Consider the following 57,671-nt stretch of genomic DNA (forward strand, 5'->3'; position numbering starts at 1 on the left):
TCGTCTGGTTCGATGACGACCGCGCCGTACATGCCGTTCGCGATATGTGCAGTCATCGGCATGGTCGAGCAGTGGTACATCCAGATGCCGGATCGCGTCGCGGTGAACGTGTAGGTGAGGCTCTCGCCGGGGGCGATCGTGCGCATCGGCCGGTCGGGTGCGAGGGCGCCGGCGTGGAAGTCGATCGAGTGCCCCATGCTGCCGTCGTTGACGAGCGTGATGACGAACTTGTCGCCCACCTTGCCGTGCAGCGTCGGACCAGGAGCGGTCTTGTTGTACGTCCAGAGCGTCTGCGTCACGCCGGGGGCGACCTCGATCTGCTCGTCGGAGACTCTCAGCGTCAGCTCGCGGGTGACGGGGGCGTCGGATGCCGGCAGCGGGGGCAGCGCGGCGTCGTAGGCCTCGAAATCAGGACCGGGGTCGGCCATCAGATCGATGGGCGGACGGGCTGTGGTGCCGCCGTCGTTCATGCCGGGCATCTCGTGGCCCGGCATGTCGGCCATGTCGTGGTCACCGGCATCCGAGCCCTTGCCCGGCGCATCGGCGGTCCCGCCGGTCGCGACGATCTGCATCGTCATGCCCATCTGCTTGTGTCCGAGGATAGAGCACCACCCGTCGAGGTCGGCGGTGATGACGCCGACGTCGATGGTCTCGGACTCGCCTGGCGAGAGTCGACCGCCGCCTGCACCGTTCGCGAAGACGAGGTCGTGCACCTGCACCGGATCGGTGTTGGTGATCTCGATCACCAGGCGTGTGCCGACCGGAACCTCGATGCGGTTCGGAGTGAAGCGCATGTCGGCGGCTTCGACCTGCACGGTCTGCACGGGGGCATCCGCGTCTCCGGTGGGAGCTGCCCCCCAGCCCATGCCGATCGGGTCGGCTGCGGCGACGCCGGCCGAGACCAGCACGACTGCCAGGAGCCCGGCGACGGCCTGGCCGGCGCGACGGCCGCGTGGCTGCTCTCCCTCGGGGGTTATCGGACCGCGACGCTTCTCTGTCAGCGTCTGCCCGGCGGCGTTGGGGTTCGCGGCGCGATACCCGTTCGCCGCGGTGGGAGGAGGATTTCCCGGCTCCGAGGCCCCGTGAACCCGGGAACTTCTCCTTTCACCGGGTTGCTCGGCCTTGGCCCGGCGCTGCGCGCGCATCGCGCGGAACATGATTACAAGGAAGGATGCCATCGCGATGAGGTACATCATCGACGAGACGACCCGCAGCAGGCTCGAGACGGGCAGGGCGTACACGACGAGTGCGGCGTTGGCGACGGTGACGCGGAAGAGTCCGCCGGCATCGAACCCGGCGGTGCCGATGCGCACCGGTGTCGGGCCGCCGCCGAGAACCACGGGCACGAGATAGCTGAGCGCGCCGAGCAGCACCTGAGCTGCGAAGCCGGCGACGAGGAACGGCACGACCTCGGCGAAGAGTGCGTCGAGGTCGGCAAAGCCGGCGGGGTCGGGGCCGATGATGCCGGCCGCGCCCGCGGTTTCGGTTGCGGTACCTGCACCGGTGATCGCGAACACGATCGCACCGATGGCGACCGTCGCGACGGCGCCGAGCAGCCACACCAGTCCCGCGCCGACCGACAGCGCGGCGAACGTGCGCGGTGGCTTGTTGCGGGCCGCGCGGAACAGCGAGACGCCGATGATGGCCAGGCCGACCAGGTAGGCAAGCAGACCGAGTGCGACGCCGAGCAGCAGGCCGAAGGCCGCGCTGAGTGCCGCCACGAGGACGCCACCGGCCAGCACCGGCAGGGCGCGCGCGGCGCCGAGAGCGGCATGCTCATCGGCACGGGTGCGCAGAATGGTAGGCCAGAGCGTGACAACGGTGCCGGCGACGGTGATGCCGATCCAGCCGAGCACGTTGGTCAGGGCATGGGCGAGCACGAGGTTCGGCACGCTGTCGCCGCGGGCGAGCCACGCGCCGAGCAGGGCGCCGATCGTGAGCATGGCGGCCGAGACGATGTAGTAGCGGATCGTGCGTCCGAACCTGCCGGGCATGCTGCGGCGATAGCGGCGGTAAAGGCTCAGACCGTGCCAGACGACGGCCGTGATGAGCGCGGCGACGCCGATGAGCGTGATCGGCCAGATCGTGGTGAGCACGCCGGTCACGATGATCGCGGCACCGCCGTTGGCGAGGATGAGTCGGATGCTCTGGCGCCGGCGATCCGCGGTGGTGGCGGCGCTGCGCAGCAGGGCGAAGGAGAAGTACTGGCTCCAGACCAGGATCGCGTGGGTCACGGCGCCGAGCAGCAGCAGGTGGATCATCAGCCACGTGGGGCTCGGCACCCAGCGGTGCACGATCGTGGAGACGACGGTCAGCAGCAGCCACACGACGGTCGGGATGTCGCGCATCGGCCAGAATCCACGGCGCTTCACCTGGTCGGGTGCTTTGTCGGTCATTCTGCGTCCTTCTCATCGACCGGAACGGAGGAGATCGCACGGCCTGCAGGGGCCTTCAGGGCGAAGGCTCCTGCGTTTCGGGTATTCGCCTGCGTTTCGCGCGCGGGTTTCGGATGCTCGGATGCCTTCACACCGTCATCCGCGCGTTTCGGCTCGCCGAGCACGGCGCTCGTCACGGCGGTCAGGAAGAACAGCAGCAGCGCGATGACGCCCAGCACTCCCCCGATCTGCCAGGCCACGGGCATCCCGAGTCCGTCTCCGATCCACACCCGCACGATCAGGGCGACCTGCAGGAGCGCCACGGGCACCCAGAACGCCGGCCGGTACGGCAGCGGAATGCGCAGCACCGCCGGCAGGATCGTCGTGGCGTGCGCCATGATCATCGAGAAGGTGTAGCCGAGGAACACCGCGTGGATCACGGCGTCGTACGCGGGCTGCTCGGTCGGCTCGCCGAGCAGCAGCACGAGCGCCGCGACGGCCAGCCAGACGTAGCCGGCGAGGATGCATGCTGCCATGTAGCGCGTGACGCCGGATGCCCGGATCGTGCGTCTCGCGACGTCGTGCACGATCAGCCAGCCGACCAGCGACAGCAGCGAGATTCCGAGCAGGATCGCGCCAGCATCCGGCAGCACGAGACCGACGACGAGCGCTCCGGTCACGACCCAGGCATGGACGAGAAGTCGGATGCCCGCGCTGGGCCCCATGGTGATGCGGGCGAGTTCCACGCGCTCGGCGGCGATCGTGAGCACCAGAAAGCCGATCAGCCACGGGATGATGCGGGTCATCGTGTCCTGGCCGATCCAGAGCACAGCACCCGCGGTCGCCAGCCCCGCGCCGAGCAGCTGGGTCAGCAGGGCGTGGTCGTACTGGCGACGCCAGAGCGGGATGTAGAGCAGGACGAAGGATGCTGCGCCGGCGGCCAGCACGCACTTGCCGACGATCAGCGGGACAGGGTCTGCGACGAGCAGCACGGCGCCGAGGCCGAGCAGCGCCGGAGTGACGAAGCCGTACCAGCGGGCGAGCGCCGTGGCGCGCTCGAGGCTGACCAGTGTTCCGACGAATCCGAGCACCAGCAGCATGCCGTGCACGTCTGGCAGGCGGTCAGTGCTGACCGGGGCGTCGAGTCCGAGCAGCAGAAGTCCGGCGTCGAGTCCGGCGAGCAGGGCGATCGCGGCGGGCAGCATCCACAGCATCCGCCATCCGCCCCGCTTGCCGCGCACACCCGCAGTCCGGACGCCCGCCCCGCCTGCGCCCAACCCCGACTCCCGCGAGAAACCACTTCCGGTCTGAGAAACCGCGCCAGACGTGGTTTCTCGAACGGCAAGTGGTTTCTCAGCAGAGGACTCGCCGGGCGCGGGGGCGGAGGACTCGCCGGGCGCGGGGGTCATGCGTGGGCCCGCAGGTGCAGGATGCAGGCGCCATCCGCCTGGAAGGGCAGCAGTTCAGCATCCGACTTCTGTTCGCGGGAGCCCGCGATCCCCTCGATCATTCCCTCATGCACGGCGCAGACGACGTCCGAGCGGCGCGCAGCGGCGGCGAGGAGGGGGCAGCGGTGCAGGATGATCTCGTCGCCGGTGTCATCCGGCTCGAAGCCCTGCTCGCGCATGGTCGCGACGACGAGTTCGCGGGCGGTGATGTCGGTGGCATCCGATTGCTGCGCGGCGATCTCGACGCCCCACTGCGCGCCCGACAGGCGCGCCTGCGCGACGGGGTCGGTGGCGACCCGGGCGAGCGTGTCGGCGAGGGCGAGCGCCAGACCGGCGTAGGGGTTCACCGCGTGGGCCGGCAGCGTCTCCCACCGCCAACCGGGGCGCCCGCGGCCCTGAACCTCCGCGCGAACGCGCCGCAGCCGGCCGTCGGAGCGCAGGCGCTCGAGGTGCTCGCGGACGGTGTTCTCGTGCAGGCCGGTCTCGGCGACGATGTCGGAGGTGGTGGCAGAGCGACGGGACTCGACCTCGCGCAGAATCCGCTCGCGGGTCGACGAGTAGCGTCGACCGTCGGCCCCGCGCCTGTTGTCATCGCCCAGGTTATCTCCGGCCGCCCGTTTCTTTTCCACGGGATCTATTGTAATAAAATACCGAGCAGATCCCCCACCCGACAGAGACGGAGAAAATCATGGGCAACATCGAGATCCATCGTTCACGATCCGAGGCGCACAACCAGACGACGGGTGGCGGCAGCTGCGCGTGCGGTGGCCACGATGAGGAGCTGCCCGAACTCGACGTGCAGACCATCCCGCACGCGGTGCGCCACGCGGCGATCTTCGGCGCGATCGAGTCGCTGCGCCCTGGTGGCGGCATGGTGATCTCGGCGACCCACGACCCGGTTCCGCTGCTGACGCAGCTGGCCGCCAAGCACGGCGCCGCGTACAACACCCGCTACCTCGACGAGGGGCCCGAGCGCTGGCGCATCCTGGTGCGCAACGCGGCCTGAGCCTGCCGGGTTCGCCCCCAAGAATCCAGGACGATTGCAAGTCAACAGGATGATTCGGCCGATTTCACCCGTTGAAATCGCCATCGCCCTGTGAAGTTGCGGCGCCGTCGAGTACGTTGTGGCCATGAGTCGCACGTGGTCGGCGGCGCTGCTTGTGAGCGCAGTGGTTACGGCCAGCGTCCTGGCCGGTTGCAGCGCCGGAGTGCCGTCGGACGGTCCCGTAGCGGTGTATCCGAAGCCGGATGCTGGGATGGATGCCCTGCTCGAGGGCATCCTGCAGACCGAGGGCGGCTGTGTCGCTGTGGCAACGCCGGACGGCACGGTGATCGTGCCGCAGTTCCCGTCCGGCGACGCCGCCTGGTCGGACGGTGCGCTCACGTGGCGCGGCGCCGACTATCGTGACGGCGATCGGATCGCGATCGGCGGCGGGGTGGGCGCTGCCGGCGGCACGGACGACGGCTACATGCCCCAGGCGTGCCAGGCGTATGAGTCGTGGGTGGTTTCACCGTACTGAGGGGCTTCGGCCCGGCAGGAACACAGGACGACTGCAAGTTCACAGGATGATCCGGCCGGTTTCAGCCTATGGAACTGGATTCGTCCTGTGAAGTTGCGGGCGCGACGAGTCCGGAAACCACTGAAGGCCCCCGCACAGCGGAGGCCTTCAGATTTGGTGGCAAGTGAGGGATTCGAACCCCCGAATGCGATGCAGGCTGATTTACAGTCAGCTCCCTTTGGCCACTTGGGTAACTTGCCAATGCACACCCGTCCGGCTTGTACAGCCAACCGGGGGCGCGAGAATCAAGCATACCCGCCCGCGGCGGTCGCAAGAAATCGAGGGCTCAGCTGCCGTAACCGCCGCGATCCGCGTCGGTCAGCGACTCCGGAGTGCGCAGCAGACCGCCCTCTGCGCGCACGGTCGCCGCGGCGATCCGCATGGCCTTATCCAGCAGCTCCTGCCAGCCGGCATCCGACTCCGGCATCCCATCCGACAGTCCAGCGGCGACAGCCGCGAGCGTCGCGTCGCCCGCTCCGACCGTGTCGACGATCGCCCCGGGCAAGCTTGCGATCGGGGCTGTGAAGACACCGGCGTCCGACTGCAGCACCGCACCGGCCGACCCCGCCGTCGCGAGCACCGCACCCGCCCCGAGGTCGCGCAGACGCGCGCGCAGCGCATCGAGGTTGCCGTCGTACAGCAGCTCGACATCGTCCGCGCCGACCTTCACCAGATCGGCGCGCGCCGCCAGCCGCTCGAATCCCCGGACGAACTCCGCGCGGTCGCTGAGCATCCCCGCGCGCGGGTTCGGATCGACGGCGACGCGGGCTTCGCCGATCGCATCGATCAGCGCATCCGCCTCTGCAGGAACATCGAAAGGGAAGCAGCTGATCGCGACGACGCCGGCCGCCGCGATCGCAGCGCGCGCGTCGTCGCCGTATCGGATGCTGCGCCGCTGAGCCGCGTCGTTGAAGACGTACTGGGGCTCACCGCCTGCTGTCCACGTGACGACCGCACGAGATGACCCGTGCGGGGCGGGACTGGAGACGAGCGTCACGTCGTGATCGCGCAGATACTCGCGGATGTGCTCGCCTGGTTCGTCGTCTCCGACCATCGCGATCAGCGTCGTCGGGATGCCGAGGCGGCGCAGCCCCACGGCCACATTCAGAGCGGCTCCCCCGACGAGTTCGCGTACGCCGGCAGCATCCCTGATCTCATCGATCAGCGCATCGCCGATCACCACCGCTCCGCGACCGCCACCCGGCCCGCCAGCACTCAACCCATCCACGCTCATCCCGTGAGACTATCGCGGCGCGGCGGGCGCGGCCGCGCCCGCCACGGATCTAGCCTGTGGCCATGACGACCAGCGGCGGCAAGGTCAGAGCGGGAGCGGTCATCACGGTGCGCGTCGCCGCTCTCGCGGCCTTGACGGCATGCGGGACCACCGGCGACAACGGCGCCGCGCCCGGCGGGAGCCCAGCGCCGACAGCATCCGCCACTTCCACGGATCCGGACGCGAGCCCCTCCCCCACGGCGACCCCGACGGCGGCGCCGGTCGCGCTGCCCACCGACTGCAAGGCGATCCTCTCGACAGAGGTGCTCGCCGAGCTGAAGGGCGTGCCGCTGAATGACCCGGCCTTCGGCCCCAGCGGCGCGCAGTCCGACGGATCGCTGGTGTGCATCTGGGGCGACCCTGGCGCTGACACGACTGGGCTGACGACGGCCATCGGCACGATGCGGCGCGGACCCGCCCTCGAGATGCTCAACGCGCTCGTCACCGACGAGGGCTTCACCTGCTACACGCCGGGCGGCGGCACGCGGTGCGAGAGGACATGGAAGAACGCGACGTACCCCGTGACCGACGGGCGCACGCTGTTCTGGCGTGACGATGTGCTGGTCGATACGCGCTATTCGAATCTGGCTCCCGCCGGCTACACCTCGGCGATCATCGCTTCGCTCTGGGACTGACCCCGGCCGCGCGCTCGCGCTGGAGTGCCAAATGGTCGGCATCCACCCCTCGACGCGACCATTCGCGACGCCGACGCGGGTCGTATGAGGTGCGGGAGAAAGGGAAAGGCCCCGGGCCTCCCTGTGAAGGGAGAACCCGGGGCCTCTACTCAGATCGCTCAGTTATAAGTACCGGGCGTGATGTCGTCCGTCGAGAACGCGTCGAAGTCGACGTAGCCGAAGTCGCCTTCGGCGTACGCACCGTCGGATGCGAAGATCCGGTTCGGGTAGCGCTCGCTCTTGGCCTCTTCGGTCGCCTCGACCGTGATGTCGCGGTAGCGACGCAGGCCGGTGCCGGCGGGGATGAGCTTGCCGATGATGACGTTCTCCTTGAGACCGATCAGCGGGTCGCTCTTGCCCTCCATGGCGGCCTGCGTGAGCACGCGGGTCGTCTCCTGGAACGATGCGGCCGACAGCCACGACTCGGTCGCGAGCGACGCCTTCGTGATACCCATCAGCTCGGGACGGCCGGACGCCGGACGCTTGCCCTCAGAAACAGCCTCGCGGTTGATCATCTGGTAGCGCTTCAGGTCGACCATCTCACCCGGAAGCAGCGTCGTGTCAGCGTGGTCGACCACGGTGACCTTCCGCAGCATCTGGCGCACGATGACCTCGATGTGCTTGTCGTGGATCGGCACACCCTGCGAGCGGTAGACACCCTGCACGCCGTTGACGAGGTAACGCTGCACCTCGCGGGCGCCCATGACGCGCATGACCTCCTTGGGGTCGAGCGTGCCGACCAGGAGCGGCTGACCGACGGTGACGTGCTGGCCGTCCTCGACGAGAAGCGTTGCACGCTTCAGCACCGGGTAGACCACCTCTTCGTCACCGTTGTCGGGCGTCAGGATGACCTTCTTGCCCTTCTCGTTCTCGTCGATCGTGATGCGGCCATCGGCCTCGGCGATCGGCGAAGCCGCCTTCGGGGTACGAGCCTCGAACAGCTCCTGCACACGGGGAAGACCCTGGGTGATGTCATCCGCCGACGCCGAACCACCCGTGTGGAAGGTACGCATCGTCAGCTGGGTTCCGGGCTCACCGATCGACTGTGCGGCGATGATGCCGACGGCTTCTCCGATGTCCACGGTCTTGCCGGTTGCGAGCGAACGGCCGTAGCACTGCGCGCAGACGCCGACTGCCGAGTCACAGGTCAGCACCGAGCGCACCTTGATGCTCTCGACGCCGGCCGCGACCAGCTTGTCGATGAGAACGTCTCCGACGTCCTCACCGGCGGTTGCGACGACCTCACCGGCGGCGTTGACCGCTTCGGATGCCAGGGTGCGAGCGAACACCGAGTTCTCGACGTTCGGGTCGCGCACCAGCTCGCCCTGCGAGTTCGGAGCGGCGATAGGGAGCTCGAGGCCCTTCGACGTGCCACAGTCCTGCTCGCGGATGATGACGTCCTGCGAGACATCCACCAGACGACGGGTCAGGTAACCCGAGTCGGCGGTACGCAGAGCGGTGTCGGCCAGACCCTTACGGGTACCGTGCGTCGCGATGAAGTATTCCGCCACCGACAGACCCTCGCGGTACGAGGAGATGATCGGACGGGGGATGATCTCACCCTTGGGGTTGTTCACCAGACCACGCATACCCGCGATGTTGCGGATCTGCAGCCAGTTACCACGAGCACCAGAGGTCACCATGCGGTTGATGGTGTTGTCCTCCGGGAAGTGGGCCTTCATCGCGGCCTGGACCTCGTCGGTCGCCTCGGTCCAGATCTTGATGAGCTCCTGACGGCGCTCAGCATCGGTGGTCAGACCCTTGTCGTACTGCGACTGGACCTTCGCGGCCTGCTTCTCGTAGCCGGCGACGATCTCGGCCTTGTTCGGCGGGGTGAGGATGTCGCTCAGTGCGACGGTGACGCCCGAGCGGGTCGCCCAGTGGAAACCGGCATCCTTGATGCGGTCCAGCGTGGCGGCCGTCTCGACCTTGGGGTACTCCTCAGCCAGCTTGTTCACGATCTGCGACAGCTTGCCCTTGTCAGCCTGTCCGCGGACGAACGGGTAGCCCTTGGGCAGCGCGCCGTTGAAGATCGCCTGACCGAGCGACGCGTCGACGAGACCGTGACGCTCGTAGCCCTCGGGAGCCTCGCCCTCAAGGAACGTGAGGCCGGGGATGCGGATGCGGACCTTGGCCTGCAGGTCGAGGGTGCCCTCGTCCTTCGCCAGGATCGCCTCGGAGACCGAGCCGAACGCACGACCCTCACCTGCGGCGCCCTCCTTGACCGTCGTCAGGTGGTGCAGACCGATGATCATGTCCTGCGAGGGCAGGGTCACCGGGCGGCCGTCCGACGGCTTCAGGATGTTGTTCGATGCGAGCATCAGCACGCGGGCCTCGGCCTGAGCCTCGACCGACAGCGGCAGGTGCACAGCCATCTGGTCACCGTCGAAGTCTGCGTTGAACGCGGCGCAGACGAGCGGGTGCAGCTGGATGGCCTTGCCCTCGACGAGCTGCGGCTCGAACGCCTGGATGCCGAGGCGGTGCAGAGTAGGTGCACGGTTCAGCAGCACGGGGCGCTCGCGGATGATCTCCTCGAGCACGTCCCAGACCTCGCCACGGGTGCGCTCGACAGCGCGCTTGGCAGCCTTGATGTTCTGCGAGTGACCGAGGTCGATCAGGCGCTTGATCACGAACGGCTTGAACAGCTCCAGAGCCATCTGCTTGGGCAGACCGCACTGGTGCAGCTTCAGCTGCGGGCCGACCACGATGACCGAACGGCCCGAGTAGTCCACGCGCTTGCCGAGCAGGTTCTGACGGAAACGACCCTGCTTGCCCTTCAGCATGTCGCTGAGGGACTTCAGAGCACGGTTTCCGGTACCGGTGACGGGGCGACCGCGACGGCCGTTGTCGAACAGTGCGTCGACGGCCTCCTGCAGCATCCGCTTCTCGTTGTTGACGATGATCTCGGGGGCTCCGAGGTCGATCAGACGACGCAGACGGTTGTTGCGGTTGATGACGCGGCGGTACAGGTCGTTCAGGTCGGACGTCGCGAAGCGACCACCGTCGAGCTGCACCATCGGGCGCAGCTCCGGCGGGATCACCGGAACGACGTCGAGAACCATGGCGGCCGGGCTCATGCCGGTCTCCAGGAACGAGCTGACGACCTTCAGGCGCTTGATCGCGCGGATCTTGCGCTGGCCCTTGCCCTCGGCGATCTGCAGGCGCAGGTTCTCGGCCTCGAGCTTGAGGTCGAAGGTCTCCAGGCGGCGCTTGATCGCCTCGGCACCCATGTGGGCCTCGAAGTACTGACCGAAGCGGTCCTGCAGCTCGTGGAAGACGTCGTCCTCGGGGCGCAGGGCGCCCACATCGAGGGTGCGGAAGTCCTCCCACACGCGCTCGAGCTTGGCGATGGCCTCGTCGGCACCCTTGCGGGTGAGAGTCATCTCCTTCTCGGCGGCGTCCTTGACCTTCTTCTTGGCGTCGGCCTTGGCACCCTCTGCCTCCAGGGCAGCGAGCTCCTCCTCCAGCTTGGCCATGCGCTCCGCGATCTTCGCGTCGCGACGGTCGCCGAGCGTCTTCAGCTCGAGCCGGATGTTGTTCTCCTGCGTGGCGAGGTCGCGGTGGCGAGCATCCTCGTCGACCGAGATCACCATGTACGCGGCGAAGTAGATGACCTTCTCGAGGTCCTTCGGCGCCATGTCCAGCAGGTAGCCGAGGCGCGAGGGAACACCCTTGAAGTACCAGATGTGCGTCACGGGAGCGGCGAGCTCGATGTGACCCATGCGCTCACGACGGACGGAGCTCTTGGTGACCTCCACGCCGCAGCGCTCGCAGACGATGCCCTTGAAGCGGACACGCTTGTACTTGCCACAGGCGCACTCCCAGTCGCGGGAGGGGCCGAAGATCTGCTCGCCGAAGAGCCCGTCCTTCTCGGGCTTCAGCGTGCGGTAGTTGATCGTCTCAGGCTTCTTGACCTCACCGTAGGACCATCCGCGGATGTCATCTGCGGTGGCCAGGCCGATTCGAAGCTCATCGAAAGTAGTTGCGTCGAGCACTAGTTCTCCTGTTTAGAAAATCTGTAGCTAATCGAAAGGGCCGGATCAGATCTCGTCGATCGATGCGGCTTCGAAGCGGCTGGAGATGTTGATGCCGAGCTCTTCCGCTGCGCGGAAGGCCTCGTCGTCGGTGTCTCGCAGGTTGACGGGAGTGCCATCTGCCGAGAGCACCTCGACGTTCAGGCAGAGCGACTGCATCTCCTTCATGAGCACCTTGAAGGACTCGGGGATGCCGGGCTCCTGGATGTTCTCGCCCTTGACGATCGCCTCGTACACCTTGACGCGGCCGAGGATGTCGTCGGACTTGATCGTGAGCAGCTCCTGCAGTGCGTAGGCGGCGCCGTAGGCCTCGAGGGCCCACACCTCCATCTCACCGAAGCGCTGTCCACCGAACTGCGCCTTACCACCAAGCGGCTGCTGGGTGATCATCGAGTACGGACCCGTCGAGCGTGCGTGGATCTTGTCGTCGACAAGGTGGTGCAGCTTGAGGATGTACATGTACCCGACCGAGACGGGTGCCGGGAACGGCTCACCGGAGCGGCCGTCGAACAGCAGCGTCTTGCCGGAGCGGTCGATCAGGCGCACGCCGTCGCGGGTCTCGCGCGTCGAGTCGAGCAGACCTGCGATCTCGGGCTCGGTGGCACCGTCGAACACCGGGGTCGCGACCTTGGTGTTCGGGGCGACGTCGAACGCCTCCTCGGGCAGCTTGGCGGCCCACTCGGGGGTGCCCTCGATCTTCCAGCCCTGCTTGGCGATCCACCCGAGGTGGGTCTCCAGCACCTGACCGAAGTTCATTCGACCCGGGATGCCGAGCGGGTTCAGCACGACGTCGACCGGCGTGCCGTCCGAGAGGAACGGCATGTCCTCGACGGGGAGGATCTTCGCGATGACACCCTTGTTGCCGTGACGGCCGGCGAGCTTGTCACCCTCGGTGATCTTGCGCTTCTGAGCGATGTAGACCACGACGCGGCGGTTGACGCCAGAGCCCAGCTCGTCGTCGCCCTCCTCGGCGTTGAACTCCTTGACGGCGATGATCGTGCCCTGCTCACCGTGCGGAACCTTCAGCGAGGTGTCGCGAACCTCACGGCTCTTCTCGTTGAAGATCGCGCGGAGCAGGCGCTCCTCGGCGCTGAGCTCGGTCTCACCCTTGGGCGTGACCTTGCCGACGAGGATGTCGCCGGGGCGAACCTCGGCGCCGATGCGGATGATGCCGCGCTCGTCGAGGTCCTTCAGCAGCTCGGGGCTGACGTTGGGGAGGTCACGGGTGATCTCCTCCTTGCCCAGCTTCGTGTCGCGGGCGTCGACCTCGTACTCCTCGATGTGGATCGACGAGAGGGTGTCGTCCTTCACCAGCTCCTGGCTGAGGATGATCGCGTCCTCGAAGTTGTGACCCTCCCACGGCATGAACGCGACGAGCAGGTTCTTGCCGAGCGCGAGCTCGCCGTTCTCGGTGGCGGGGCCGTCAGCGATGACCTCGCCGACCTCCACACGCTCACCGGCGCCGACGATCACACGCTGGTTGTAGGACGTGCCCTGGTTCGAGCGGTCGAACTTGCGCAGGTGGTACTCCTGCGTGCCGCCCTCGTCGAGCATGACCACGACCTTGTCGGCCGAGACCTCGCTGACCACACCGGCCTTGGCGGCGGTGACCACGTCACCGGCGTCGATGGCCGTGTAGCCCTCCATACCGGTTCCGACCAGCGGCGAGTCCGAGCGCAGCAGCGGCACAGCCTGGCGCTGCATGTTGGCGCCCATCAGTGCGCGCTGCGCGTCGTCGTGCTCGAGGAACGGCACGAGCGAGGTCGCCACGGACACCATCTGGCGCGGGGAGACGTCGATGTAGCCGATCTCCTCTGGCAGGAACAGGTCGACCTCACCGCTTCCGCCGCGGGGGCGGGCGAGCACGTGGCTCTCCGTGAAGCGGCCCTTCTTGTCGAGCGGCGCGTTCGCCTGCGCGATGTTGAAGTCGACCTCTTCGGCTGCCGTGAGGTAGTCGATGTGCTCGGTGACGGCGCCATCCTCGACCTTGCGGTACGGGGTCTCGATGAAGCCGAACGAGTTGATGCGCGCGAAGGTCGCGAGCGCACCGATCAGACCGATGTTCGGGCCTTCAGGGGTCTCGATGGGGCACATGCGGCCGTAGTGCGACGGGTGGACGTCACGCACCTCGACGCCGGCGCGGTCACGCGAGAGACCACCGGGGCCGAGTGCCGACAGACGACGCTTGTTGGTCAGACCCGCGAGCGGGTTGTTCTGGTCCATGAACTGCGACAGCTGCGACGTTCCGAAGAACTCCTTGATCGCGGCGACGACGGGGCGCACGTTGATCAGGGTCTGCGGCGTGATCGCCTCGATGTCCTGCGTGGTCATGCGCTCGCGGACGACGCGCTCCATGCGGGACAGACCGGTGCGGACCTGGTTCTGGATGAGCTCGCCGACAGCGCGGATACGGCGGTTGCCGAAGTTGTCGATGTCGTCGGTCGCGATCCGGATCTCGGCCTTCTTGCCCGAGCGGATGCCGGAGAACGTCTCGTCACCGCGGTGCACGCGCACCAGGTACTTGATCGTCGCGACGATGTCGTCGCGGGTCAGCACCGAGTCGGTCAGGGGAGCTGCGAGGCCCAGCTTCTGGTTGATCTTGTAGCGACCCACCTTCGCCAGGTCGTAGCGCTTCGAGTTGAAGTAGAAGTTGTCCAGCAGCGACCGTGCAGCCTCAGCGGCGACCTGCTCGCCCGGACGCAGCTTGCGGTAGATGTCGCGCAGTGCGTCTTCCTGGGTGAGGATCGTGTCCTTCGACAGCGTCTCCTCGATCGACGGGAAGCCGGCGAACTCGGCGAGGATCTCCTCGCTGGTCATGCCAAGCGCCTTCAGGAAGACCGTGACCGACTGCTTGCGCTTGCGGTCGATGCGCACGCCGACCTGGTCGCGCTTGTCGATCTCGAACTCGAGCCAGGCACCGCGGCTGGGGATGACGCGAGCGGTGACGATGTCCTTGTCAGACGTCTTGTCCGGCGTCTTGTCGAAGTAGACACCGGGCGAGCGCACCAGCTGCGAGACGACAACGCGCTCGGAGCCGTTGATGATGAACGTGCCCTTGCCGGTCTGCAGCGGGAAGTCGCCCATGAAGACCGTCTGAGTCTTGATCTCACCAGTGAGGTGGTTCATGAACTCGGCCTCGACGTACAGCGGAGCGGCGTAGGTCTTGCCACGCTCCTTGCACTCGTCGATCGAGTACTTCTCAGGCTCGAGGTACGGGTTCGTGAACGAGAGCTGCATCGTCTCGCCGAGATCCTCGATCGGTGAGATCTCCTCGAAGATCTCACCCAGACCCGAGACCTCGGAGACGTCGGTGCGGCCGGCCTTTTTGGCCTCCGCGACACGCGCCTTCCAGTCATCGTTGCCGACGAGCCAGCCGAACGACTCGGTCTGCAGCGCCAGCAGGTCGGGGACCTCGAGCGTGTCGGAGATCTTGGCGAACGAGAGGCGGGATACTCCGCGGCCGTTCTTGTTGGTGGTGGATGTGGATGCGTTGCGAGCAGCAGCCAAGGGAGTAACCTCCGTGAGCCCCGGGCAGGGGCTGGTCGATTCCTAGACGTCAGTGGAGTGTGCGCCCGTTAACTCGAAACATGCCGACCACCATATGAGGGCATGGAGAAGCGAGCGCAACTATTAACTATAACCCTGATACCGCGACATGGCAAGCAGAGTCCTTGACCAATTCGAGAACCTGCGGTATTGGCATCCGCTCGGGCCGCGCGCCGCTCTCAGGACGCAATGCCCAGCTCGTTCCCGGGGATCGAGGCCAGCAGCGTGCGCGTGTACGGGTCGCGGGGATTCGTGAAGATCTCCTCGCTGGTGGCGGCCTCCACGAGCGCGCCGTCCTTCATGACGCACACGTAGTCGCTGATCAACCGCACGACGGCGAGATCGTGCGAGATGAACAGGTAGCTGAGTCCGTACTCCTTCTGCAGGTCGCCGAGCAGCGTGAGGATCTGGTCCTGCACGAGCACGTCCAGCGCTGAGACCGGCTCGTCGCAGACGATGAGGTCGGGCGAGAGCGCGAGGGCGCGCGCGATCGCGACGCGCTGGCGCTGGCCTCCGGAGAGCTCGGACGGGTAGCGCTGCATCATGGATGCCGGCAGCGCGACGTCATCGAGCAGCTTCAGCACCCGCGCCCGGCGCTCGGCCCTGCTGCCGCGCTTGTAGAACTCCAGCGGTTCGCCGATCAGTCGCCCGATCGTGAACATCGGGTTCAGGCTCGAGTACGGATCCTGGAAGATCGGCTGCACGCGCTGCCGGAACGCGCGCGACTGCGCCTTGTCGAGCGTCGCGATGTCCTGGCCCTCGAAGCGGATGCTGCCGGCCGTCGGCTCGATCAGCTTCAGCAGCATCCGCGCCGTCGTGGTCTTGCCGGAGCCCGACTCCCCCACGATCGCGACGGTCTTGCCACGCGGGATGGCGAGCGAGACGTCGGCGACGGCGACGAAGTCGTCTGACTGGCCGCGCACCGGGTACACCTTGCGCAGTCCCTCGATCTCGACGATGTTGTCGGATGCCCGAACGTCGGATGCCAGTGCGTCGGACGCCAGAGCGTCGGATGCCAAGGGCGCGCCGCCCTCAGCATCCGCACCCGCCTCGAAGACCTCCGGCTGCAGACGCGCCGCCGCGATCGACGGCGCCGCATTGACCAGGCTCTGCGTGTATGGATGCTGCGGGTCCTCGAGGATCTGCCTCGCGTCGCCCTGCTCGACGACCCGACCCCGGTGCATCACGACCACGCGCTGAGCGCGCTCGGCGGCGAGGCCGAGGTCGTGCGTGATCAGCAGCACCGCGGTGCCCAGTTCACGGGTCATCTCGTCGAGCTGATCGAGGATGGTCTGCTGCACCGTGACGTCGAGCGCACTGGTGGGCTCGTCGGCGATCAGCAGGCGTGGCCGGCAGGCAAGGCCGATGGCGATCAGCGCGCGCTGGCGGAGCCCTCCCGAGAGCTCGTGCGGGTACTGCTTGGCCCGGCGCTCCGGATCGGGAAGGCCGGCGGCGGAGAGCGCCTCGACGACCTTCGCCTTGACGGTGCCGCGATCGGCGAGACCGTGCGCGAGCAGCGTCTCGGCCACCTGCGTGCCGATCTTCGCGACGGGGTTGAGGTTCGACATCGGGTCCTGCGGGACCATGCCGATGTCGCGTCCGCGGATCTTGCGCATCTCGCTCTCGGAGGCGCCGACCAGTTCGCGTCCGTCGAGTCGGATGCTGCCGCCGGAAACCCGGCCACCCGAGGCCAGCAGGCCGATCACGGCCATCGCGGTGGTGGACTTGCCGGAGCCGGACTCGCCGACGATCGCGACGGTCTCGCCAGGGGCGATCTCGAGGTCGACACCCTCGACGGCGTGCACGACGCCGTCGACGGTCATGAAGTCCACGGCGAGGCCGGCGACCTGCAGCAGCGGCTGCGTGTTCATCTTCTGCTCGTCCTTCATCGTGCTCGTGTCCTCGGGTCCATCGCCTCGCGCAGCGCCTCACCGAACAGCGTGAAGCCGAGCGCGGTGACGGCGATGCAGATGCCTGGGAAGAACGCCAGCCACGGGGCGATCGCCAGCTCACTCTGCGCGTAGGTCAGCATCCGCCCCCACTCGGCCGTCTCGGGGCGTCCGCCGCCGAGTCCGAGGAAGGAGAGTGCGGCGGCGTCGATGACGGCGGTGGCGAGCGTCAGCGTCGCCTGCACGATCACCGGGCCGATGGCGTTCGGCAGCACGTGCGACATGGTGATCCGGCCGCGGCCGAGACCGAGCGTCTGCGCCGAGAGCACGTACTCGCTGGTGCGCTGCTGCAGCATCGATGCCCGAAGCAGACGCGCGAAGATCGGGACCTGCGATGCACCGATGGCGATCATCACGGCCGAGGGCGTCTGCCCGAGGATCGCGGCGATCGACACGGCCAGCAGCAGGTTCGGCACCGAAAGGATGATGTCGACGATGCGCATGATCGTCGTGTCGACCCAGCCGCCGAAGGTGCCGGCGATCAGGCCCAGCAGCATGCCGCCGACGAGGCCGAGGGCGGTGGAGACCACGCCGACCAGCAGCGAGGCCTGGGCGCCCCAGATCAGCTTGGACAGCACATCGCCGCCGAAGCGGTCAAGGCCGAGCGGGAACTGCGGCAGCTCACCCGGCCCCGGAATGTGCGTGGGCGTGATGTACTTCGCACCGGGCAGTGCCGTCTCGGGGTACGGCGCGAGCACCGGCGCCAACAGCGCGACGGCGACGAACGCGAACACGATCGCCGCACCGATCCACGCCGTGGGGTTGTGCCGCAGGCGACGGAACACGTCGCTCCAGAAGCTGCCGTTCTTGTGCAGCGCCGCCTGCGCGACGACGACCGTCTCCGGAGCGTTGTCAGGTGTTCCTGCTGGGCCCTGCGGCCCCTGGGCGCTCGGCCCTTGAGCGGGTGGGAGGACTGCGCTCATCACTGAACCCTCACTCTCGGATCGATCACGCTGTACGACACGTCGACGGCCAGATTGATCAGCGCGTAGGCGATGGCGATGAAGATGATGAAGCCCTGCAGCACCGGGAAGTCACGCGCGAAGATCGAGGTGGCCAGGAATGAGCCGACGCCGGGGAACGCGAACACCGTCTCGGTGAGCACCGCACCCGAGATCAGCAGGCCCGTCTGCAGACCGATGATCGTGATGACAGGGAGCATGGCATTGCGCAGGATGAAGCGGTTGCGCAGCGTCGGCGCGGCCAGACCCTTGGCCCGGCCGGTGCGCACGTAGTCGGCGTTCTGCACCTCGAGCACGCTGGCCCTGGTGATGCGCACGATGATCGCGAGCGGGATCGTGCCCAGCGCGATTGCCGGCAGGATCAGGTGGGCGAAGGCATCCCAGGCGGCATCGAGCTCACCGGTGATGATGCCGTCCCAGACGTAGAAGCCGGTGACGTGCGTGGCATCTATTCGAGGGCTCTGCCGACCGTCCGAAGGCAGCCAGCCCAGTTCGACCGCGAAGATGTACTTCAGGATGAACGCCAGGAAGAACACCGGGATCGTGATGCCGATGAGGCTGAAGATCACGGCGCTGTGGTCGGTCAACTTGCCGTGCCTGCGGGCGGCCCAGTAGCCGAGCGGCACGCCGATGCCGACCGCGAAGATCAGCGCCAGCACGCTCAGCTCGATCGTGGCAGGGAAGCGACGGAAGAACTCCTCCGTCACCGGGCGGCCCGTGACGATGGACGAGCCGAAGTCACCCTGCAGCAGGCGACCGACCCAGGTGAAGTACTGCTCGTACAGCGGGCGGTTGAAGCCGTAGAGCTCGTTGATCCGCTCGATCGACTCTGGGGTCGCCTTCTCACCGAGCAGGGCGACGGCCGGCCCTCCGGGAAGAGCGCGGACCCAGGCGAACAGCAGGATGCTGAGGCCAAAAAGGGTGGGGATGAGCAGCAGAAGCCGCTTGCCGATTGTGCGCAGCAAAGAGGTCTCCGGGTAATGCGGTGGTCACACGCCCTGAATCCCTTTTGGGGTTCAGGGCGCGTGACCGCCGTGCGGGTGGACTTACTTGGTGAGGACGATGTCCGTGAAGACCTCGTCGTTCACCGGGCTGGCAGGGTAGCTCTTGACACGCGGGCTGAACGCCAGCGTCGGTGCCGGGTGAGCGATCGGCACGCCGGGGATGAACTCGGCGACCTGCTCGTTGATCTCCTCGTACAGCGGGGTCTGCTCGTCGAGGCTGGAGACGCCACGGGCATCCGTCAGCGCCTTGAACAGCTCGGGGTTGTCGAAGCCCCACTCCGCGCTCTTCTGTCCGAAGAAGACGCCGACGAAGTTGTCGGTGTCGTTGTAGTCGCCGGTCCAGCCGAGAAGGTGGATGCCGTGGTTGGGCGTTCCAGTGATCTTCTCGAGGTAGTCAGGGCTCCACGCGTCGGTCTGGGGCGTGATCTTCACGCCGACCTCCTCGAGCTGCTTCGCCAGCACGGTGAAGATCTGCTCGGGGTCCGGCATGTAGGGGCGCGAGACGTTGACGGGGTAGTTGAACGTCAGCGCGAGCGGCTTGTCAGCCGTGTAGCCGGCCTCTTCGAGCAGCGACTTCGCCTTGGCGGCGTCGTAGTCGTAGGTGGTGACGTCCTTGTTGTAGCCGTTGACCACCGGCGGCACGAACTGCGTGGCCTTCTCGGTTCCCTCCGGCAGGACCTGCTTGATCAGCGCGTCCTTGTCGACCGCGTACGACAGGGCCTGGCGGACTTTGATGTCCTGCAGCTCGGGGACCGCCTGGTTGAAGGCGAGGTAGAGGATAGTGAACGGTGCGCGAGGGACCATCGTGAAGCCGTCGTCGGCGAGCGCCTGGGTGTCGGCGGGGCCGACCAGGTCGTAGCCGTCGATGTCGCCGGCCTCGAGGGCCTGGCGGCGTGCGGTCGGGTCGCCGATGATGCGGAAGATGATCTCCTCGATCTGGCCCTGCTCGCCCCAGTAGTCGCCGTAGGCCTTCAGGGTGACGTTCTCACCCGGTGCCCACGAGTCGAACTGGAACGGACCGGTGCCGACGGGGTGACCCTTGGCGTACTCGGAGAGCGTGGGCGCTTCGGCGGTGCCGCCGACCTCGTCCGCCTTGAACTCCTGCAACGCCGAGGGGCTCTGCATCGAGAAGGCGGGCAGGGAGAGGGATGCCACGAAGCCGGCGAACGGCTTGTTCAGCTCGATCGTGACCTTGTCATCGCCGTCGGGCGTGCACGACTTGTACACGGCGTCAGCGGCGTTCGACGAGTAGCCCTTGAAGAGCTTGTTGTAGTAGTAGCCGACGGCCTCGGAGGCCAGCAGGCCGGTCCAGTTGTACCAGCGCTCGAAGTTGAAGCACACGGCCTCGGCGTTGAACGGCGTGCCGTCGTGGAAGGTCACGCCCGTCTTCAGGTTGAAGGTGTGCGACATGCCGTCCTCGGACGACTCCCACTTCTCCGCGAGCAGCGGTGCGGGGTCGGCGGTGCCGGGCTTGGTGCCGACGAGGCCCTCGAAGACCTGGCGGGAGACCCGGAAGGTCTCGCCGTCCTGGGCGACCGACGGGTCGAGGCCCTGAGGGTCGGACGACGCGGCGAACACGAACGTCGTGTCGACGTCAGCGGCGGCGTCGCCGCCCTTGCTGTCATCGCGCTCGCTCGCGACGCAGCCCGTCAGCAGCATGGCTGCGACAGCGGCGCCGGCGGCGAGGGTGAGACCTCGCCTGCGCAGGGGACTGTGGGTCATGATGAACCTCTCTTGTGAACGCGTCATTGCGTGGACCGGATGCTGCCTTGCATCCGCACACGTGATGCTCCGACGCTACCCACGCCCAGAACGGATTCCAAACTCCGCGAGGTCTCGATCCGGTATCGGCTTCAACGGGCATCCGACGACCCTTTCCAGGCCGCGCCGGGACGAGCGCTGTAGTGTCGGTGCCCATGACGCGCTCTCCCCTGGCCCGACACGCGCCGCAGCACACGCCGACGGCGGCCGGCTCGCTGCTGCGGATGCTCGGTATCGGGCTGGCCGTGCTCACCGTCTCGGCCGTCGCGGTCGTCGGCTTCATCGCCTTCGATCTGTTCGGCCGGGTGGCAGATGACGCCGTCACGCTGGAGGATGCGCCCTCGGTCGCGCCGCCGTCGCTTGGCGAGTACCCGGGCGAGTTCGCGATCCTCCTGGTCGGCACCGACGAGTGCGGTGCCGTGTCCACCGAGAAGCTCGGCGAGCGCTGCATCGGCGAGGAGGGCATCCGCAACGATGTGAACCTGCTCGTGCACGTCTCGGCGGCTCCCCGCAAGGTGACCGTGGTCTCGCTGCCGCGCGACCTCATGTTCGAGGTGCCCGAATGCACGCGTGAGGACGGCACGGTGGCATCCGCGATGGACAAGGCGCCGATCAACAGCGTCTACCAGCACGCCGGGCTGTCGTGCGTGGCCAAGACCGTGACCGAACTGAGCGATGTGCCCATCGGGTACGCCGCGAAGCTGAGCTTCGACGGGGTGATGAAGATCACCGATGCCATCGGCGGGGTTCCGGTCTGCATCGGCGAGGGCGGGCTGCACGACAAGGAGACCGCCCTGGACTGGCCGCCAGGCATCCGCACGATCTCGGGCTACGAAGCGCTGCAGTTCATCCGCGTGCGCAAGGGCATCGGCGACGGCAGCGACCTGGCGCGCATCTCGAACCAGCAGCAGTACATGTCGCGACTGGCGAAGAAGGTGCTCAGCAGCGAGACGCTCACCGACATCCCCACCGTGATGCGGCTGGCCAGTGTGATCGCCGACAACGTCGACCCCAGCGACAAGCTCGCCGACCCGGTGCGGATGGCGCAGCTGGCGCTCGCACTGAAGGATGTGCCTTTCGAGGACTTCGTCTTCCTGCAGTACCCCACCCTGGATGACCCGGCGGACTCGGGACGGGTGGTGCCGAACACGGCGGCGGCAGCGCCGATGTGGGAGGCCATCATCGCCGGGCAGTCGATGCAGATCACAGGCAAGGCCAGCAACCACGGCGGGGTGACGGCAGAGGAGTCTCCGACGCCTGGGCCCACGCCGTCGGGTTCGCCGTCGCCGTCCGTATCGACGACGCCCGACGAGACAGTGCTCTCCGACCAGATCAGTGGCGTCGACCTGAACCAGGAGACCTGCACTGGCTGATCGGGGTCGGCTGCGGGCTGAGTAGGCTCGATTCCATGGGCAGAGCACGCGGGCGCGACATCGAGAACCCGCAGGTGCGGCTCGATCACGGTGGGGTCGCCGAGATCGCCGCGTCCGAGTTCACGAACGGATTCGAGCTGATCGTCGACGGCACCCCGCAGTCGCACGTGGATCTCGACGATCCGACGCACCTGCACTTCGAGTACATCGTGCGGATGGGCGCTGTCATCGATCAGCTCGGCGCTGCCGCATCCAGCCCGCTCAGCGTCGTGCATCTGGGGGCGGGCGCCCTCACGATCCCGCGCTACATCGATGCGACCAGACCTGGATCCCGCCAGCAGGTGATCGAGCTGGAGGGCCCGCTGGTGACGCTCGTGCGCGAGCACCTGCCGCTGCCGCGCGGAGCTGCCATCCGCATCCGCATCGGGGACGCGCGAGAGGGGCTGCACCGCCTGCCTCCGGCGCTGACCGGCCACTGCGACCTCGTCGTCTCGGACGTGTTCTCCGGTGCGCAGACGCCCGCGCATCTGACCAGTCTCGAGTTCTACCGCGAGATCGCCGCGCTGCTGGCCCCGACCGGCGTGCTGCTGGTGAATGTCGCCGACGGACCTGGCCTCGCCTTCGCACGCCGGCAGGTAGCGACCGTGTCGACCGTGTTCCCCGAGGTGGCCCTGCTCGCCGACACGCAGGTGCTGAAGGGTCGCCGGTTCGGCAACCTCGTGCTGGTCGCGTCGGCCACGGCGCTGCCGACCGAATGGCTGCCGAGGATGCTGGCCGCAGGCCCCCACCCAGCCAAGATCGCCCAGGGCGAGGAGGTCGCGGCCTTCGCCCGCGGAGCGGCGATCGTGACGGACGCGGATGCGGTGGCATCCCCGCGGCCGGATGCCGGACTGTTCCTGCGCTGAGCGGACTCTTCCTGCGGGCTGGGCTTGGGGTTTGCGGGGCGTGCCTCAGCCCGTTCGGGGCTCGGCGGGGCAGACTGGGATGACGGTCGCGGAGAGGAGCCATCGTCGTGAATTTGATCCGGGGATACGATCCCGAGACGCTTCGTGAACTGGTCGATCAGCGCGAGTGCCTGATGCGCCTGGAAGAGATCGAGAACCAGCGCAGCCTGCCCGTGCTGCTGGAGCGCGTGTGGCTGCTGAAGGTGCTCGATCGCCTCGACGAGGCTCTGGTGCTGGCAGAGGAAGCCGTGCGCCAGGCGCGCATGGCAGGCACCCGCAAGGACCTGCTGCGGGCCCGCGTGCTGCACGCCACCGTGCTGCAGAACCGCGGTGCGCACGCCGCCGCCGCGCAGGAGCTCACCACGTGCGCGCACGAGGCCGAGGGACAGGGCTGGGCCGGCATCGCCGCGTTCGCCTACCAGCACCACGGCAAGAACGCCTACGAAGCCGGCGACTTCGATGAGGCGCGCACCAGCTTCAAGCAGTCGCTGTTCCTGCGCCGCTCCGCCGGCGCCGACGACACCGAACTCGAGAAGGCGCTGCGCGCCATCGAGGCCGCCGAGCGGCGCAGCGCCGCGAATCCCGGCGTTCTGGTCTGACTGGTTGGCCGGTTCCCGAGCGCACGCGAGCCGAGGTGCCCGATGTCGGTCGGGGGTTCTAATCTGATCTCATGGCCGATCTGAAGCGCGTGCGGGTCTGGGGCGAGGCGCTGATCAGCATGCACCTCGACGACTCGTGGACGTTCGAATTCGACCATGCCAAGCGCCGTGCCGGCCTGTGCGACTACCAGCGCAAGCGCATCACCGTCTCGCGATATCTGGCTGCCCGCTTCGACGATGACGAGATCCACCAGACGCTGCTGCATGAAGTGGCGCACGCGATCGCAGGGCACACCGCCGCGCACGGGCCGGAGTGGAAGCGCGTCGCGCGAGACCTCGGCTACATCGGCGGCACGACGCACCACGGAGAGACTGCGACCGAGCTGGCGCCGTGGATCGGACAGTGCCCGTCCGGGCATGTCGCCTATCGGCATCGGCGCCCCGCACGGGAGACGTCCTGCGCCAAGTGCTCGCGGCGCTTCGACCGCCGCTACCTGTTCGAGTGGCGCCGCCGCGAGATCACCGCGGCGGATCGACGCGCCGCTCAGCTGCCGCGCTGATCGGGTTCAGGAAGGCGTGCCGGAGTCGCTGTCAGTGTGGTCGGGCTCAGAACCCGAATCGTCCGTGCCAGACTCGTCGGACTCCGCCGGGACGCGGTAGCGGCGCACCAGCAGCGCGATCAGGCGCCAACCCAGCAGGAACGCCCCGAGCACGAGGGTCGCGACGATGATGAACGGGGTCTCGGCCGTGTCACCGCTCGCGATGCGCAGCAGCATCCCACCGGCCACGGTGACGACCCACACGATCAGCCCCCAGCCCAGCGACCACGGGCGCCGAGGACGCGACGGCACGAGAGCGGCGACCAGGTGCCCGACGACGAGCGCCACCAGGAAGGGCCACGCCGTGATGAGGAAGCCCAGCGGGTCCTCGTTGTGCGAGGCGCGGCCGATGGCGGCGAAGATCAGCACCAGGACGGCGTCGACGATGAGCGCGGGGAGGTACCTCATGCTCCGACCCTATGCGCACCGCCGCCTGAGCGTCGACGGCGCGCGGTCAGGCGAACGGCTCGAACGTGCCGGCGCGCAGCACGGGGACGGTGTCGGTGGCATCCAACTCGGCGCACTCCTCGACTGCAGCAGGGCGGATGCCGTCTGCCAGCATCCGATCCGTCGAGACCACCCCGTCTGCGAGCTCGCGACCCGACCCGCTGCCGATCAGCAGGTGCCGCAGTCCGCGGCGCAGCGCGCGGAACGACTCGGCGGCGGCCGCCGCCTCCGGCGAGGAGTGGTCGATGCCGAGATCGGTCAGTGCGGCGATGACCGCTCCTGCGCCGAGCTGATCCTCGACTGCGAAGCGCAATCGGCTCTCCGAAGTGAGCTCCCCCGCCGCGATGACGCTGACCGAGGTGCGATCGCCTCTGCGCTCCTGCAGCGTCATCACGGCGCGCGCCGTCGCCGCGGCGTTCCGGATGCCGCCGAGCAGCACCACCGGCCCTGCGCCGACGCGTGAGGCGGCCGCGGCGACGGCGGCGCCATTGGTCGACCAGAGCCGTGCGCGCTCCAGCGCGACGGGCTGCTCGGCGACAGCATCCGCCATCGTCGATGAGAACCGCAGCACGTCCACCGCGACGATGACGTCGGCGGGCTCGAGTCTGGCGAGGCCGTCGACGCCCCACTCGAAGCGGACCTGGTACGACGACTGGGTGAACGGCATCCGCTCAGCCTAATTCCGCCGCGTCCGCCACCCCTCCCAGGAACGGATCAGTCGGCGGCGAGCGCCTCGACCGGGGCGACCCTGGTCGCGAGCCGGGTCGGGGTGACAGCGGCGACGATGGTGAGGACGGCGGTGGATGCCACGATGATGGCCACTGGCAGCCACGGCACGGCCGGATACACGAACCCGGCCGGCTCGAAGTCGGGCAGCACCGGCACCGAGCCGAGCAGCGACTGCGCAGCGACCCAGCCGTAGACGATGCCGAGCAGCAGCCCGGTCAGTGTCGCGGCGACCGTGACGTGCACGGCTTCCAGCAGCACCATCGTGCGCACCTGCCCGCCGGTGAGTCCGATCGCTCGCAGCAGGCCGAGCTCACGCCGACGCTGCACGACTCCGATCGTCAGCAGATTCACCAGGCCGACGGCGGCGATCACTCCCGAGACGGCGACGAGCACCATCATCACCGCGGCGAAGCCGTCGAGAACGGCGAACATCCCCTCCGCCTGTGCGGTGTCGTCGAGCTGGCGCCCGAGCAGCACCTTCGTCGACTCCAGGGCGACGGCGAACATCGTCACCAGGGTCACACCCATCACCACACCGATCGCCATGCGGCTGGAGCGCTCCGGGTACCTCAGGGCGTTCTCGGCGGCCAGGCGCGCCGTCGCCGATCGGCCGAACATGCGACCGACCAGGCGCAGCACCGGCGGCATCACCATCACAGCGCCAAGGGCGAGCCCGGTGAACGAGAGCACTCCGCCCGCGAACGCGATCACAACGCCGAGCGGCGAGACGAGCCCGACCATGACGCCGAAAGCCAGCAGCGCGGCACCGAGGATCAGCAGGATCAGCGCGCCGACGTGGCGCCCCCGGCGGGTGGCGACGTCGTCGAGTGCGCGTTCGACCGATCCGCCGAGCGCCTGCAGCGGGGTGACCGTCAGAACCCGGCGCGAGCCGATCCAGGCGGCAAGCCACGTGGTCAGGGCGACGCCGACCACCGGCAGCATCAGCGCCGGCTGCACCAGGCTGAACTGTTCGGGGGCGCCGGGCAGGAAGCGGTTCGCCAGCAGCATCCCGACGCCCGCGGACACCAGCCCGATGACGAGTCCTGCTCCGGCGCCGATCACGCCGACGACGAACCCCTGCCCAGAGACCTCGGAGCGCTGGGATCGCGCTGAGGCCCCGATCAGCCGCATCAGCGCGATGCGCCTGGTGCGCCCGGCGATGATCGTCGAGAACGTGTTGGCCGTGACGATCGCGGCGACGTACATCGCCACCCCGGTGAGCAGGACCGACAGGATCGCGACCACGAGTGCGAGCGTCTCGCTGTCGCCGATGAACGGATCGGCCACCAGGAACGAGCCGATGTAGGCGGTCACCTCGACGAGGATGACGCCGAATGCGGCGGCGAGTCCGGAGACGAGGATGCTGGCCCCCATGCCCCGCTCGCGCAGCCAGCCGAGTCGTGGCGCCCGAGGCCGCTCAAGGTCGACCCGCGAGACGACAGGGGGCGCGCCGACGACGGCGGTCATGCCGGCACCTCGGCGGCGAGCATGTACGACGAGATCTGCTCGGCGCTTTGTTGCGGGTGGTCGGCGACGATGCGCCCGTCACCGAGGAACAGCACCCGGTCGGCATGGCTGGCGGCGATCGCGTCATGCGTGACCATCGCGATCGACTGGCCGTGCTCTCGGCTGGCGGCGGCCAGCAGCTGCAGCACCTCGCGACCGGTCGCGGAATCCAGGTTGCCGGTGGGCTCGTCGGCGAAGACGAGATCGGGGGCGGTGGCCAGCGCGCGGGCGATCGCCACGCGCTGCTGCTGCCCGCCGGAGAGTTCATGCGGGCGGTGCGTCAGCCGGCTGCTGAGACCGAGGGTTTCGACGAGCCCGTCGATGCGGGCCCGTTCGATGGAGCTGGGCCGACGCCCGTCGAGTTCGAACGGCAGCAGGATGTTGCCGAGCGCGTCGAGCGTCGGCACGAGGTTGAACGCCTGAAAGATGAAGCCGACGCGCCTGCGGCGCAGAATCGTCAGCTCGAGGTCGCCAAGGCCGGTGATGTCGGTGTCGCCGATCCATGCGCGTCCTGAGGTGGGGGTGTCGAGGCCGGCCATGATGTGCATGAGCGTGGACTTGCCAGAGCCAGACGGCCCCATGATGGCGGTGAACTGGCCACGGCGGATGCCGACGCTGATGCCATCGAGGGCACGCACTTCGGCATCCCCGGCGCCGTATGACTTGGTGAGGTTCTGGACGCGGGCGGCGAGGCCGAGGTCCGAGGTGGTGATCTCCATGCCTTCGACGCTATTCGCGGGGTGTGCCCCGCCACATCGCCCCGGCGGCGCATCCCGCGTACATCGCCAGGATGATCTCACCGGGTGATGGTCATCCGACCCCGCGCGTTCAGACCCAGGCGTGCGTCGATACGCCCACGAGGTTCCAGGCGTTGATCGTGACGATCAGCGCGACGAGCGCGCCGAGCTCTTCGGGAGAGAACAGCTGCGCGGCGGCGGCCCAGTCCGCGTCGGGCACGTGGGTCTCGGATGCCCGTGTGATGCTCTCGGTGACGGTGAGCGCCGCCCTCTCGCGGGCGGTGAACAGCGAGGACTCTCGCCAGACCGCGACCGCGGCGATCCGCGCCGCCGTGTCACCTGCCTTGACCGCGTCGGTGGAGTGCAGCTCGACGCAGTAGCTGCAACCGTTGAGCTGCGAGGCCCGCATGCGCACGAGCTCGCGCAGCCGAGCGTCGAAGCGCACGGCATCCAGCTCGCGCACCATCGCATTGTCGAGGTGGGCGAGCGCCTTCGCGAAGTGCGGCGCGACTGTGTCGATGTCGAGACGCACAAGAACGGGGACTGGCTGATCGTTGGTCATGTCTTCAGCATCCGACTGCAGCCACCCATCTGTCCAACAGTTGACGCCGATGAGTATCATCTGTTCTGAATATGGAAATCCATCAGCTGCGCTACGTCATCGCGGTCGTCGACACCGGCTCGTTCACCGCGGCCGCCGAGGCTGTGCGGGTGAGTCAGTCCGGCGTGAGCACGCAGGTGAAGAAGCTGGAGCGCGAGCTGGGTGTCGCCCTGTTCGACCGAAGCGCGCGCCAAGTAACCCTGACGGCAGAGGGTGAGCGGATGCTGCCGGTGATCCGCTCGGCTCTGCAGGCGATCGGCGAGGTGCCTGCAACCGCCGCAGATCTGCGCGGACTGCTGCGGGGCACGCTGCGCGTCGGCGTCGTGTCCGGTCTCACCTGGCCACGACTGTTCGACGCGCTGAGCGAGCTGCACACGGCGCACCCTGGACTCGACATCAGGCTGCGTGAGGGCACGTCCGAGCATCTCACCGCGCAGCTGCGGCGCGGGGAGTGCGACATCGCGGTGGTGGCGTGGGCGCAGCATCCGCCGGCCGGGCTCGAGTCGGCGACCATCTTCGACGACCCGCTGGTCGCCGTGGTCGCCCCTGATCACGCGTGGGCGACGCGCACCAGCATCCGCCCCGCTGAACTCTCCGGCGTCGACATCATCGCCCTGCCCACCGGCACCGGCGACCGCTCGGCGCTGGCCGAGCTGCTGCCTGGGGTCACGCCGCGCTGGGAGGTCTCGACGCCCTGGTTCGTCGAGCGACTCGCCGCGCGCGGCATCGGTGTCGGGATCGTCAGCGACGCCACGCGCCGGCGCTGGACCGAGGTGCGGGCGGTGCCGATCGCGGCGCCGGATGTGCGCTCGCGACTCGGGATCGCGTGGCCGCACTCCCCCACGCGTGCGGCCACGGCGATGCGCGAGCTGCTGGCGGGCTGAGCCGGCAGTCTCCCGCCGACGCCACGCGGTACGGTCGTTTCAGGCCAGCCCGTGCTCGAACGCGAACACGACCAGCTGCACACGGTCCCGCAGCAGCAGCTTGCCGAGGATGCGGCTGATGTGAGTCTTCACCGTCGCCTCGCTGAGGAACTCGCGCGCGGCGATCTCGGAGTTGGACAGGCCCCGAGCGGCGAGCGCGAAGATCTCGCGCTCGCGCTCGGTGAGATCGTCGAACTGCCGGGGCACCGGCTTGGTCTCGGCGGTGAAGTGGGCGAAGAGCTCGCGAGTGGCGGATGCTGCGATCACGCTCGACCCGGAATCGACGGTCCGGATCGCGGCCAGCAGGAACTCGGGGTCTGCGTCCTTGAGCAGGAATCCGCTCGCGCCCTGCTGGATCGCTCTGGCCGCAGACTCGTCGAGATCGAACGTCGTGAGCATGACCACCCGCGGCGGGTCGGGCTGAGCGAGCAGTTCTGCCGTCGCGGTCAGGCCGTCCATCACGGGCATCCGGATGTCCATCAGCACCACGTCAGGTCGCACGCTGCGGATGACATCGAGCGCCTCGCGTCCGTTGCCCGCTTCGCCCACCACATCCATGTCGGGCTGGGATGCGACGAGCATGCGGATGCCGGCGCGGAACAGCGCCTGGTCGTCGACGAGCACGACCTTGATCATGAGACCTCCAGGTCAGCGGGTGGAAGCGGGACTCTGCGCCCCGATCGGCAGGGTGGCCATGACCACGAACGAACCGTGTTCCCGCTCGGCCACGAGCGTACCGCCCACGAGCTGTGCCCGCTCGCGCATGCCGACCACACCGTGACCTCCGCCGAGCGTCGCCGTGCTGCCCACCACCGTGTTGCGCACCACGATGTCGACCCGGTTGTCGAGCCAGGCCAGATTCACGTCGACATCCCCCGCTCCGTGCCGCAGCGCGTTGGTGAGCGCTTCCTGCAGAATGCGGTAGACGGCGAGCTGAATCGCCCCCGGCGGCTCGCCCGGAGGCATCGGATCTACCGTGACCCGCGGCTCGATGCCGGCCTGCCGCACCTGCGCGAACAGCGTCTCGAGGTCGGCGAGAGTCGGCTGCGGTCCGTCGCCCTGGCGATGCCGCAGCTGCGTGAGCAGCATCCGCACATCCGACAGCGCAGAGCGGGCCGTCGTCGCGATCGTGCCCAGCGCCTCCTGCGCGAGTTCGGGATGCGAGGATGCCGCGTACCGCGCCCCATCGGCCTGGGCGATCACGACAGCGAGGGAGTGCGCGACCACATCGTGCATGTCGCGGGCGATGCGCGCACGCTCCTGTTCCTCTGCGGCCATGGTCTCGGCGCGCAGCTGCGCCTCGCGAGTCTGCTGCCCGTGCCGCACCACCCGCCATAGCAGGCCGGCGCCCCAGGCGATCACCAGCGCGAAGCCGACGGTGAGGCCCATCATCAGCGCGATCAGCAGCGTGCGCAGCGCCGGCGGCGCTGGTGCGGTGATGCCGGTGGTGTCGAACTGCAGCAGCGCCATGTAGAGGCCGGCGACGATACCGCCGACGACCGTCGAGCCGCCGCCGAACCACAGCATGCGGCGCGACCCCCAGGCCGACGTCGCGAACAGCACCCCGAAGATCGCCACATTGAACGGCAGCGGCGGGAACCCGCAGGCCATCTGCGCGATCGCGGCCACCCATGCGATGATCAGCGCCAGCGCTGGTGAGAGCCTGCTGATCGCGGCGGCGCCCCACATCACGACGCCGATGATCACGTGGATGCTGAGAACCAGCCATTCCGGCTGCATCCAGGTGCTCAGGCCACCGGAGATGAACGCCAGTGACAGCGGGATCGTGATGAGCGCGCCGAACACGCTGCCGACGATGTCGACGACGAGCCAGGTACGGGAAACGGAGCGGATCACGCTTTCACGCTACGGGAGGTGCGTATGCAGGCGCATCCACCTCGGGATGTATCCGCGTGTTGCTTGCGATGGCCTTCACACCCGGCAGAGGATCTCGCCGTGCGGCACGAGGTACCAGCCGTCACCGTCGGCGGCCCACGTGCGCCAGGCGTCGCTGATGCGCTGCAGCTGATCGCGGGTGGCCAGGCCGTCGCGCTGCAGCTGGCTGGCGAGAGCGGATTCCAGGATGCGATCGGCCCACATCCCGCCCCACCAGTCCCGTTCCGCTGGTGTCGCGTAGCACCACGTGGATGCCGTCGCCGTGACGTCCGTGAACCCAGCAGCCCGCGCCCAGGCCAGCAGTCGCCTGCCGGCATCCGGCTCGCCGCCGTTGGCGCGCGCCGCTTCGCGGTACAGACGCAGCCACTCGTCCAGCTCGGGCAGCAGCGGGAACCAGATGAAACCGGCGTAGTCGGCGTCGCGAGCGGCGACGATCCCGCCGGGCTTGGTGACGCGGCGCATCTCGCGCAGTGCCTGCACGGGGTCGCCGACGTGCTGCAGCACCTGGTGCGTGTGCACGATGTCGAAGGTGTCGTCGGCGAAGCCGAGCGCGTGCACGTCCTCGATGGCGAAGTCGATGTTGCCGATGCCGCGATCGGCGGCGAGCGCCTGCGACAGGGCGAGCGCATCGGCATTGATCTCGGTGGCGGTGACGCGAGCAACTCGGCTCGCGAAGTCGGCCGTGATCGTACCGGGGCCGGCTCCGACGTCGAGCAGGTGCGCGTCAGAGGTCAGAAGCGGCTCGAGATAGGCCGCCGAATTCGCGATGTTGCGGGTGTTGTGCGAGCGCAGCACCGAATCGTGGTGCCCATGCGTGTAAACGGCCATGCCGTCAGTCTGCCGGATCGGCGATGCGCGGCGGGACGCGTGACAAAGCGCTCAGCCGGCGATCAACCGGCGGATCGCCTCGCGGTCGGGCTTGCCGGAGGCCAGCAGCGGCAGCTCCGGCACGACCTCGAGCTGCACCGGGCGTGCGTGCTTGCCGATCTCACCGGAGACGCGGGCGCGGGCATCGTCGAACAGGTGCTCCGAATCACCGCTTCCGCGCGCGACGAAGATAGCGGATGCCTCACCCCACCGCTCATCGGGTATGCCGACCACCACGGCCTGCTCCAGTCCAGGCACACCGCGGACGACCCGCTCGACCCTGTCGAGTGAGACATTGATGCCGCCCGAGACGATGACATTGTCGATGCGGCCGTGCACGCGCACCACCCCATCCTCGACGAGCCCGTGGTCCCCGGTGCGATACCAGCGCACGCCGTCGGCGTCGGTCACGAAGGTCTTGTCGGTGAGGGCCGCGTCTGCCAGGTAGCCGGATGCCAGCATCCGACCCGCGATGCGCAGCTCGCCCTCCACCTCGCGCACGGCAACGCCGTCGAGCGGCACGCCGTCGTATACGCACCCGCCCGCGGTCTCGCTGGAGCCGTAGGTGCGCACGATGTTCACTCCGAGATCGGATGCCCGCTCCCGGACGTGTGCGGGCAGCGCCTGCCCTCCGATGAGGATGGCACGATACGCGCGCAGCGCCGCGAGCACCGTCGCGTCGTCAGCGTCATCGAGGAGCGTGCTCAGCTGCGCGGGGACGAGCGAGGTGTAGAGCTCGTGTCCGCCGGCGTGCTGCAGCGTCACGGCGGCGAAGGACTGCGGGGTGAAGCGTCCATCGAGCATGGCCGGGTGGGTGCCGGCGAGCAGCGAGCGCACCAGCACCTGGAGGCCGGCGACGTATCCGGCCGGCAGCGCCAGCACCCAGCGTCCGGATCCGATGCGCGCCGCGGTCGACTGAGCGCTGGCCCGAAGGGCGTCCGCGCTCAGCACGACCTGTTTGGGGATGCCACTCGACCCCGAGGTCGCGATCACGGCCGCCGTGCCGGCCGGCACTTCCGCGGTGTGCGCCGGCAGCATCCCGAGTCCCAGCGCCGGCCCGCCGTCCAGCGCGGATCGGATGCCCTCGAGCACCTCCAGCGGGTCATCGCCGTTCGTGCGCTCAAGGCTCGTCATCGGCGGCTCGATCAGAAGTGGTACGGGTAGGGCGACCAGTCGGGCTCGCGCTTCTCGAGGAAGGAGTCGCGCCCCTCGACGGCTTCGTCAGTGCCGTAGGCGAGGCGCGTGGCCTCACCGGCGAACACCTGCTGACCGACCATGCCGTCATCGACGGCGTTGAAGGCGAACTTCAGCATCCGAATGGCTGTCGGCGACTTCGTCAGGATCGTGCGGGCCATACTCAGCGCCGCCTTCTCGAGCTCGGCGTGCGCGACGACGCGGTTCACCGCGCCCATCTCGTACGCGCGCTGCGCGGAGTACTCCTCGGCGAGGAAGAACACCTCGCGGGCGATCTTCTGACCGGTCTGTCTGGCCATGTACGCCGAGCCGTAGCCGGCGTCGAAGCTGCCGACGTCGGCGTCGGTCTGCTTGAAGCGGCCGTGCTCGGCGCTGGCGATCGTCAGGTCGCAGACCACGTGCAGCGAGTGCCCGCCGCCCGCCGCCCAGCCGGGGACGACGGCGATGACGACCTTGGGCATGAAGCGGATGAGGCGCTGCACCTCGAGGATGTGCAGCCGGCCGGCGCGTGCCGGGTCCTGCACGGCCGACACGTCCTCGCTGTACTTGTAGCCGTCGCGGCCGCGGATGCGCTGGTCGCCGCCCGAGCAGAACGCCCACCCGCCGTCCTTCGCACTCGGGCCGTTGCCGGTCAGAAGCACGACGCCGATCCGAGGATCCTGCCTGGCGATGTCGAGCGCACGGTACAGCTCGTCGACGGTGTGCGGGCGGAATGCGTTGCGCACGTCTGGACGGTCGAAGGCGATGCGGGAGATCCGCCCGTCGTTCGAGACGTGTGCGGTGATGTCGGTGTACGCCTCGGCGCCCGGCGCCAGGGTCCACTCGGCGGGGTCGAAGATGTCGGAGACGGATGCAGTGGTCACAGCATCCACCCTATTCCGGCAGCTTCATCCGCGCCTCGCGCCGGACCGGCGCCGCCAACCGCTCCCCCATCCGCTCCAGGAATGCGCGCACCTCGTCTGGGGCGACGGCACCCGCGTGCTTGAGCGCGATGCCGACCGGCTTCGCGACCAGCGGGTCGCGATCGTCGGCGAGCATCTCGGCCAGGCGCAGCAGGTCGGCGATCCCCTCGGGGTGTCCCGGGCGGGTATAGGCCAGCGGCGCCGTCATCGCCGTGCGCCGGTGCAGGGGATCGGATGCTGCGGCGAGCGCGAACAGCGGCTCGCGCGACCGGTTCCGCAGGAACACGCCCACCACGCGCGGAGCCGCCCGGTCGACCATGTCCCAGGAATCGATGCTGTCGTGCCGGCGCAGGTACAGCTCGTACCGCTCCGCGCGCAGCGCGTCGGTGATCCGAGGCGAGCGCACCTGGAAATCCAGGACGCAGAACGCCGCCAGACGAGGCTCGTACTGCTGTTCGTCGAGCAGCCGCTCGACCTCTGCGAGGGGCATCCCGGCACTGTGCCGCTGCGCGATGTCGAACAGCGTGCCCATCCGCACGCCCAGGACGCCGCCGACGCCCTTGTAGTGCCGGTTCGGATGCTCGGCGGGGTCTGCCGCCATGTGCAGATCCGTCAGCAGCTCGGCCGCTGTGCTCATCGCGCCAGCGTACCTTCCTCGAATTCGCCAAGGAGTGTCGCGTACGATCTACGCGTGCTGACTCCCCGCCTTCGCCGTTCCCTGCTCGCCCTCACCGCTGCTGCTGCGCTCGCGCTGACCGGCTGCGCTTCCGCTCAGGAAGCCCCTGCCGCCTCCCCCAGCCAAAGCGAAGCGCCCGCGCCATCAGGCGAGTGCTCGTACCCGGCAGATTCGAGCCCGGCGTCGAAGCCGGTCGACGCACCCGATGCTGATCCGGCGGCGACGGGTGAGGTGGCGGCGACGATCTCGACCAGCGCCGGCGATCTGGCAGTGACGCTGGATGCTGACGCGGCTCCGTGCACGGTGAACAGCTTCCTCTCGCTCGGCGAGCAGGGCTACTTCGACGGCACGAACTGCCACCGCCTCACGACTGAGGGCATCTTCGTGCTGCAGTGCGGCGACCCCACGGGCACCGGCACCGGTGGCCCCGGATACTCGTTCGCCGATGAGCTCGAAGGCTCCGAGACCTACGAGGCCGGCACGCTCGCGATGGCCAACGCCGGGCCGAACACGAACGGCTCGCAGTTCTTCATCGTCTACGCCGACACGCCGCTGCCGCCGAAGTACACCGTCTTCGGCCACCTCGATGAGGCCAGTACGGCGATCGTCGCCGGCATCGCGGCCGCCGGCACCGAGTCCGGCGCCCCCGACGGCGCCCCCAAGACCCCCGTCACGCTGGACGCGGTCACGGCCAACTGACGCCGCGACTGTTACGGTCGCAATTTCTCCCGCTTGAGCGTGCCACGTGGCTGCTCAGGTCGCAAAAAGTCCCGCTTCGTCTATTGCGAAGCGGGACTTTCTGCGACCTGAGTGGCCGATGCCGGCCGGCGGGACCCGCCCAGCGGAAGAGTCGGATGCCCTCAGCCGGCGATCCGGGCCCGACGCGCACGGAGGAAACCGTCGATGCCGTCCCAGATCGTGACTCCGGCGATGACGACTCCGGTCAGCACGGCCAGGACGGCCCGTGCGTCAGCATCCACTCCGTTGACGATGAGCGCATCGACGAACTCTGCGTTGAACAGCACGCCCCGACCGAGTGCGGTCAGGCCGAGACTCATCACGCACACCGCGATCGCGGCATTGATGATGGCGAAGCGCTTCGTCCAGCGGCCATGCGCGTAGACCACGATCGCGAGCACGGCCTCGGCGGCGAGCAGCGCGAACAGCACGCCCATCCACCACGGCCACAGCTCGGGGTTGATGATCGTGACTGGCTCGTCGATACCTGCAGGGAACCCGCGGAAGTGATCCCACAGCAGCAGCCCGGCGAAGATCCCGACCATCACGAGTGAGGCGATGAGGTCACCGCGCCCGACGCCCTTCGGTCCGTCCTCCGGCAGCTGGTCGACGCTCCACCGCACGCCGGTGTCGGCGCCGGTGCGCTCGAAGATGGCGAAGATCAGCGTGGTCCAGAACGTCACGTGCACGAGCACCGACAGCCCCACGGCGATCGCCTGGCCGATGATCGATCCGATACCTGCGCCGGAGACCGCCTGCGCGATGGCGACGCCGGCGAAGGCGCACGCCGGGACGATCGCGACCAGCACCTTCAGCAGCCGCCACCACGTGAGGTAGTACTTCGGCCCGATCAGGTGCAGTGGGCGGTCGGCATAGCCGGCGGCGAGGATGCCGGGGTCGCCGAGCTCTGTGAGCACCGCGCGCTCGGCATCCTCAGCGGTCTCTCCGGCCTCGGTGCGGGCGTCGATGGCATCCGAGATCGAGACGTCCAGCTCGTCTCGCACCTCGACCTGCAGGTTCGGCGGCAGGCTGCGGATGGTCGCGGCGACGTAGCGGTCGGTCAGTGTGGCGGTCATGTCAGTCTCCGGTGGGAAGTGCGGCAGTCGCGGCGGCGATGGCGGCGACCTCCTGCGTCAAGGTGGCGGCGAGGCGGATGCCCGCCTCGGAGGTGCGGTAGAACTTGCGCGGACGCGCTTCTTCGGTGTTCCACTCGCTGTCGAGGAAGCCCTGCTTCTCGAGCCGGCGCAGCAGGGGGTAGAGCGTGTTGGCATCGGTGGGGAAGCCGGCGGATGCCAGCTGCTCGAGCAGCCCGTAGCCGTAGCCGGGCGTGCGCAGCAGCTGCAGGCTCGCGAGCACGATCGTGCCGCGCCGCAGCTCCTGCAGGTGGACGTCGAGCTCCGTGCCGTTCATGTCTCACACGGTACTGTGTGTTACACACTATTGTCAATGGCACATCAGCGTACGTCTCACGCATCTAGTCTGAAACAATGGCTTCCGCTCTCGAGATCGTCCGCGTCGACCCGTTCGACGACACCGCCGTGGATGCCTGGTGGCAGGCTTACGCGGTCGCAAAGCGTGCTGACATGGGTGAGGACGCACTGATCTGGACCCGCGGAGAGGCGCGCGCAGAACTGCAGCAGCGCTCGGCGACCACCGAGCGTCGGGCGTACCTTGCGCTGGGTGACGACGGCGCCATCGGCTCGGGCTCGCTCGCGCTTGGCCTGAAGGACAACCTGCATTCCGGCGCCATCGGCGTGACAGTTCCGCCGCAGTTCCGCCGCAGGGGCATCGGCTCGGCCCTGCTGGCGCACATCGAGGCCGAGGCCAGGGCGGCAGGACGGCGGACGTTCCGCGCCGAGACGGCCTGGCCCGCATCCGCCCCTGCCGACGGCTCCGGCGAGCCCGGCCGCGAGTTCGCACGCCGCCATGGCTACGAGATCGCGCTCGGTGACCTGCAGAACAAGCTCGCCCTGCCAGTGTCGGATGCTGTGATCACGTCGCTTCTCGCCGACGCGCCGGCCGACGGGTACGAGATCCGCGGCTGGGTGGGCGCCGTGCCCGAGGAGTTCGTCGCCGACTGGGCGGCGCTGGACGCCATTCTCGACACCGAGGCCCCCACCGGTGAGCTCGACATGGAGGCGTCGTCAGCCGACGTGGATGACCACCGTGCGGACGAAGAGCTGCAGCGCAGGCAGGGGCGAACCTCGTTCGGGGTCGTGGCACTGGCATCCGACGGCCGCATCGCGGCCTACACGCAGATCGTCGTCTCAAGTGACGACGGCAATGCGTACCAGTGGGGCACTCTGGTGCGCCGCGAGGACCGAGCCAACCGGCTGGGTCTGCGCATCAAACTCGAGAACCTCCGGATGCTGCAGCAGCACTCCCCCGATACGCCGCGCATCTACACCTACAACGCCGAATCGAACCGGCACATGCTCGCCGTGAACACGCGCCTGGGGTTCGTCGCGACCGGTCGACTGGCCGAGCTGCAGAAGCGGGTCTGACACGCACCCTCCACCACGGGGCATGATGGACGCATGACGCCACCGCTTGCCGACCTGCTCGCCACGGCCCGCGTGGTCGCACTGCCGATGAACACCCGATTCCGCGGGGTCGACACCCGCGAAGCGCTGCTGTTCGAGGGGCCGCAGGGCTGGGCGGAGTTCTCGCCGTTCACCGAGTACGACGACGCCGAAGCTGCTGTCTGGCTGGCCGCGGCGATCGACTTCGCCTGGGACGAGCAGCCCGCGCCGCTGCGCGAGCGCATCCCCGTGAACGCCACGGTGCCCGCTGTCGAAGCCGGCCGCGTCGCCGAAGTGCTGGCACGATTCGACGGATGCCGCACGGCGAAGGTCAAGGTCGCCGAACGGGGCCAGGTGCTGGCCGATGACATCGCCCGCGTGCGCGCGGTGCGCGAAGCGATCGGCATCGAGGGGCGTATCCGCATCGATGCGAACGGCGGCTGGAACCTCGATGAGGCCGAGCACGCCATCCACGCCATGGCCGAGTTCGACCTCGAATACGCCGAGCAGCCATGCGCCACGGTGCCCGAGCTCGCCGAGCTGCGTTACCGCGTCAAGCACAAGGGCATCCTGATCGCCGCCGACGAGAGCATCCGCAAGGCCGCGGACCCACTCGCCGTCGCCGAGGCGAAAGCCGCTGACCTCATCGTCATCAAGGCGCAGCCGCTCGGCGGCATCCGTCGCGCGCTGCAGGTCGTCGCCGAGACCGGCCTGCCGGCGGTCGTCTCGAGCGCTCTCGATACGGCGGTCGGACTCTCGCAGGGCGCGGCGCTGGCAGCATCCCTGCCCACTCTCGACTTCGACTGCGGTCTCGGGACGGCGTCGCTGTTCGCCGACGATGTCGCCGATGCGCGCCCCGTTGGCGGGTCGGTGTCGGCAGCGCGCGTGAGTCCGGATGCTGCCGCACTCGACCGCCTGGCCGCTGACGCGGATCGTCGCGACTGGTGGCTCGCACGGCTGACGCGCTGCCACGCGCTGCTCGCCTCGAGCTGAACCAGCACGGGCGTCGCTATCGGCGCCGAAGCGTTCAGGCCATCAGCGCCTGAACCAGTCGCCCGAGCACCTCGCCGCTGGTGTCATGCAGCTGCGCGTCGTCTTCGCCTGCCATCGCACCGCGGACGGTCATGCCCTCCCAGACGATCATCAGCACGCGCGCGACAAGCAGCGGATCCATGCGCAGCGCGATGGCGCCCGTGTCGACGATCTCGCGGATGATCTCGGCGATGCTCCCCACCATCTCGCGCTCCTGCGCGAGGTACGCCGCCCCGAAGGCCGGATCCCGCAGCGCGCGGATGCGGATCTCGCTCATCAGCATCACACTCAGGCGGTCATCGCCACCGGCATCCATGATCCGCTGCACGAGCATCACCGGCTCGCACTCCTCGAGCGCGCCGTCGGCGGCCATCGCAGTGACCTGCTCGCGCACCGCACCGAGCCGCTCTTCCGCGACGGTGGCGGCGAGGGTGAGGAACAGCTCGTCCTTCGATTCGAAGTTCGAGTAGAAGGCCCCGCGGGTGAAGCCGGCACGCTCGCAGACCACCTCGACGGTGGCGCCTTCCAACCCCACCTCCGCGAAGATCTGCGCCGCAGCATCCAGCAGCCGAGCGCGCGTGTTCTCGCGGCTGCGTGTCGCGGTCGTCGTCATGACTTCCTCCTGGGTTCACTCTCGCATGTTCACATCCGGCGCACAGCATCCGATGTCGCGGTTCCTTTACGATACAAGAACGTACTGAATACATCTGTGTATCGAACTCAGCCGGAGGAAGCGTGTCCACTCTGCTCTCATCCCTGGGGCGCTGGTCGTTCCGGCACCCCTGGCGTGTACTCGTCAGCTGGCTGATCGTACTCGGCATCGCCGGTGGCGCAGCCCTCACCCTCGGCGCGGGCACGGATGACACCTTCTCGATCCCGGGCACCGAGTCCCAGGCCGGCCTCGAGCAGCTCGAGCGCACCTTCCCACAGGTGAGCGGCACGAACGCCCAGTTCATCGTCGTCGCGGCCCCCGGCGACGACATCACCGATGCCACGTACAAGGAGCACATCGAGGACACGGTAGATGAGCTCGCCGACTTCGACGGCGTGCTCGCCGTCACGTCGCCGTACGACGAGAACATCGACGGGATGGTGAACGACGAGCACACCGCTGCGATCGTGCGCCTGCAATTCGACGGCCAGGTCACCGATGTGCCCGACAGCGTGAAGACCGAGCTGCAGACCGCCGTCGACGACCTCGGCGCAGAGCTGCCTGACGGCTCGCAGACCGCCCTCGGCGGCGACCTGTTCGCCATGTCGATGCCGACGATCACCATCACCGAGGCGGTGGGCGTTGTGATCGCACTGCTCGTGCTGATCGTCACCTTCCGCTCGTTCGTCGTCGCCGGGCTCCCCCTGCTGACCGCCCTGCTCGGCGTCGGAATCTCGATGGCCGGCATCTTCGCCGCCACCGCGGTCGCGACGGTCTCCTCCACCACTCCGCTGCTGGCACTCATGCTGGGACTCGCGGTCGGCATCGACTACGCGCTGTTCATAATCGCCCGCCACCAGGACCAGGTGCGCGACGGCATGGATCCGGAGGAGTCCGCGTCCCGCGCGGTGGGCACCGCGGGATCTGCCGTCGTGTTCGCCGGCATCACCGTGCTGATCGCGCTGATCGGGCTCGGCTTCGCCGGCATCCCGTTCCTGACCACGATGGGAATCGCCGCGGCCGTCGCCGTCGCGATCGCCGTCGCCATCTCGGTGACCCTGACGCCGGCGATGCTCGGCTTCGTCAAGGGACGCGTGATCGGTCGCGTCAAGAAGCAGAAGGCGAAGAAGTCGGATGCTGCCGCCCCTGCCACCCGCAAGACGCGCAGCCCCGCGCCCGACGCGCAGCCCCGCGGCTTCGCCGCCCGCTGGGTCGGCGGCATCACCAAGCGCCCGGTCCTCGTCACCATCGCGGTCGTCCTCGGTCTCGGCATCATCGCCGTGCCCGCCCTCAGCCTGAACCTCGCCCTGCCCAACGCCGGCGTGCTTCCGAAGGGCTCAGAGGCCCGCGTGAGCTACGACCTGACGGCTGAGGAGTTCGGCCCTGGATTCAACGGCCCGCTGATCCTCACGGGCACGATCGTCACGTCCACCGACCCGCTGACACTGATGCAGGACCTCGGCAAGGAGGTCGAGAAGATCCCCGGCGTGCGCGAGGTGGCCCTGGCCACTCCGAACGAGACCGCAGACACCGGCATCGTGCAGATCATCCCCGAGACCGCACCTGACGACCCGGCGACCAGCGATCTGGTGCGCGAACTGCGCTCGCACCACGATGAGTGGCTCGACCAGTTCGGCATCGATCTGAAGGTCACCGGCTTCACCGCCGTGGCGATCGACATCTCCGACCAGCTCGGGGCGGCGCTGCTGCCGTTCGGCATCTTCGTGATCGGCCTGTCGCTGATCCTGCTGGCGATCGTGTTCCGCTCGATCTGGGTGCCGATCACCGCCGCCGTGGGCTACCTGCTGTCGATCATCGCGTCGTTCGGCGTCGTCGCGGCCGTGTTCGAGTGGGGCTGGTTCGCCGACCTGCTGCACGTGGCACGCACAGGTCCCATCATCTCGTTCATGCCGATCGTGCTGATGGGCGTGCTGTTCGGTCTGGCGATGGACTACCAGGTGTTCCTCGTCTCGCGCATGCGCGAGGACTACGTCCACGACCCGGATCGCACCGTCGCCGAGAACCGTCGTGCCGCCGCGATCCGCGCCGTGCGCTCCGGTTTCACGAGCTCGGCCCGCGTGGTCACCGCCGCAGCTCTGATCATGTTCGCCGTGTTCGTGGCGTTCGTGCCAGAGGGCGACTCGTCGCTGAAACCCATCGCGCTCGGCCTCGCCGCCGGCATCGCGATCGACGCGTTCCTCGTGCGCATGACGCTGATCCCCGCCGTGATGGCGATCCTCGGCGACCGCGCCTGGCGCATCCCCGCCTGGATGGAGAAGATCCTCCCGCACGTCGACATCGAGGGCGAGGCCGTCGAGCGCGAGCGGGCTCTCGGGGAATGGCCGGGCGATGACAGCATCCTCGCCGCCGACGACCTCGCGATCGACGCGGCGGGCATCGAGAACACCCGTCTGCGCCTGGCCGCAGGTGACGCGCTCATCGTGACCGGCGCCGCTCCCGCCGCGCTCCGCACGCTGGCGCTGACGCTCGCCGGTCGGGTGAAGCCGGATGCCGGCAGGCTCCGCGTCGCTGGGCACCTGCTGCCCGGTCGCGCCGCCTGGGTGCGCTCGCACGTCGGCATCGCCCTGCTGGGTGGCGCGGACACCGCATCCACCCTGCGGGAGGCGCTGCGCGGCCGTACCGGCCTCGTCATCATCGACGGCATCGACCGCCTCACTCCGCCGGAGCGCGACCAGCTCGCTGCGCGCCTGCGCGACGCCGACGCCGAGATGGCCGTGCTGCTCACGACAGCGGATTCGGACGCTGCGCAGCAGCTGCTGCGCGAGGCCGGCCGACCGGTGGCATCCGTCACCGACCTCCGCGACGCCCCCGCTCCTTCCCCTTCAACAGCCACCCTCACCGACTCCGAGGTGACCGCATGACGCTCCCCATCGAACGCGCGCGCTCGCGCCGCCCCATCACCTGGCTGACCATCATCGGCGTGCTGCTGCTGCCTGCCATCATCGGCGGCATCCTCGTCGCCGCGCTGCAGAACCCGACGGCGCGGCTCGATTCGATGACCGCTGCGGTCGTCAACCTCGACAAGCCAGTCACGATCGACGGGCAGTACACGCCGCTCGGCCGGCAGCTGGCCGCTGGACTCGTCGACGGCTCAGACGAGATGGACTCCAACCTCACCTGGGTGATCTCCAACGAGGACGACGCCGCCGAAGGCATGGCCGACGGCCGTTACCAGGCGATCGTCACGATCCCGAAGTCGTTCTCGGCGGATGCCACGTCCTCTGGCACTGCGCTGCAGGGCGACGGGGATGCGGCAGAACAGGCCGAGATCACCGTGACCACACCTCCGGACGGCCGCGTCGCTGACGGCATCATCACGCAGCAGATCGCCTCGGTGGCAGCATCCACCATGGGCACGATGATCAGCGAGGCGACGGTCGGCAACGTGCTGGTCGGCTTCAAGACCATCGGCGACCAGATCGGCGACGCCGCTGATGGCGCATCGAAGCTGGCCGACGGCGCGAAGTCCGCGGCCGACGGCGCGGCCGAGATCCCCGGCGGGGCGACCAAGCTCGCCGACGGGGCGAACGGACTCGCCGACGGTGCCTCGCAGCTCGCCGGCGGTCTCGGCACCATCTCGAGCAAGGCGCGCGAGGCGGGCGCAGGGGCGACCCAGCTTGGGCAGGGCCTCACCGGCGGGGCGGCAGCGCTCGAGAAGAACGGGCTCGTCCCCGATGAGCTGCTCGGTGCCGCGGATGCCGCGACCACCGCGAGCGACGGGGCCGCCAAGGCCGCCGGTGGCGCTGCTCAGGCCAGCGCCGGGGTGCAGCAGGGACTTGATGCCCTCGCGCCAGGACTGCGCGGACTAGCCTCCTCGTGCGACGCGGACGCGAACGCCGAGTTCTGCGCCCAGCTGTCGGCCATGGCGGGTGCGGCGGAGGGCCTGCAGGGCCCCGCTGCGACGGCCGCAGAGCTTTCGGCTACGGCTCAGAAGGCCGCGACCGGTGCCAACCAGGCATCCGCCGGCACCGCGCAGGGTCTGCGGGCGCTGGACGCCCAGGCTCCGAAGGCGATCGCCGACCAGATGCGCACCGCGGGTGGGGCTGCGATTCAGCTCGGCGGCGGCCTCGGCCAGCTCGCCGATGGCGTTGCGCAGTCCGCCACCGGAGCCAGCGGGCTCTCCAGCGGCGCCACGCAGCTCGGCGACGGCGCAACGGCGCTGGGAGAGGGTGCGGGCGAGCTCGCCACGGGCCTCGACACGCTGGCATCCGGCACCGACGACCTGGCCGACGGCTTGGCAACCGCCGCGACCTCGCTGCCGTCGTTCGATGACGAGCAGTCGACGTCGCTGGCATCCGTCATCGCGAACCCCGTGACGTCGAAGTCGGACTCGGATGCCATGTTCGGGCCGACCACGATCCCACTGCTGGCGTCGGTGGTGCTGTGGTTCGGCGCCCTGGCCTCGTTCATCGCGCTGCGCGCGGTGCCGGGCAGCGCGCTCACGTCGCGCCGCTCGTCGGCCGGCATGGTGCTGCGAGGCTTCTGGCCGGCAGCCGCGATCGGTGCGGGTCAGGGCATTCTGGTGTCGCTGATCGTGCAGATCGTCGCCGGATACGACGCCGCAGCCTGGTGGGGCTTCGCCGGATTCGCCGTGCTCGCCGGAGTCGCCTTCGCCGCGATCAACCAGGCCCTGGTGGCGGTGTTCGGAGGCATCGGACGCTGGGTCAGCGTGCTCGTGGGCGTGCTGGCGCTGGCGACCGGCCTGATCTCGACCATCCCCGGATGGCTGGCCGGTCTCGGCGCAGCCATGCCGACCGATCCCGCGTTGATGGGGCTGGTGGATCCGAGCGGTGCCGCCGCGGCCGGCCTGATCGTCTGGGGCGTGCTGGCGCTCGGTGCCGCGACCCTGGCTGTCGCCACTCGCCGCACGACGAGCGCCAAAGCCGCCCTCGCCACCGCCTGACGGGTAGCGTCGGGGGATGGTGCGGGACTTCATGACGGATGCTGGGCAGCTGCGTGACCTGGAAGGGCAGCAGTACGTCGTGCTGCGGCCGACCGGGGCCGTCGCGACCGAGTTCGATCGCATGCAGGATGCCGCGCGCCGGCGCATCGATGCCGCCGGGCTGTCCGACGCCGTGCGCTATCCGGGGGCAGCGCACGTCACGCTCCGTGGACTGTACGAACCAGAGCGGGTCGATCAGGTGCGGGAAGTCGTGCGCCGATGGGCGGCACGACAGCATCCGATCGAGCTCGCGTTCGACGCCGTCGACTCGTTCCCAGCCCCGTGGCAGATCGTCATCGCACGCCTCGCGCGCACGCCGTCGCTGCTGCACGCGTACGCGTCACTCACCGAGGCGCTCGACGACACCGATCTGCGGCGCATCGGCGAGCTGAGCCTCGACGAGTGGACCTTCCACCTCTCGACGGTCTACGCCAAGAACCTCGATGCTGCGGACTGGGCGCGACTGGCATCCGACACCGCCCACGATTACGCGACGCCACCCGCCGAGACGATCGGCGAGGTCGAGTTCGTCACCTACTTCGACGCAGCCGAGCACCGTGAGGTGTTTCCTCTCGGTGCAGGCTGACCGAACCTCAGCGCGCGGCTTCGACCTTCTTCTTGAAGAAGAGCAGCGGCAGCAGCCAGGTGCCGAGCGCTGTGACGATCCACACGATCAGGGTCGCCAGCACCCACGTGATGATCCCCGAGATCTGGATCCCGCCGGGGAAGAACGACGCGATCAGCAGGGCGACGAAGGTCGAGATCAGGCCGATACCGCCCAGCATCGCGCTGGCGTACTTGCGCGCGACGTTGAAGATGAACGGCGCGAAGATCGCCTGCGCCACCGTGAACACGATGACCGCGATGACGAAGCCGCTCGCAGAGATCGAGAAGCCGTTGAGCGTCCACATGCAGATCAGCAGACCGAGCGCTGCCATCACCAGCGAGATCAGGATGTTGATGAGAAAGCGCAGCACGGCGCACCTCCGTTGTCAGGTGGCTAAGAAGCGAACCGCTTCGCCAGGTCGAGAAGCAGTCTGGCACCGAATCCGGTCGCTCCCTTGGATCGCCACGAATCATCCTTGTCGACCTGCATGGTGCCGGCGATGTCGAGGTGCGCCCACGGGGTCTTCCCGGCGAAGTGGTCGAGGAAGAGGGCGGCGGTGATCGTGCCGGCGTACGGCCCGCCGAGATTCGAGATGTCGGCGATGTCACTGTCGAGCTGGGAACGGTACTTGCGCTCGAGGGGAAGTTGCCAGGCGGGCTCGTCGGTGACGGCGGAAGACGCCCGGACTGCGTCGACCATCCCGTCGTCATTGCCCAGCAGCGCGGCGATATGCCCGCCGAGCGAGACCAGCGCGGCGCCGGTGAGCGTGGCGATGTCGACGATCGCATCGACGTTCTGCTCGTTCGCGAGCGCGAAGGCGTCGCTCATGACCAGCCTGCCCTCGGCGTCGGTGTTCTTCACCTCGATGGTCGTGCCACCGCGGGCGGTCAGCACATCTCCGAGCTTGTAGGCCGCGCCGGAGGGCATGTTGTCGGTGCACATCAGCCAGCCGAGAACTTCGGCCGTGCCGCCGCTGTCACGCAGCCCGGCGAACGCGCCGAGTACGGCTGCCGCCCCGCCCATGTCCATCTTCATCAGCAGGTGCATGGGGTCGCTGGGCTTGAGGCTGATGCCGCCGGAGTCGTACATGATGCCCTTGCCGATCAGCCCGAGCTTTCCGGTCGGCCCACCGGACGGCCGGTACCGCAGCACGATCATGCGCGGCTCCTCGACCGAGCCCTGGTTGACGCCGAGCAGTCCGCCACAGCCCAACTCGATGAGCGCCTGCCTGTCGAAGGTCTCCACCTCGAACCCGAACCGCTCGCCGAGCTCCACGGCGACATCAGCCATGTCAGTCGCCGTCAGGTGCCCTGGAGGGGTGTTGGCCAGATCGCGCGCGATGACGGCCGAGCGCACGGCGATGATCGCCGTGCGCACTGCGGCGGCGTCGGCATCCGATTCCCCTCCCAGATCGAGCGTGAGCGATGTGAGGGGCACATCCTTGGCATCCGACTTCAGCGGCGTGTAGCGGTACCGGGCGAGCAGCGCCCCCTCGACCAGCGCCGAGATCGCCGTCGGGCGGTCGACGTCGCCGAGCTCGATCCGCAGGGCGATGTGCGCGTGCCGCGCGGCCGCGCGCGCGAACGCCGCGGCGGCATCACGCAGGGCAGCTGCGGTCGTCGGAGCGTCGCCGAGGCCGACGGCGATGAGGTCGGGATCATCCGCGCGCGGCAGCACCAGCGTGGCACCCGCCTTCGCCTCGAAACCGGCGGCTGTCAGCGCGGGGCGGTCGAAGGCGAGTCGCTCGGGCACGGGGCCGTCGGACGAGACTCCGAGCCCGATCGCCCCGGCGCCCTCACCGAGCGGCGCGATGCTCACCTGCACGGCCTCGACGGCGGCGAGCGCCGGCACGGCCGGGAAGTCGGTCGGGATCAGCTTGTCAGCACTGCGAGTCATTTCCGTTCTCCTCCGTGTGGAATCGGATGCTGTGATCAGATGGAAACCGGCGACCCTGGGCCCCAGGGGATGCCGAGCAGGAACCAGACGACGAAGAGTGCGGTCCAGGCGAGCAGCATCCACAGCGCGTACGGGATCATCAGCGCGATGATCGTGCCGATGCCGGCGTCCTTCTTGTAGCGCTGCGCGACGGTCACCATGAACGGCAGGTAGACCATCAGCGGGGTGAGCACGTTGACCGGCGAATCACCCACGCGGTAGGCGGCCAGCAGCGTCTGCGGCGCGACATCCAGCGACGCGAAGATCGGGATGAAGACCGGCGCGAAGATCACCCACTTGGGAACCAGGCCCGGCAGGATGAAGTCCAGGATCACGATCACCAGGATGAACGCGAGCAGCAGCACGATCGCCGGCACGCTCGCCTGCTCGAGCAGCTCGGCGGCCGACACCGCGGCGACGGTCGGCAGATTGGTCCAGTTGAACAGCGCGATGAACTGGGCGATCATCAGGAACATCACCAGCAAGCCGCCCAGACTTGCGAATGTCTTCGAGATCGCACGGACGGCCTCGGTGCCGCCACGCAGTGTCTTCGCACCGGCGCCATAGGCGATGCCGCAGACGAGGAATGCCAGCGAGATGATGAACACCAGGCTCGCCATGAATGGCGTGGCGCCGATGATGTCACCGGTCAGAGGGTCGCGCAGCGGCGCCCCCGGCGGCAGGGTCAGCGCCAGGATCACGATGAAGAACGCGAGCAGCGCCCAGCCGGCGAACTTCAGGCCGCGTGCCTCGGCGTCGTGATCGGCGCCCTCGGAGTCATCGGCGATGGTCATCTCGGTGCGGTCGTACGCGCCCAGCCGCTTCTCGGTGACGAGCACTGTCACCAGCAGCGCGACGACCGCCAGCAGCACGGATGACACGATGCCGAAATAGAAGTTCTGCGTCACGTCGATCGGCTCCATGCCGGCAGACGTGAGCACCTCGTTGGTGATCTCGGTCAGCATGCTGTCGCTCGGGGTGATCAGCATGTTGGCGCCGAACGCGGCGCCGACACCCGCGAACGCCGCCGCGAGGCCGGCCAGCGGATTGCGTCCGACCGTGAGGAACGCGGCCGCAGCGAGCGGCACGAGAATCAGGTACCCGGCATCCGTCGCGACCGACGAGAGAACGCCGACGAAGATCAGGATGAAGGCGATCCAGCGCCGCGGGGCGACTTTGACCACCCGACGGATCAGCGCGCCCATCATGCCGGCATGCTCGGCGACACCGACGCCCGCCATCGCGATCAGCACCACGGCCACCACACCGAAGCCCGCGAAGTTGTCCACGAACGAGCTGAAGAAGAATCGCACACCTTCTACGGAGAGCAGGTTGCGGATCGCGAACTCCTGCTCCTGGATCACGTAGTCCGGGATAGCGGCGGGATTGCCGGTGATGGAGTCGTAGACGGTCCATCCGCCGCCGAACATGTCGTTGAAGCGCTGGAAGTCATCTCTCGGGATCGGCACGACCACCTCGTCGGTCACCGAGACGCCTATCCAGGACAGGATCAAGGACAAGACCGCGATGAAGCCGATCAGGTAGACGAACATGATCGTCGGGTCCGGCACCTTGTTGCCGACCTTCTCGATCCAGTTCAGAAAGCCCTTCTGCTGCGCCTCCGGCGCCGTGTCCGCCCCGACTCCCATACCCATCGACTCCTCCGCACAGCATCATTGCGAGAACGGTGCGCCCCTGCGCGGCATCTCACCCCCATGATCGCGAGGGGCGGGCATCGGCGGACACCCCCAGAACTGGGGGTCTCCGCGCGCAGCCTGCCGCCAGCGACAGCCGACCGAGTACGCTCAGCAGCCATGGACCCGGTCGCCATCGTCTTCGTGATCCTCGGTGTCGCGGTGGTCGCCTTCGTCTCGGGCCGCGTCCCGATCAGCGTCGTCGCCGTCGGCGTGGCAGTGGCGCTGTTCCTCACCGGCGTGCTCGATCTGCAGCAGGCGATGGCCGGCTTCGGCGACCCGGTGGTGATCTTCATCGCCACCCTGTTCATCGTCAGCGAGGCGATGGAGAGCTCTGGCGTGATCGCCTGGGCCGGCGACCAGGTCGTCACCAGAGTCGGCACCAATCGCAAGCCGCTGATTCTCGTGCTGTGCCTTCTGACCGCCGTGATCACGGCCCTGATCAGCGTCAACGGCGCCGTGGCGGCGCTGCTGCCACTGGTGGTCATGGTCGCCGCACGATCGGGCATCCCCTCATCGCAGATGGTGATGCCCCTCGCTTTCTCGGCGCACACCGGCTCGATGCTCGCGCTGACCGGCACCCCGGTGAACATCATCGTCTCAGACGCGGCGGCGGATGCCGGCGCCCGCCCCTTCGGCTTCTTCGAGTTCGCGATCGTCGGCATCCCGCTGCTGATCGGCGGAATCCTGATCACCCTGTTCCTCGGCCCTCGGCTGCTGCCGGAGCGCAACGCGCCGTCGGTGCCGGTGGACGTGCAGCGACTCGCCGAGCAGCTGCGCCGGGACTACGCGCTCGGCCCGGACGAAGTCGCCATGACAGCGGGGCGAGGCGCCACAGAGGTGGTCATCCCACCGCGCTCGAAGCTGATCGGCATGCACGTGTTCTGCGGCATGACCACCCCAAGCGGCAGCCTCGTGATCCTCGCGGCGCGCCGCGGCGACGAGACCCTCGATGACCCAGGCGCCACCCTGCAGGCCGGAGACATCCTGCTGCTCGACGGCACCTGGGACGACCTGAGCCTGCACACCTCCGATGATCGCGAGGTGCTGGTCGTCGACTCCCCCGAACGGCTGCGCCGTGGCATCCCGCTCGGCTCTGGAGCACGTCGCACGCTGATCATCTCGGGGATCATGGTCGTGCTGCTGGTCACAGGGTGGCTGCCGACGGCGATCGTGGGACTGCTCGCCGCCGGGGCGCTGATCCTGTCGAAGGTGCTCTCGATCACACAGGCCTACCGCGCCATCGCCTGGACCACCGTGCTGCTGGTGGCCGGCATGATCCCGCTCTCGACGGCCTTCCAGACCACGGGCGCTGCGGCCATGATCGCGGACGGGCTGAGTGCGCTGGTCGGCGATTTCGGGCCCTTCGCAGCCCTCGCTGCGATCGTGCTGCTCACGCTGGTGCTCGGGCAGCTGATCAGCAACACCGCGACAGTGCTGATCATCACCCCGGTGGCAGTGGCGCTGTCCCAGGCGATGGGCACGTCACCGCTGCCGTTCCTCATGGCACTGGCCGTGGCGGGCGCCGCCGCGTACATGACGCCGGTGGCGACGCCCGCGAATCTGATGGTGATGGAGCCGGGGCAGTACCGCTTCGGCGACTATGCGCGCTTCGGCACGCCGTTCCTGATCCTGACCTTCCTGCTCGCGGTGTTCTTCGTGCCGCTGATCTGGCCCTTCTGACCAGACCGTCGGTGCTGCCCATCGACGCTCAGGCCGGCAGCAGTCCGTCCTCCTGCGCGCGGCGGTACAGGTCGACCTTCGTCGAAGCCGGCCGCGCGGCCGCCGCATACTTGCCGCGGATGCGACGGATGTGATCGATCACCGTCTCGACTGACACGAACAACATCCCGGCAACGCTCTCGGCCGTCTCCCCCGACGCGTACAGCATGAGCACCTGCTTCTCGCGCGCGGTGAGCACGGCGAGCGGCAGCTCAGCATCCGACGCCAAGGCAGACGCCCACTCCGCGGACGGTCGCAGGGCCCCCTGCGCGGCCAGTCGGACGGTCTGCACGACAGCATCCACCGGCTCGGACTTGCGGATCATGCCGGCAGCGCCGGCGTACGCCGCCTCACGGATCAGCTGCGGCCGGTCGCCCGCGGTGAAGGCGAGCACCGGCGCGTCGATCGCCGACAGCACGCGCAGGTTCATGGCGGGCGTCGAGCCGTCGGCGAGCGACAGGGCGAGCAGCACGACGTCGACGGCTCGCCGTTTGTGCAGCAGCTCGCGCGCGGTCGACACCGCCGCAACCGTGCGCATGTCGGGCTGCGCGTTGAACAGCGCGGTGACGCCGAGCAGCATCGTGGGATGGCCGTCGATGACGGCGACGCGGATCACCACGAGTGCGCCATGCTCAGCTCAGGCCCCGCTCAACTCAGGCCGGAGTACGCGTGCAGGCCCTTGAAGAAGACGTTGACGATCGTGAAGTTGAAGATCACCGCGGCGAAGCCGGTGATCGACAGCCATGCAGACGGCGTACCGCGCCAGCCGCGCGTCGCGCGGGCGTGGATGTATCCGGCGTAGAGCACCCAGATGATGAACGTCCAGGTCTCCTTGACGTCGAAGCCCCAGTAGCGACCCCACGCAGCCTGGGCCCAGATGGCGCCGGCGATGAGCGTGAAGGTCCAGAAGATGAAGCCGACGACCGTGAAGTGGTACGCCATGTTCTCGAGGCGCGACGCCTCGGGCAGCGTACGCAGGAAGCCGGGCCCTGCGTTCTGCCTGCCTTCGGCGACCTTCCGCTCACGACGCGCCTGCATCAGCTGCAGGATCGACAGCGCGAAGGCGAGGGCGAACAGTGCCGTCGACAGCGAGGCCACGAAGACGTGGATGACCAGCCAGACAGACTTCAGCGGGTCGACCAGCGGAGTCACCTCGGTGTAGAAGCTCGCTGATGCCGCACCGAGCAGCACCAGCACGAGACCGCTGATGAAGCTGCCGAGGTACTTCAGGTCGACGCGAGTGAGCATCAGCAGGTACACGCCCATGATCAGCAGCGTGCCGATCATCGCGAACTCGTACAGGTTCGCCCACGGCACGCGTCCGGCGGCGAAGCCGCGCGTCACGGTCGCGATGAGGTGGAAGACCCAGCCGAGCACCGCCAGCGCCGTGCCGATCCGTGCGAACACGTAGCGCGGCTTCGCGGGCTTGTCTGCCTCTCCGGACGAGACGCCGTCCTGAGAAGTGGCGCCAGCATCCGAGATCTCGCCGCCACCGGCCGCGACCAGCACCTTCGTCTTGACCTCGTCGCTCATCGACGAGCGGCGGGCGAGGTCGAACGCATAGGCGATGAACGACGCCGCGTAGATCGCGATCGCCGTCCACAGCGTCAGGATCGAGATGGAATCGAGGTCGGGCATGTCATGCTCCCTTCGCGGAGGTCTCGCGTCGGGGCGCGGCCCCGTCGAGCAGTCGCTGGTGTCCGTCGACGAGATCGTCGACGGCAGCGGCCAGGGTGGGGTCTTCGCCGCGCGCGAGGCCAGCGTACTCCAGGTGGATGCTGTCGTCATCGGATGCTGTGGCCTTGACCCACATCCGACGACGCGGCACGAACAGGGCGAGCCCGAGGCCCGCCAGCGCGAGCAGGGCGAACACGAGCACCCACGTGGCCGAGGCGTCGTGGTGGATCTGCAGCGACACGTAGCGCTTCACGGACTGCAGAGTGTCCTTCGCGCCCGCGGGCGAGGCATTCTCGAACGTCACCGTGCCGAGCCCGTTCGGCAGGTCGGCGGTCTCACCCGGCTGCAGTTCGATCGAATCGACATCGGTGGTGCGGCCGGTCAGCTTCTCGAGATCGTCGGTGTCCAGCTCGAAGACCGACACCGGATTGCCGCCATCGATGCCGAGGTCGCCCTGATAGACGTCGAGTGTGAGCAGCGGCAGGTTCAGCGCGCCATGCGCCGAGGCGTAGGCGCCGGACTCGAGCTTGACCACGGTGGGGTACAGGAACCCGATCATGCCGAGCTGCTCCGGCATGCCGTCGGTGACCTTGATCACGCCGAGCGAGGTCATCGCGCTGTCCTGCGGCAGGAACTCGACGGGCTGGCTGAGCACGGTCTCGCCCTCGGCGTTGCGCACCGTGATGGTCGGCGCGTAGCCGTTGCCAAGCAGGTAGACGCTGTCGCCGGCGACGTTCAACGGGTGGTTGACCTCGATCTTTCCCTCGCTGGTGGAGCCGTCGGTCTCTTGGACGGTCACGTTGGCTGCGAAGTTGCCGGCCTGTCCTGCGCCGGGCTTGCCGAAGTCCTCGTAGGTGATGTCGAACTTGTCGAGCGTGACCGCGTAGGGCTTGAGCGCATCATCCGAGACGAAGCGCCCCCGGTTGATCGAGTTGTAATCGATCAGCGTGTTCACGAAGCTCGAGCCCTCGATGACGACCTTCTGCCCGGTGTAGGCGAACCCGCCGCCGAGACCGACGGTGACCAGCACGCCGACGAGCGCGATGTGGAAGATCAGGTTGCCGGTCTCGCGCCAGTAGCCGCGCTCGGCCGACGCCGAGAACGTGCGCCCTCGGTCGTACCGGGCGACGCGATATCCGAGCGCCTTGAGCTGCTTCGCGGCGACGTCGATCGCGCCGGATGCCTCGGCGTCAGCATCCGACGCCGCCGCTCCCTGCAGCGGACGCGCGACGGAGCGGTGGTCGTCGAGTCGTGCGAGCCGCGCCGGCGTGCGCGGCGGCAGTGCGCGCAGCGCCTTCGCGTGGTGCTTGATGCGCGGGATGATGCAGCCGATCAGCGAGATGAACAGCAGCAGGTAGATGGCCGAGAACCACGGCGACGAGTACACGTCGAACATGCTCATGCCGTCGAGGATCGGAAAGAGATCCGGGTTGTTCTGCTTGTACTGCACGACGCCGTTGGGGTCGGCGGTGCGCTGCGGGAAGATCGACCCCGGAATCGCCGCGATCGCCAGGATCAGCAGCAGCACCAGCGCGACGCGCATCGACGTCAGCTGACGCCATCCCCAGCGCAGCCAGCCCACGAATCCGAGCTTCGGCTGGTTGATCTCGGTGTCGGCCTCGACCGAGTCGATGTGGTCGGCGGGGCGACGCGGGTCGGTCGCTGCCGAAGCACCGGTGCGGTTCACTCGAGGGGCCTTCTTCTTCACGGGCTTCTCAGCCCGTTCGTCGTCAGATGGGGAGGATGACACTGGCCATCACCGCCGTCAGTCTCGACATGATCTCGGTCCAGATGCCCGTCGCCATCAGCACGCCGAGCACGATCAGCAGCACACCGCCGATGATGTTGACGACGCGGATGTGGCGACGGACGAAGCCGACGGCGCGGGTCGCCCAGCCGAAGCCGAGCGCGAGCAGCAGGAAGGGGATGCCCAGACCCAGCGAGTACGCGACGCCGAGCAGGGATGCCCGCCACGGTGTGCCCATGTTGAACGACAGCGCGACGATCGCGGTGAGGGTCGGGCCCATGCACGGTGCCCAGCTGAGACCGAGAGCGACCCCGAGCAGCGGTGCACCGATGAATCCGGTCGTCGACTTCACGTGCATCCGCATCTCGCGCTGCGCGAAGCCGAAGTACCCCAGGAAGATGAAGCCCATCGCGATGATCAGCACGCCGAGCACCTGCGTGATGATGCCTGCGTACTCCAGCACGAAGATCCCGAACGTGCCACTGAGCGCGGTGATGCCGACGAAGACCACCGTGAAGCCCAGGATGAAAAGGAGCACGCCCAGCAGCATCCGACTGCGCGTCGTCGCCTGCGTCTGAGTGCTGCCGGTTGTCTGCGCGCCGGAATTCTGCGCGTCGGAGCTCTGCCCCACTGCTCCCCCGATGAAGCCGAGGTAGCCGGGTACGAGCGGCAGCACGCAGGGGGACACGAACGACACGAGTCCGGCGAGCATCGCCAGTGGGATCGCCAGCCAGAGGGCTCCGGCGCCGATGACCGCCTCGGGTGTCACGCCTTCTCCTTGAGCACGTCCTGGATGATCGTCGACAGGATCGAGGTGCCCTCGATCGGTCCGATGATGCGGGCGGCGACCCTGCCCTGCTTGTCGAGCACGAGGGTGGTCGGCGGTGCCTGGATCGGCGTGACCTTCGCGAAGGCGAGCTTGGCCTCACCTGTGGTGGCGTCGATCAGGCTCGGATAGGTGATGCCATAGGTCTTGGCGAACGCCTTGGCCGTGTCGGGCTGGTCGTAGATGTTCACGCCGATGAAGGCGACGTCGTCACCCTGGTGCTTCTGCCAGACGGCCTCGAGGTCGGGGGCCTCGATGCGGCACGGGCCGCAGCCCGCGTACCAGAAGTTGACCACGGCGACCTGGCCGCTGATGTCGTCGCTCGAGAACTTCTCGCCGTCCTCGGTCACACCGCCGAAGACGACGGGCTCATCGCGCTCCGCGGGCGGGATCTCGCTCGTGCGGAAGTCGGCAGAGGTGTATGCCTTCTCGTCGCCGTTGAGGAATGCCTCGGTGGCCGGGTCAGGTGCGCAGGCGCTGAGGCCGATGGCCAGCACCGCGGCGAGTGCGGCTCCCGCGACGGTCAGCGAGCGGCTGCGACGGGCAGCGCGACGGGCGTGAACAGGTGAGGACACGCTGGGAATCGTACGCACGTTTCCTATGCGCGCTCTGACATCGTGCTATGCGATTCGTGCACGATAGCGCCCCCGCGGTCACGACGAGAAGCCCTCCAGGATGTCGGCGACCTCGGCGCGGAAACGCGGGCAGGTCGAGATGTCGTGCGCGGTGCAGTTGAACGCGTGCTCGGCCATGGCCTTCGAGTGCCGCATCTCGGCCATCCGCCGGTCGAGGTCGTCGAGATGCGCCTGCAGCACGCTATGCCGCTCCGCCGAGTCGCGGTCGAGCAGATGGGCGACCTGGTCGAGGCTCATGCCGGCCGCCTTGCTGCGCACGATCACGGCGATCCGCACCACGTCGTCCTCACCGTAGCGGCGCCTTCCCGCGGCATCCCGATCCGGCGAGAGCAGACCGACTGTCTCCCAGTGCCGCAGCACGCTGGTGGGCATGTCGAAGCGGGAGGCCACGTCGCCGACGGACCACACAGGGGCAGGACTTGACTTCATGTTGACATGAAGTCACAGACTGGGTCGAAACACAACCTCAACCACCCAGGAGGACTGAAAATGCGCGAGGTCATCATCATCGGGGCCGGCCCCGCCGGCCTGCAGGCGGCACTGACGCTCGGACGAATGCACCGCACAGCCCTGGTCATCGACTCCGGCGAGTACAGGAACGGGCCGGTGCAGCACATGCACAACGTCATCGCCGATGACGGCACGCCCCCGGCCGAGTTCCGCGAGAGGGCTCGCCGCCAGCTCGCCGAGTACGCCACCGTCGAGTTCCGACACGGGTCAATCACCCGCGTCTCCCCGATCGACGGCAGCTTCGAGGCGATCTTCGCCGACGGAACCGTCGAGCGATCGACCCGTGTGCTGCTCGCCACGGGCATGGCCGACGACCTGCCGCCGGTGCCGGGGCTCGCCGAGCTGTGGGGACGGCACGCGTTCAGCTGCCCGTTCTGCGACGGCCACGAGTACGCGGGCCGCCGCATCGGCGTGATCGGCGGGAGCCCTCGCGTGGAGCACCTCGTGAAGCTGCTGAAGCCGATCGTGTCGGACATCATCGTCTTCGACGACGGGGAACTCGCTGACGAGATGCGGTCGCAGCTGGAGACGTTGGGGGCGTCCGTGCACTCCGCGACCGTCGAGTCCGTCACCGACCACGACAACGGCGTGCGCATCACCGCCGGAGGACCGGTGGACGTGGACGGACTGTTCGTCGCCGCGGGAAGCGCCCGGCAGCGCGCACCGTTCGCCGAGCAGCTCGGGCTGACCATGCTCGACAGCGGCGCCATCGAGATCGATGAGTTCGGTCGCACGTCACTGCCCGGCGTCTCGGCCGCGGGCGACCTCGCCCACCGGGCGGCACTGCCCGGTGTGATGGCGGCGGTGATGGTCGCGGCAACCGCGGGGCAGCTGGCGGCCGCCGGTCTCGTGCAGGAGCTCGCCGGCTGAGGGGATCCGACCCGGCCTGGGCTCAGATCGCGTCCGGCCCGGGACAGACCACGCCCGGGGCAGACCACGCCGGGCGTCAGACCGCGCCCAGGTCGATGCCCTTCGCGGCCGGCTCGACGTAGTCGACTTCACGCCAGACGTCGCCGACACGTTCGAAGCTCGTCACGCTCGACAGCGCGCAGCGGCGGGTGCGCGGATCGTGACGCAGCTGCAGACCCGCGACCGACAGGTGGGTGATCCAGATCGGCGCCTGATGCGACACGAACACGACATCGCCGGCATCCGTCTCGTGCCATGCCTCGTTCATCGCCGCCAGCATCCGCTCGGCGATCGAGACGTACGGCTCCCCCCAACTCGGCACCGACGGACGCCGCAGGTGCCGCCAGTTCCAGGGGTTGCGCAGGGCGCGCGACATGCGCTGGCCCTCGAAGATATTGGCCGGCTCGATGATGCGCTCATCGAGCGCGGGCGTCAGGCCGAAGATCTCGGCGAACGGCGCCGCGGACTCCTGCGTGCGCTCGAGCGGCGAGCAGCGCAGTTCACCGAGCGGGCGGTCCTGAGACGCCACGTACTCGGCCGCCGCCAGCGCCATCTGCCGGCCAGCCTCGCTGAGGTGATATTCGGGGAGGCGTCCGTAGAGCACACGCGCGGGGTTGTCGACCTCGCCGTGGCGCACCAGATGCAGTCGGGATGCCGTCATGACGACCTCAGGCGCGCTGGTAGCGGGCGCTGCCGAAACCGAGGATGAAGAACCCGATCACCGAGAACATCCACAGCAGGAAGAACGAGAACGCTCCGCCCTTGCCGAATCGGTCGCCGAGCTTGAACGCCACGACGATGCCGAAGATCCAGCCGACGATCGGGATCAGGTACAGCAGCGAGAACCATCCGGACATGCCGGCCACTTTCACGAGGAAGATGACGTTCACGATCGGGATCAGCGCGAGGATGCCCGGATATCCC

General features: G+C 68.4%; 51 protein-coding genes and 1 tRNA gene (2 of these 52 running past the window's edge). 16 read left to right on the forward strand and 36 right to left on the reverse strand.

The features are described from left to right. The 3 genes from MNR00_RS13520 to MNR00_RS13530 all read right to left on the reverse strand — a co-directional run. Positions 1-2,396, reverse strand: partial view of a multicopper oxidase domain-containing protein gene (locus MNR00_RS13520; RefSeq protein WP_241926436.1) — the 5' portion only. Its footprint begins 439 nt before the window's first position; the window shows 2,396 of its 2,835 coding nt (coding positions 1-2,396); the start codon lies at positions 2,394-2,396; its stop codon lies beyond the left edge, outside the window. Further along, complete coding sequence (locus MNR00_RS13525) at positions 2,393-3,616, reverse strand: hypothetical protein (protein WP_241926437.1); 1,224 nt, start codon at positions 3,614-3,616, stop codon at positions 2,393-2,395. Before MNR00_RS13525 ends, MNR00_RS13520 begins: the two co-directional genes overlap by 4 nt. 164 nt (positions 3,617-3,780) lie before the next feature. Then, the gene (locus MNR00_RS13530; protein WP_241926438.1) at positions 3,781-4,452 is read right to left on the reverse strand and encodes an ArsR family transcriptional regulator; all 672 of its coding nucleotides are present in this window, start codon (positions 4,450-4,452) and stop codon (positions 3,781-3,783) included. A 59-nt stretch (positions 4,453-4,511) separates the two neighbouring features. Between MNR00_RS13530 and MNR00_RS13535 the strand changes: the two genes are divergently transcribed. Together MNR00_RS13535 and MNR00_RS13540 are read left to right on the forward strand one after the other, a co-directional pair. After that, entirely contained in the window at positions 4,512-4,829 is a 318-nt protein-coding gene (locus tag MNR00_RS13535) for a DUF2249 domain-containing protein (RefSeq protein WP_241926439.1), read from the forward strand. Between the two features lie 124 nt (positions 4,830-4,953). Beyond that, positions 4,954-5,343 (forward strand): hypothetical protein, encoded by a 390-nt coding sequence (locus MNR00_RS13540; protein WP_241926440.1) that lies wholly within the window; start codon positions 4,954-4,956, stop codon positions 5,341-5,343. Between the two features lie 154 nt (positions 5,344-5,497). Here the strand turns inward: MNR00_RS13540 and MNR00_RS13545 are convergent. Then, a tRNA-Tyr gene (locus MNR00_RS13545) sits at positions 5,498-5,582 on the reverse strand. Between the two features lie 86 nt (positions 5,583-5,668). After that, positions 5,669-6,616, reverse strand: a complete 948-nt coding sequence (locus tag MNR00_RS13550; RefSeq protein WP_241926441.1) for a PfkB family carbohydrate kinase — start codon at positions 6,614-6,616, stop codon at positions 5,669-5,671. Between the two features lie 62 nt (positions 6,617-6,678). Here MNR00_RS13550 and MNR00_RS13555 point away from each other — a divergent pair, with 62 nt between their 5' ends. Beyond that, positions 6,679-7,290 (forward strand): DUF3558 domain-containing protein, encoded by a 612-nt coding sequence (locus tag MNR00_RS13555; RefSeq protein WP_241926442.1) that lies wholly within the window; start codon positions 6,679-6,681, stop codon positions 7,288-7,290. Positions 7,291-7,448: 158 nt separating this feature from the next. Here the strand turns inward: MNR00_RS13555 and rpoC are convergent, their stop codons facing one another. The 6 genes from rpoC to MNR00_RS13585 all read right to left on the reverse strand — a co-directional run bounded on the left by rpoC (position 7,449) and on the right by MNR00_RS13585 (position 20,546). After that, entirely contained in the window at positions 7,449-11,324 is a 3,876-nt protein-coding gene (rpoC, locus tag MNR00_RS13560; RefSeq protein ID WP_241926443.1) for a DNA-directed RNA polymerase subunit beta', read from the reverse strand. 45 nt (positions 11,325-11,369) lie between these two features. Further along, the gene (locus tag MNR00_RS13565) at positions 11,370-14,870 is read right to left on the reverse strand and encodes a DNA-directed RNA polymerase subunit beta (RefSeq protein WP_241926444.1); all 3,501 of its coding nucleotides are present in this window, start codon (positions 14,868-14,870) and stop codon (positions 11,370-11,372) included. A 218-nt stretch (positions 14,871-15,088) separates the two neighbouring features. Beyond that, complete coding sequence (locus MNR00_RS13570) at positions 15,089-16,798, reverse strand: ABC transporter ATP-binding protein (RefSeq protein WP_241926445.1); 1,710 nt, start codon at positions 16,796-16,798, stop codon at positions 15,089-15,091. After that, positions 16,795-17,781, reverse strand: a complete 987-nt coding sequence (locus MNR00_RS13575) for an ABC transporter permease (protein ID WP_241926446.1) — start codon at positions 17,779-17,781, stop codon at positions 16,795-16,797. Before MNR00_RS13575 ends, MNR00_RS13570 begins: the two co-directional genes overlap by 4 nt. Continuing rightward, a complete protein-coding gene (locus MNR00_RS13580; protein ID WP_241926447.1) occupies positions 17,781-18,785 on the reverse strand; it encodes an ABC transporter permease in 1,005 nt (334 codons plus the stop codon). Before MNR00_RS13580 ends, MNR00_RS13575 begins: the two co-directional genes overlap by 1 nt. A gap of 81 nt (positions 18,786-18,866) precedes the next feature. Further along, complete coding sequence (locus MNR00_RS13585; protein WP_241926448.1) at positions 18,867-20,546, reverse strand: ABC transporter substrate-binding protein; 1,680 nt, start codon at positions 20,544-20,546, stop codon at positions 18,867-18,869. Between the two features lie 194 nt (positions 20,547-20,740). Here MNR00_RS13585 and MNR00_RS13590 point away from each other — a divergent pair, with 194 nt between their 5' ends. The 4 genes from MNR00_RS13590 (at position 20,741) to MNR00_RS13605 (ending at position 24,061) form a co-directional block, all read left to right on the forward strand. Continuing rightward, positions 20,741-21,958 (forward strand): LCP family protein, encoded by a 1,218-nt coding sequence (locus MNR00_RS13590; RefSeq protein WP_241926449.1) that lies wholly within the window; start codon positions 20,741-20,743, stop codon positions 21,956-21,958. A gap of 35 nt (positions 21,959-21,993) precedes the next feature. Beyond that, positions 21,994-22,863, forward strand: a complete 870-nt coding sequence (locus MNR00_RS13595) for a fused MFS/spermidine synthase (RefSeq protein WP_241926450.1) — start codon at positions 21,994-21,996, stop codon at positions 22,861-22,863. Between the two features lie 107 nt (positions 22,864-22,970). Beyond that, positions 22,971-23,501 carry a hypothetical protein gene (locus tag MNR00_RS13600; protein WP_241926451.1) on the forward strand — a complete coding sequence of 177 codons (531 nt, stop codon included), beginning with the start codon at positions 22,971-22,973 and terminating at the stop codon, positions 23,499-23,501. A 71-nt stretch (positions 23,502-23,572) separates the two neighbouring features. Continuing rightward, on the forward strand, positions 23,573-24,061 hold the full coding sequence (locus tag MNR00_RS13605) for a SprT-like domain-containing protein (protein ID WP_241926452.1): 489 nt from the start codon (positions 23,573-23,575) through the stop codon (positions 24,059-24,061). A gap of 6 nt (positions 24,062-24,067) precedes the next feature. Here MNR00_RS13605 and MNR00_RS13610 read toward each other — a convergent pair whose 3' ends face one another. The 5 genes from MNR00_RS13610 to MNR00_RS13630 form a co-directional block, all read right to left on the reverse strand. Continuing rightward, a complete protein-coding gene (locus tag MNR00_RS13610; RefSeq protein WP_241926453.1) occupies positions 24,068-24,508 on the reverse strand; it encodes a DUF3054 domain-containing protein in 441 nt (146 codons plus the stop codon). Positions 24,509-24,554: 46 nt separating this feature from the next. Beyond that, the gene (locus MNR00_RS13615) at positions 24,555-25,214 is read right to left on the reverse strand and encodes a 2-phosphosulfolactate phosphatase (RefSeq protein WP_241926454.1); all 660 of its coding nucleotides are present in this window, start codon (positions 25,212-25,214) and stop codon (positions 24,555-24,557) included. 47 nt (positions 25,215-25,261) lie between these two features. Further along, on the reverse strand, positions 25,262-26,743 hold the full coding sequence (locus MNR00_RS13620) for an ABC transporter permease (RefSeq protein ID WP_241926455.1): 1,482 nt from the start codon (positions 26,741-26,743) through the stop codon (positions 25,262-25,264). Beyond that, complete coding sequence (locus MNR00_RS13625) at positions 26,740-27,501, reverse strand: ABC transporter ATP-binding protein (RefSeq protein ID WP_241926456.1); 762 nt, start codon at positions 27,499-27,501, stop codon at positions 26,740-26,742. Before MNR00_RS13625 ends, MNR00_RS13620 begins: the two co-directional genes overlap by 4 nt. 109 nt (positions 27,502-27,610) lie before the next feature. Continuing rightward, positions 27,611-28,081: a carboxymuconolactone decarboxylase family protein gene (locus tag MNR00_RS13630; protein WP_241926457.1), complete on the reverse strand. Its 471-nt coding sequence runs from the start codon at positions 28,079-28,081 to the stop codon at positions 27,611-27,613. 71 nt (positions 28,082-28,152) lie between these two features. On the opposite strand from MNR00_RS13630, the gene MNR00_RS13635 reads away from it, so the two are divergent. After that, positions 28,153-29,004, forward strand: coding sequence for a LysR family transcriptional regulator (locus MNR00_RS13635; protein ID WP_241926458.1), 852 nt, complete (start codon positions 28,153-28,155; stop codon positions 29,002-29,004). A 39-nt stretch (positions 29,005-29,043) separates the two neighbouring features. On the opposite strand, the gene MNR00_RS13640 is transcribed toward MNR00_RS13635, so the two are convergent. The 6 genes from MNR00_RS13640 to MNR00_RS13665 form a co-directional block, all read right to left on the reverse strand. Then, entirely contained in the window at positions 29,044-29,679 is a 636-nt protein-coding gene (locus tag MNR00_RS13640; RefSeq protein WP_241926459.1) for a response regulator transcription factor, read from the reverse strand. A gap of 12 nt (positions 29,680-29,691) precedes the next feature. Continuing rightward, on the reverse strand, positions 29,692-30,900 hold the full coding sequence (locus MNR00_RS13645; protein WP_241926460.1) for a sensor histidine kinase: 1,209 nt from the start codon (positions 30,898-30,900) through the stop codon (positions 29,692-29,694). Between the two features lie 75 nt (positions 30,901-30,975). Continuing rightward, positions 30,976-31,767, reverse strand: a complete 792-nt coding sequence (locus tag MNR00_RS13650) for a class I SAM-dependent methyltransferase (RefSeq protein WP_241926461.1) — start codon at positions 31,765-31,767, stop codon at positions 30,976-30,978. Between the two features lie 51 nt (positions 31,768-31,818). Continuing rightward, positions 31,819-32,940 carry an AMP-binding protein gene (locus MNR00_RS13655; RefSeq protein ID WP_241926462.1) on the reverse strand — a complete coding sequence of 374 codons (1,122 nt, stop codon included), beginning with the start codon at positions 32,938-32,940 and terminating at the stop codon, positions 31,819-31,821. 11 nt (positions 32,941-32,951) lie between these two features. Continuing rightward, positions 32,952-33,863 carry a 1,4-dihydroxy-2-naphthoyl-CoA synthase gene (locus tag MNR00_RS13660; protein WP_241926463.1) on the reverse strand — a complete coding sequence of 304 codons (912 nt, stop codon included), beginning with the start codon at positions 33,861-33,863 and terminating at the stop codon, positions 32,952-32,954. 10 nt (positions 33,864-33,873) lie between these two features. Beyond that, the gene (locus tag MNR00_RS13665) at positions 33,874-34,539 is read right to left on the reverse strand and encodes a DNA alkylation repair protein (RefSeq protein WP_241926464.1); all 666 of its coding nucleotides are present in this window, start codon (positions 34,537-34,539) and stop codon (positions 33,874-33,876) included. A gap of 54 nt (positions 34,540-34,593) precedes the next feature. Here MNR00_RS13665 and MNR00_RS13670 point away from each other — a divergent pair, with 54 nt between their 5' ends. Further along, on the forward strand, positions 34,594-35,277 hold the full coding sequence (locus MNR00_RS13670; RefSeq protein WP_277884359.1) for a peptidylprolyl isomerase: 684 nt from the start codon (positions 34,594-34,596) through the stop codon (positions 35,275-35,277). Positions 35,278-35,438: 161 nt separating this feature from the next. Here MNR00_RS13670 and MNR00_RS13675 read toward each other — a convergent pair whose 3' ends face one another. Then, entirely contained in the window at positions 35,439-36,392 is a 954-nt protein-coding gene (locus MNR00_RS13675; RefSeq protein WP_241926466.1) for a permease prefix domain 1-containing protein, read from the reverse strand. Between the two features lies 1 nt (position 36,393). Beyond that, the gene (locus MNR00_RS13680; RefSeq protein WP_241926467.1) at positions 36,394-36,726 is read right to left on the reverse strand and encodes a helix-turn-helix transcriptional regulator; all 333 of its coding nucleotides are present in this window, start codon (positions 36,724-36,726) and stop codon (positions 36,394-36,396) included. A 77-nt stretch (positions 36,727-36,803) separates the two neighbouring features. Between MNR00_RS13680 and MNR00_RS13685 the strand changes: the two genes are divergently transcribed. Together MNR00_RS13685 and MNR00_RS13690 are read left to right on the forward strand one after the other, a co-directional pair. Then, the gene (locus MNR00_RS13685; RefSeq protein WP_241926468.1) at positions 36,804-37,820 is read left to right on the forward strand and encodes a GNAT family N-acetyltransferase; all 1,017 of its coding nucleotides are present in this window, start codon (positions 36,804-36,806) and stop codon (positions 37,818-37,820) included. 33 nt (positions 37,821-37,853) lie between these two features. After that, complete coding sequence (locus MNR00_RS13690) at positions 37,854-38,831, forward strand: o-succinylbenzoate synthase (protein WP_241926469.1); 978 nt, start codon at positions 37,854-37,856, stop codon at positions 38,829-38,831. A gap of 34 nt (positions 38,832-38,865) precedes the next feature. Here MNR00_RS13690 and MNR00_RS13695 read toward each other — a convergent pair whose 3' ends face one another. After that, on the reverse strand, positions 38,866-39,483 hold the full coding sequence (locus MNR00_RS13695) for a TetR/AcrR family transcriptional regulator (protein WP_241926470.1): 618 nt from the start codon (positions 39,481-39,483) through the stop codon (positions 38,866-38,868). Positions 39,484-39,605: 122 nt separating this feature from the next. On the opposite strand from MNR00_RS13695, the gene MNR00_RS13700 reads away from it, so the two are divergent. Genes MNR00_RS13700 through MNR00_RS13710 form a run of 3 tightly spaced genes read left to right on the forward strand, consistent with a single transcriptional unit; the run spans position 39,606 to position 45,071 of the window. Continuing rightward, positions 39,606-42,404, forward strand: a complete 2,799-nt coding sequence (locus MNR00_RS13700) for an MMPL family transporter (protein WP_241926471.1) — start codon at positions 39,606-39,608, stop codon at positions 42,402-42,404. After that, entirely contained in the window at positions 42,401-44,446 is a 2,046-nt protein-coding gene (locus tag MNR00_RS13705; RefSeq protein ID WP_241926472.1) for a YhgE/Pip domain-containing protein, read from the forward strand. Before MNR00_RS13700 ends, MNR00_RS13705 begins: the two co-directional genes overlap by 4 nt. Before the next feature lie 16 nt (positions 44,447-44,462). After that, positions 44,463-45,071: a 2'-5' RNA ligase family protein gene (locus MNR00_RS13710; protein ID WP_241926473.1), complete on the forward strand. Its 609-nt coding sequence runs from the start codon at positions 44,463-44,465 to the stop codon at positions 45,069-45,071. A gap of 7 nt (positions 45,072-45,078) precedes the next feature. On the opposite strand, the gene MNR00_RS13715 is transcribed toward MNR00_RS13710, so the two are convergent. From MNR00_RS13715 to MNR00_RS13725, 3 genes are read right to left on the reverse strand one after another with little or no spacing between them, the layout of a single operon-like run. Then, on the reverse strand, positions 45,079-45,462 hold the full coding sequence (locus MNR00_RS13715) for a phage holin family protein (protein WP_241926474.1): 384 nt from the start codon (positions 45,460-45,462) through the stop codon (positions 45,079-45,081). A 23-nt stretch (positions 45,463-45,485) separates the two neighbouring features. Continuing rightward, positions 45,486-46,988, reverse strand: coding sequence for a leucyl aminopeptidase (locus MNR00_RS13720; protein WP_241926475.1), 1,503 nt, complete (start codon positions 46,986-46,988; stop codon positions 45,486-45,488). Positions 46,989-47,023: 35 nt separating this feature from the next. Beyond that, positions 47,024-48,676, reverse strand: coding sequence for an AbgT family transporter (locus tag MNR00_RS13725; RefSeq protein WP_241926476.1), 1,653 nt, complete (start codon positions 48,674-48,676; stop codon positions 47,024-47,026). Between the two features lie 165 nt (positions 48,677-48,841). Here MNR00_RS13725 and MNR00_RS13730 point away from each other — a divergent pair, with 165 nt between their 5' ends. Next, complete coding sequence (locus tag MNR00_RS13730; RefSeq protein WP_241926477.1) at positions 48,842-50,404, forward strand: SLC13 family permease; 1,563 nt, start codon at positions 48,842-48,844, stop codon at positions 50,402-50,404. A gap of 28 nt (positions 50,405-50,432) precedes the next feature. On the opposite strand, the gene MNR00_RS13735 is transcribed toward MNR00_RS13730, so the two are convergent. The 6 genes from MNR00_RS13735 to MNR00_RS13760 all read right to left on the reverse strand — a co-directional run bounded on the left by MNR00_RS13735 (position 50,433) and on the right by MNR00_RS13760 (position 55,757). Beyond that, positions 50,433-51,062 carry a response regulator transcription factor gene (locus tag MNR00_RS13735; protein ID WP_241926478.1) on the reverse strand — a complete coding sequence of 210 codons (630 nt, stop codon included), beginning with the start codon at positions 51,060-51,062 and terminating at the stop codon, positions 50,433-50,435. Between the two features lie 29 nt (positions 51,063-51,091). Next, positions 51,092-52,081 carry a c-type cytochrome biogenesis protein CcsB gene (gene ccsB / locus MNR00_RS13740; protein WP_241926479.1) on the reverse strand — a complete coding sequence of 330 codons (990 nt, stop codon included), beginning with the start codon at positions 52,079-52,081 and terminating at the stop codon, positions 51,092-51,094. Between the two features lies 1 nt (position 52,082). Beyond that, on the reverse strand, positions 52,083-53,828 hold the full coding sequence (locus MNR00_RS13745; protein WP_241926480.1) for a cytochrome c biogenesis protein ResB: 1,746 nt from the start codon (positions 53,826-53,828) through the stop codon (positions 52,083-52,085). 22 nt (positions 53,829-53,850) lie between these two features. Beyond that, positions 53,851-54,636, reverse strand: a complete 786-nt coding sequence (locus MNR00_RS13750) for a cytochrome c biogenesis protein CcdA (RefSeq protein ID WP_241926481.1) — start codon at positions 54,634-54,636, stop codon at positions 53,851-53,853. Next, on the reverse strand, positions 54,633-55,268 hold the full coding sequence (locus MNR00_RS13755; RefSeq protein ID WP_241926482.1) for a TlpA disulfide reductase family protein: 636 nt from the start codon (positions 55,266-55,268) through the stop codon (positions 54,633-54,635). The genes MNR00_RS13750 and MNR00_RS13755 overlap by 4 nt, the downstream gene beginning before the upstream one ends. A 78-nt stretch (positions 55,269-55,346) precedes the next feature. Continuing rightward, on the reverse strand, positions 55,347-55,757 hold the full coding sequence (locus MNR00_RS13760) for a MerR family transcriptional regulator (protein WP_241926483.1): 411 nt from the start codon (positions 55,755-55,757) through the stop codon (positions 55,347-55,349). Positions 55,758-55,817: 60 nt separating this feature from the next. On the opposite strand from MNR00_RS13760, the gene MNR00_RS13765 reads away from it, so the two are divergent. Continuing rightward, entirely contained in the window at positions 55,818-56,708 is an 891-nt protein-coding gene (locus tag MNR00_RS13765) for an NAD(P)/FAD-dependent oxidoreductase (RefSeq protein WP_241926484.1), read from the forward strand. A 76-nt stretch (positions 56,709-56,784) separates the two neighbouring features. Here MNR00_RS13765 and MNR00_RS13770 read toward each other — a convergent pair whose 3' ends face one another. Together MNR00_RS13770 and MNR00_RS13775 are read right to left on the reverse strand one after the other, a co-directional pair. Continuing rightward, a complete protein-coding gene (locus MNR00_RS13770; RefSeq protein WP_241926485.1) occupies positions 56,785-57,408 on the reverse strand; it encodes a histidine phosphatase family protein in 624 nt (207 codons plus the stop codon). 7 nt (positions 57,409-57,415) lie between these two features. After that, on the reverse strand, positions 57,416-57,671 hold the 3' portion of the coding sequence (locus MNR00_RS13775; RefSeq protein ID WP_241926486.1) for a DUF5684 domain-containing protein. 140 nt of this gene lie beyond the right edge of the window; only the last 256 of its 396 coding nucleotides appear in the window; its start codon lies off the right edge, out of view; the stop codon is at positions 57,416-57,418.

It is taken from the genome of Microbacterium sp. H1-D42 (assembly GCF_022637555.1).
In the GTDB taxonomy this organism is placed as follows: domain Bacteria; phylum Actinomycetota; class Actinomycetes; order Actinomycetales; family Microbacteriaceae; genus Microbacterium.

Bases quoted from the DNA above. Each gene is read 5' to 3' on its own strand.
- MNR00_RS13540 (WP_241926440.1), top strand. From the start codon at position 4,954: ATGAGTCGCACGTGGTCGGCGGCGCTGCTTGTGAGCGCAGTGGTTACG.
- MNR00_RS13665 (WP_241926464.1), bottom strand. From the start codon at position 34,539: ATGAGCACAGCGGCCGAGCTGCTGACGGATCTGCACATGGCGGCAGAC.
- MNR00_RS13575 (WP_241926446.1), bottom strand. From the start codon at position 17,781: ATGAGCGCAGTCCTCCCACCCGCTCAAGGGCCGAGCGCCCAGGGGCCG.
- MNR00_RS13685 (WP_241926468.1), top strand. From the start codon at position 36,804: ATGGCTTCCGCTCTCGAGATCGTCCGCGTCGACCCGTTCGACGACACC.
- MNR00_RS13640 (WP_241926459.1), bottom strand. From the start codon at position 29,679: ATGATCAAGGTCGTGCTCGTCGACGACCAGGCGCTGTTCCGCGCCGGC.
- MNR00_RS13760 (WP_241926483.1), bottom strand. From the start codon at position 55,757: ATGAAGTCAAGTCCTGCCCCTGTGTGGTCCGTCGGCGACGTGGCCTCC.
- MNR00_RS13590 (WP_241926449.1), top strand. From the start codon at position 20,741: ATGACGCGCTCTCCCCTGGCCCGACACGCGCCGCAGCACACGCCGACG.
- MNR00_RS13765 (WP_241926484.1), top strand. From the start codon at position 55,818: ATGCGCGAGGTCATCATCATCGGGGCCGGCCCCGCCGGCCTGCAGGCG.
- MNR00_RS13615 (WP_241926454.1), bottom strand. From the start codon at position 25,214: ATGCCGTTCACCCAGTCGTCGTACCAGGTCCGCTTCGAGTGGGGCGTC.
- MNR00_RS13625 (WP_241926456.1), bottom strand. From the start codon at position 27,501: ATGGAGATCACCACCTCGGACCTCGGCCTCGCCGCCCGCGTCCAGAAC.
- MNR00_RS13555 (WP_241926442.1), top strand. From the start codon at position 6,679: ATGACGACCAGCGGCGGCAAGGTCAGAGCGGGAGCGGTCATCACGGTG.
- MNR00_RS13680 (WP_241926467.1), bottom strand. From the start codon at position 36,726: ATGAACGGCACGGAGCTCGACGTCCACCTGCAGGAGCTGCGGCGCGGC.
- MNR00_RS13535 (WP_241926439.1), top strand. From the start codon at position 4,512: ATGGGCAACATCGAGATCCATCGTTCACGATCCGAGGCGCACAACCAG.
- MNR00_RS13730 (WP_241926477.1), top strand. From the start codon at position 48,842: ATGGACCCGGTCGCCATCGTCTTCGTGATCCTCGGTGTCGCGGTGGTC.
- MNR00_RS13550 (WP_241926441.1), bottom strand. From the start codon at position 6,616: ATGAGCGTGGATGGGTTGAGTGCTGGCGGGCCGGGTGGCGGTCGCGGA.
- MNR00_RS13725 (WP_241926476.1), bottom strand. From the start codon at position 48,676: ATGGGAGTCGGGGCGGACACGGCGCCGGAGGCGCAGCAGAAGGGCTTT.
- MNR00_RS13695 (WP_241926470.1), bottom strand. From the start codon at position 39,483: ATGACGACGACCGCGACACGCAGCCGCGAGAACACGCGCGCTCGGCTG.
- MNR00_RS13655 (WP_241926462.1), bottom strand. From the start codon at position 32,940: ATGACGAGCCTTGAGCGCACGAACGGCGATGACCCGCTGGAGGTGCTC.
- MNR00_RS13595 (WP_241926450.1), top strand. From the start codon at position 21,994: ATGGGCAGAGCACGCGGGCGCGACATCGAGAACCCGCAGGTGCGGCTC.
- MNR00_RS13605 (WP_241926452.1), top strand. From the start codon at position 23,573: ATGGCCGATCTGAAGCGCGTGCGGGTCTGGGGCGAGGCGCTGATCAGC.
- MNR00_RS13635 (WP_241926458.1), top strand. From the start codon at position 28,153: ATGGAAATCCATCAGCTGCGCTACGTCATCGCGGTCGTCGACACCGGC.
- MNR00_RS13610 (WP_241926453.1), bottom strand. From the start codon at position 24,508: ATGAGGTACCTCCCCGCGCTCATCGTCGACGCCGTCCTGGTGCTGATC.
- MNR00_RS13630 (WP_241926457.1), bottom strand. From the start codon at position 28,081: ATGACCAACGATCAGCCAGTCCCCGTTCTTGTGCGTCTCGACATCGAC.
- MNR00_RS13570 (WP_241926445.1), bottom strand. From the start codon at position 16,798: ATGAAGGACGAGCAGAAGATGAACACGCAGCCGCTGCTGCAGGTCGCC.
- ccsB (WP_241926479.1), bottom strand. From the start codon at position 52,081: ATGCCCGACCTCGATTCCATCTCGATCCTGACGCTGTGGACGGCGATC.
- MNR00_RS13675 (WP_241926466.1), bottom strand. From the start codon at position 36,392: ATGACCGCCACACTGACCGACCGCTACGTCGCCGCGACCATCCGCAGC.
- MNR00_RS13690 (WP_241926469.1), top strand. From the start codon at position 37,854: ATGACGCCACCGCTTGCCGACCTGCTCGCCACGGCCCGCGTGGTCGCA.
- MNR00_RS13720 (WP_241926475.1), bottom strand. From the start codon at position 46,988: ATGACTCGCAGTGCTGACAAGCTGATCCCGACCGACTTCCCGGCCGTG.
- MNR00_RS13620 (WP_241926455.1), bottom strand. From the start codon at position 26,743: ATGACCGCCGTCGTCGGCGCGCCCCCTGTCGTCTCGCGGGTCGACCTT.
- MNR00_RS13650 (WP_241926461.1), bottom strand. From the start codon at position 31,767: ATGGCCGTTTACACGCATGGGCACCACGATTCGGTGCTGCGCTCGCAC.
- MNR00_RS13770 (WP_241926485.1), bottom strand. From the start codon at position 57,408: ATGACGGCATCCCGACTGCATCTGGTGCGCCACGGCGAGGTCGACAAC.
- MNR00_RS13585 (WP_241926448.1), bottom strand. From the start codon at position 20,546: ATGACCCACAGTCCCCTGCGCAGGCGAGGTCTCACCCTCGCCGCCGGC.
- MNR00_RS13705 (WP_241926472.1), top strand. From the start codon at position 42,401: ATGACGCTCCCCATCGAACGCGCGCGCTCGCGCCGCCCCATCACCTGG.
- MNR00_RS13710 (WP_241926473.1), top strand. From the start codon at position 44,463: ATGGTGCGGGACTTCATGACGGATGCTGGGCAGCTGCGTGACCTGGAA.